Source organism: Cupriavidus sp. H19C3, from assembly GCF_049393815.1.
Lineage (GTDB): Bacteria > Pseudomonadota > Gammaproteobacteria > Burkholderiales > Burkholderiaceae > Cupriavidus.
The window spans coordinates 112,149-167,566 of sequence record NZ_CP184988.1; the positions used below are offsets into that span (position 1 = coordinate 112,149).

The 55,418-nt window shown below is 61.1% G+C and carries 59 protein-coding genes and 1 pseudogene (1 of these 60 only partly in view); 29 read left to right on the forward strand and 31 right to left on the reverse strand.

What is annotated here, in order from left to right; all coding sequences use genetic code 11:
* From DFLDMN_RS32700 to DFLDMN_RS32730, 7 genes are all read right to left on the reverse strand, one after another.
* On the reverse strand, positions 1–898 hold the start of the coding sequence (locus tag DFLDMN_RS32700) for an SNF2-related protein (RefSeq protein WP_423200828.1). Its footprint begins 2,204 nt before the window's first position; 898 of the gene's 3,102 nt are visible here — the first part of the coding sequence; its start codon is at positions 896–898; the stop codon falls past the left edge of the window.
* 60 nt (positions 899–958) lie between these two features.
* Positions 959–1,726, reverse strand: a complete 768-nt coding sequence (locus DFLDMN_RS32705; RefSeq protein ID WP_423200829.1) for a hypothetical protein — start codon at positions 1,724–1,726, stop codon at positions 959–961.
* Entirely contained in the window at positions 1,726–2,517 is a 792-nt protein-coding gene (locus DFLDMN_RS32710; RefSeq protein ID WP_423200830.1) for a hypothetical protein, read from the reverse strand. Before DFLDMN_RS32710 ends, DFLDMN_RS32705 begins: the two co-directional genes overlap by 1 nt.
* An 86-nt stretch (positions 2,518–2,603) precedes the next feature.
* Entirely contained in the window at positions 2,604–2,834 is a 231-nt protein-coding gene (locus tag DFLDMN_RS32715; protein ID WP_029306697.1) for a hypothetical protein, read from the reverse strand.
* 11 nt (positions 2,835–2,845) lie between these two features.
* A complete protein-coding gene (locus DFLDMN_RS32720; protein ID WP_423200831.1) occupies positions 2,846–3,328 on the reverse strand; it encodes a hypothetical protein in 483 nt (160 codons plus the stop codon).
* A 114-nt stretch (positions 3,329–3,442) separates the two neighbouring features.
* Positions 3,443–3,646 carry a hypothetical protein gene (locus DFLDMN_RS32725; RefSeq protein ID WP_234710821.1) on the reverse strand — a complete coding sequence of 68 codons (204 nt, stop codon included), beginning with the start codon at positions 3,644–3,646 and terminating at the stop codon, positions 3,443–3,445.
* A gap of 164 nt (positions 3,647–3,810) precedes the next feature.
* A complete protein-coding gene (locus tag DFLDMN_RS32730) occupies positions 3,811–4,335 on the reverse strand; it encodes a hypothetical protein (RefSeq protein WP_017510437.1) in 525 nt (174 codons plus the stop codon).
* 157 nt (positions 4,336–4,492) lie between these two features.
* On the opposite strand from DFLDMN_RS32730, the gene DFLDMN_RS32735 reads away from it, so the two are divergent.
* The 9 genes from DFLDMN_RS32735 (at position 4,493) to DFLDMN_RS32775 (ending at position 11,491) form a co-directional block, all read left to right on the forward strand.
* Complete coding sequence (locus DFLDMN_RS32735) at positions 4,493–4,942, forward strand: hypothetical protein (RefSeq protein ID WP_423200832.1); 450 nt, start codon at positions 4,493–4,495, stop codon at positions 4,940–4,942.
* Positions 4,939–6,396: a 3'-5' exonuclease gene (locus tag DFLDMN_RS32740; RefSeq protein ID WP_423200833.1), complete on the forward strand. Its 1,458-nt coding sequence runs from the start codon at positions 4,939–4,941 to the stop codon at positions 6,394–6,396. Before DFLDMN_RS32735 ends, DFLDMN_RS32740 begins: the two co-directional genes overlap by 4 nt.
* Before the next feature lie 11 nt (positions 6,397–6,407).
* Complete coding sequence (locus DFLDMN_RS32745) at positions 6,408–7,634, forward strand: DUF1173 family protein (protein ID WP_011239936.1); 1,227 nt, start codon at positions 6,408–6,410, stop codon at positions 7,632–7,634.
* Positions 7,621–7,989 carry a hypothetical protein gene (locus DFLDMN_RS32750; RefSeq protein ID WP_011239935.1) on the forward strand — a complete coding sequence of 123 codons (369 nt, stop codon included), beginning with the start codon at positions 7,621–7,623 and terminating at the stop codon, positions 7,987–7,989. Before DFLDMN_RS32745 ends, DFLDMN_RS32750 begins: the two co-directional genes overlap by 14 nt.
* A gap of 377 nt (positions 7,990–8,366) precedes the next feature.
* Positions 8,367–9,332, forward strand: a complete 966-nt coding sequence (locus tag DFLDMN_RS32755) for a phage Gp37/Gp68 family protein (protein WP_029306692.1) — start codon at positions 8,367–8,369, stop codon at positions 9,330–9,332.
* Between the two features lie 45 nt (positions 9,333–9,377).
* Positions 9,378–9,620, forward strand: coding sequence for a DNA methyltransferase (locus tag DFLDMN_RS32760; protein WP_029306691.1), 243 nt, complete (start codon positions 9,378–9,380; stop codon positions 9,618–9,620).
* Positions 9,617–9,862, forward strand: coding sequence for a hypothetical protein (locus tag DFLDMN_RS32765; protein ID WP_011514902.1), 246 nt, complete (start codon positions 9,617–9,619; stop codon positions 9,860–9,862). Before DFLDMN_RS32760 ends, DFLDMN_RS32765 begins: the two co-directional genes overlap by 4 nt.
* Positions 9,863–9,956: 94 nt before the next feature.
* On the forward strand, positions 9,957–10,547 hold the full coding sequence (locus DFLDMN_RS32770) for a hypothetical protein (RefSeq protein ID WP_008648655.1): 591 nt from the start codon (positions 9,957–9,959) through the stop codon (positions 10,545–10,547).
* A gap of 53 nt (positions 10,548–10,600) precedes the next feature.
* Entirely contained in the window at positions 10,601–11,491 is an 891-nt protein-coding gene (locus tag DFLDMN_RS32775; RefSeq protein ID WP_011239925.1) for a DNA/RNA non-specific endonuclease, read from the forward strand.
* 90 nt (positions 11,492–11,581) lie between these two features.
* On the opposite strand, the gene DFLDMN_RS32780 is transcribed toward DFLDMN_RS32775, so the two are convergent.
* Positions 11,582–12,499, reverse strand: a complete 918-nt coding sequence (locus DFLDMN_RS32780) for a hypothetical protein (RefSeq protein WP_029306690.1) — start codon at positions 12,497–12,499, stop codon at positions 11,582–11,584.
* 23 nt (positions 12,500–12,522) lie between these two features.
* A pseudogene (locus DFLDMN_RS32785) lies at positions 12,523–12,795 on the reverse strand (HU family DNA-binding protein); the annotation flags it as partial.
* A 473-nt stretch (positions 12,796–13,268) separates the two neighbouring features.
* On the opposite strand from DFLDMN_RS32785, the gene DFLDMN_RS32790 reads away from it, so the two are divergent.
* Entirely contained in the window at positions 13,269–14,015 is a 747-nt protein-coding gene (locus tag DFLDMN_RS32790) for a hypothetical protein (protein WP_011514905.1), read from the forward strand.
* A gap of 392 nt (positions 14,016–14,407) precedes the next feature.
* Here DFLDMN_RS32790 and DFLDMN_RS32795 read toward each other — a convergent pair whose 3' ends face one another.
* Together DFLDMN_RS32795 and DFLDMN_RS32800 are read right to left on the reverse strand one after the other, a co-directional pair.
* Positions 14,408–15,544: a hypothetical protein gene (locus tag DFLDMN_RS32795; RefSeq protein ID WP_011239922.1), complete on the reverse strand. Its 1,137-nt coding sequence runs from the start codon at positions 15,542–15,544 to the stop codon at positions 14,408–14,410.
* Between the two features lie 613 nt (positions 15,545–16,157).
* Positions 16,158–17,312: an integrase domain-containing protein gene (locus DFLDMN_RS32800; RefSeq protein WP_011239921.1), complete on the reverse strand. Its 1,155-nt coding sequence runs from the start codon at positions 17,310–17,312 to the stop codon at positions 16,158–16,160.
* A 1,128-nt stretch (positions 17,313–18,440) separates the two neighbouring features.
* On the opposite strand from DFLDMN_RS32800, the gene DFLDMN_RS32805 reads away from it, so the two are divergent.
* Together DFLDMN_RS32805 and DFLDMN_RS32810 are read left to right on the forward strand one after the other, a co-directional pair.
* Positions 18,441–19,466, forward strand: a complete 1,026-nt coding sequence (locus DFLDMN_RS32805; RefSeq protein WP_011239920.1) for a PRTRC system protein D — start codon at positions 18,441–18,443, stop codon at positions 19,464–19,466.
* 491 nt (positions 19,467–19,957) lie between these two features.
* The gene (locus DFLDMN_RS32810) at positions 19,958–20,089 is read left to right on the forward strand and encodes a hypothetical protein (protein ID WP_011514933.1); all 132 of its coding nucleotides are present in this window, start codon (positions 19,958–19,960) and stop codon (positions 20,087–20,089) included.
* A 75-nt stretch (positions 20,090–20,164) separates the two neighbouring features.
* Here DFLDMN_RS32810 and DFLDMN_RS32815 read toward each other — a convergent pair whose 3' ends face one another.
* The 6 genes from DFLDMN_RS32815 to DFLDMN_RS32840 all read right to left on the reverse strand — a co-directional run bounded on the left by DFLDMN_RS32815 (position 20,165) and on the right by DFLDMN_RS32840 (position 24,019).
* Entirely contained in the window at positions 20,165–20,377 is a 213-nt protein-coding gene (locus DFLDMN_RS32815; RefSeq protein ID WP_008649401.1) for a hypothetical protein, read from the reverse strand.
* 96 nt (positions 20,378–20,473) lie between these two features.
* Positions 20,474–21,541 (reverse strand): DUF7146 domain-containing protein, encoded by a 1,068-nt coding sequence (locus tag DFLDMN_RS32820; protein ID WP_011514906.1) that lies wholly within the window; start codon positions 21,539–21,541, stop codon positions 20,474–20,476.
* A gap of 265 nt (positions 21,542–21,806) precedes the next feature.
* On the reverse strand, positions 21,807–22,379 hold the full coding sequence (locus DFLDMN_RS32825; RefSeq protein ID WP_011239918.1) for a single-stranded DNA-binding protein: 573 nt from the start codon (positions 22,377–22,379) through the stop codon (positions 21,807–21,809).
* Positions 22,380–22,390: 11 nt separating this feature from the next.
* Positions 22,391–23,173, reverse strand: coding sequence for a hypothetical protein (locus tag DFLDMN_RS32830; protein WP_011514907.1), 783 nt, complete (start codon positions 23,171–23,173; stop codon positions 22,391–22,393).
* 7 nt (positions 23,174–23,180) lie between these two features.
* The gene (locus tag DFLDMN_RS32835; RefSeq protein WP_008649407.1) at positions 23,181–23,612 is read right to left on the reverse strand and encodes a hypothetical protein; all 432 of its coding nucleotides are present in this window, start codon (positions 23,610–23,612) and stop codon (positions 23,181–23,183) included.
* 98 nt (positions 23,613–23,710) lie between these two features.
* The gene (locus tag DFLDMN_RS32840) at positions 23,711–24,019 is read right to left on the reverse strand and encodes a hypothetical protein (RefSeq protein ID WP_011514908.1); all 309 of its coding nucleotides are present in this window, start codon (positions 24,017–24,019) and stop codon (positions 23,711–23,713) included.
* Between the two features lie 686 nt (positions 24,020–24,705).
* Between DFLDMN_RS32840 and DFLDMN_RS32845 the strand changes: the two genes are divergently transcribed.
* The 5 genes from DFLDMN_RS32845 to DFLDMN_RS32865 all read left to right on the forward strand — a co-directional run bounded on the left by DFLDMN_RS32845 (position 24,706) and on the right by DFLDMN_RS32865 (position 28,656).
* Positions 24,706–25,884 (forward strand): hypothetical protein, encoded by a 1,179-nt coding sequence (locus tag DFLDMN_RS32845; protein ID WP_011239916.1) that lies wholly within the window; start codon positions 24,706–24,708, stop codon positions 25,882–25,884.
* A 1-nt stretch (position 25,885) separates the two neighbouring features.
* On the forward strand, positions 25,886–27,064 hold the full coding sequence (locus DFLDMN_RS32850) for a FlhC family transcriptional regulator (protein ID WP_011239915.1): 1,179 nt from the start codon (positions 25,886–25,888) through the stop codon (positions 27,062–27,064).
* A 41-nt stretch (positions 27,065–27,105) separates the two neighbouring features.
* Positions 27,106–27,438, forward strand: coding sequence for a PLDc N-terminal domain-containing protein (locus DFLDMN_RS32855; RefSeq protein WP_011514909.1), 333 nt, complete (start codon positions 27,106–27,108; stop codon positions 27,436–27,438).
* 101 nt (positions 27,439–27,539) lie between these two features.
* Entirely contained in the window at positions 27,540–27,737 is a 198-nt protein-coding gene (locus DFLDMN_RS32860; RefSeq protein WP_011239914.1) for a YqaE/Pmp3 family membrane protein, read from the forward strand.
* A gap of 97 nt (positions 27,738–27,834) precedes the next feature.
* Positions 27,835–28,656, forward strand: coding sequence for a hypothetical protein (locus tag DFLDMN_RS32865; RefSeq protein ID WP_011239913.1), 822 nt, complete (start codon positions 27,835–27,837; stop codon positions 28,654–28,656).
* A 57-nt stretch (positions 28,657–28,713) separates the two neighbouring features.
* On the opposite strand, the gene DFLDMN_RS32870 is transcribed toward DFLDMN_RS32865, so the two are convergent.
* The 14 genes from DFLDMN_RS32870 to DFLDMN_RS32935 form a co-directional block, all read right to left on the reverse strand.
* Entirely contained in the window at positions 28,714–29,934 is a 1,221-nt protein-coding gene (locus tag DFLDMN_RS32870) for an adhesin (protein ID WP_011239912.1), read from the reverse strand.
* 65 nt (positions 29,935–29,999) lie between these two features.
* Complete coding sequence (locus DFLDMN_RS32875; RefSeq protein WP_011239911.1) at positions 30,000–30,632, reverse strand: type 4 pilus major pilin; 633 nt, start codon at positions 30,630–30,632, stop codon at positions 30,000–30,002.
* 16 nt (positions 30,633–30,648) lie between these two features.
* Positions 30,649–31,884, reverse strand: a complete 1,236-nt coding sequence (locus DFLDMN_RS32880; RefSeq protein WP_011239910.1) for a Toxin corregulated pilus biosynthesis protein E — start codon at positions 31,882–31,884, stop codon at positions 30,649–30,651.
* Entirely contained in the window at positions 31,881–33,698 is a 1,818-nt protein-coding gene (locus DFLDMN_RS32885) for an ATPase, T2SS/T4P/T4SS family (protein ID WP_011239909.1), read from the reverse strand. The genes DFLDMN_RS32880 and DFLDMN_RS32885 overlap by 4 nt, the downstream gene beginning before the upstream one ends.
* 10 nt (positions 33,699–33,708) lie before the next feature.
* Entirely contained in the window at positions 33,709–34,344 is a 636-nt protein-coding gene (locus tag DFLDMN_RS32890) for a hypothetical protein (RefSeq protein WP_011239908.1), read from the reverse strand.
* On the reverse strand, positions 34,341–35,705 hold the full coding sequence (locus tag DFLDMN_RS32895; RefSeq protein WP_011239907.1) for a hypothetical protein: 1,365 nt from the start codon (positions 35,703–35,705) through the stop codon (positions 34,341–34,343). Before DFLDMN_RS32895 ends, DFLDMN_RS32890 begins: the two co-directional genes overlap by 4 nt.
* Positions 35,706–35,772: 67 nt before the next feature.
* Complete coding sequence (locus DFLDMN_RS32900) at positions 35,773–37,575, reverse strand: hypothetical protein (protein WP_011239906.1); 1,803 nt, start codon at positions 37,573–37,575, stop codon at positions 35,773–35,775.
* 11 nt (positions 37,576–37,586) lie between these two features.
* Positions 37,587–38,174, reverse strand: a complete 588-nt coding sequence (locus tag DFLDMN_RS32905) for a toxin co-regulated pilus biosynthesis Q family protein (RefSeq protein ID WP_011514910.1) — start codon at positions 38,172–38,174, stop codon at positions 37,587–37,589.
* A gap of 28 nt (positions 38,175–38,202) precedes the next feature.
* Positions 38,203–38,625, reverse strand: coding sequence for a lytic transglycosylase domain-containing protein (locus tag DFLDMN_RS32910; protein WP_011239904.1), 423 nt, complete (start codon positions 38,623–38,625; stop codon positions 38,203–38,205).
* Positions 38,622–39,848 (reverse strand): TrbG/VirB9 family P-type conjugative transfer protein, encoded by a 1,227-nt coding sequence (locus DFLDMN_RS32915; RefSeq protein ID WP_011239903.1) that lies wholly within the window; start codon positions 39,846–39,848, stop codon positions 38,622–38,624. Before DFLDMN_RS32915 ends, DFLDMN_RS32910 begins: the two co-directional genes overlap by 4 nt.
* Positions 39,845–40,642 carry a transglycosylase SLT domain-containing protein gene (locus tag DFLDMN_RS32920; protein WP_008649449.1) on the reverse strand — a complete coding sequence of 266 codons (798 nt, stop codon included), beginning with the start codon at positions 40,640–40,642 and terminating at the stop codon, positions 39,845–39,847. Before DFLDMN_RS32920 ends, DFLDMN_RS32915 begins: the two co-directional genes overlap by 4 nt.
* On the reverse strand, positions 40,635–41,879 hold the full coding sequence (locus DFLDMN_RS32925) for a TrbI/VirB10 family protein (protein WP_008649450.1): 1,245 nt from the start codon (positions 41,877–41,879) through the stop codon (positions 40,635–40,637). The genes DFLDMN_RS32920 and DFLDMN_RS32925 overlap by 8 nt, the downstream gene beginning before the upstream one ends.
* Entirely contained in the window at positions 41,879–42,790 is a 912-nt protein-coding gene (locus tag DFLDMN_RS32930) for a TrbG/VirB9 family P-type conjugative transfer protein (protein WP_008649451.1), read from the reverse strand. Before DFLDMN_RS32930 ends, DFLDMN_RS32925 begins: the two co-directional genes overlap by 1 nt.
* A 17-nt stretch (positions 42,791–42,807) precedes the next feature.
* Complete coding sequence (locus tag DFLDMN_RS32935; protein ID WP_008649452.1) at positions 42,808–43,515, reverse strand: VirB8/TrbF family protein; 708 nt, start codon at positions 43,513–43,515, stop codon at positions 42,808–42,810.
* Between the two features lie 398 nt (positions 43,516–43,913).
* Between DFLDMN_RS32935 and DFLDMN_RS32940 the strand changes: the two genes are divergently transcribed.
* The 12 genes from DFLDMN_RS32940 to DFLDMN_RS32995 are packed head-to-tail and all read left to right on the forward strand — an operon-like array spanning position 43,914 to position 55,351.
* Entirely contained in the window at positions 43,914–44,963 is a 1,050-nt protein-coding gene (locus DFLDMN_RS32940) for a CpaF family protein (RefSeq protein ID WP_011239902.1), read from the forward strand.
* Between the two features lie 19 nt (positions 44,964–44,982).
* Positions 44,983–45,330 (forward strand): TrbC/VirB2 family protein, encoded by a 348-nt coding sequence (locus DFLDMN_RS32945; protein ID WP_008649454.1) that lies wholly within the window; start codon positions 44,983–44,985, stop codon positions 45,328–45,330.
* A 1-nt stretch (position 45,331) separates the two neighbouring features.
* A complete protein-coding gene (locus DFLDMN_RS32950) occupies positions 45,332–45,661 on the forward strand; it encodes a conjugal transfer protein (protein WP_008649455.1) in 330 nt (109 codons plus the stop codon).
* On the forward strand, positions 45,655–48,111 hold the full coding sequence (locus tag DFLDMN_RS32955) for a VirB4 family type IV secretion system protein (RefSeq protein WP_008649457.1): 2,457 nt from the start codon (positions 45,655–45,657) through the stop codon (positions 48,109–48,111). The genes DFLDMN_RS32950 and DFLDMN_RS32955 overlap by 7 nt, the downstream gene beginning before the upstream one ends.
* A 16-nt stretch (positions 48,112–48,127) precedes the next feature.
* Entirely contained in the window at positions 48,128–48,886 is a 759-nt protein-coding gene (locus tag DFLDMN_RS32960) for a conjugal transfer protein TrbJ (protein WP_008649459.1), read from the forward strand.
* A gap of 12 nt (positions 48,887–48,898) precedes the next feature.
* Positions 48,899–49,951 (forward strand): type IV secretion system protein, encoded by a 1,053-nt coding sequence (locus tag DFLDMN_RS32965; protein WP_008649461.1) that lies wholly within the window; start codon positions 48,899–48,901, stop codon positions 49,949–49,951.
* On the forward strand, positions 49,951–51,192 hold the full coding sequence (locus DFLDMN_RS32970; RefSeq protein ID WP_008649463.1) for a TraI domain-containing protein: 1,242 nt from the start codon (positions 49,951–49,953) through the stop codon (positions 51,190–51,192). The genes DFLDMN_RS32965 and DFLDMN_RS32970 overlap by 1 nt, the downstream gene beginning before the upstream one ends.
* Positions 51,192–53,057: a conjugative transfer system coupling protein TraD gene (traD, locus tag DFLDMN_RS32975; protein ID WP_008649464.1), complete on the forward strand. Its 1,866-nt coding sequence runs from the start codon at positions 51,192–51,194 to the stop codon at positions 53,055–53,057. The genes DFLDMN_RS32970 and traD overlap by 1 nt, the downstream gene beginning before the upstream one ends.
* A 6-nt stretch (positions 53,058–53,063) precedes the next feature.
* Complete coding sequence (locus DFLDMN_RS32980; protein WP_008649465.1) at positions 53,064–53,570, forward strand: hypothetical protein; 507 nt, start codon at positions 53,064–53,066, stop codon at positions 53,568–53,570.
* Positions 53,545–53,841 (forward strand): hypothetical protein, encoded by a 297-nt coding sequence (locus DFLDMN_RS32985; RefSeq protein ID WP_150982632.1) that lies wholly within the window; start codon positions 53,545–53,547, stop codon positions 53,839–53,841. The genes DFLDMN_RS32980 and DFLDMN_RS32985 overlap by 26 nt, the downstream gene beginning before the upstream one ends.
* Before the next feature lie 3 nt (positions 53,842–53,844).
* A complete protein-coding gene (locus DFLDMN_RS32990; RefSeq protein ID WP_008649469.1) occupies positions 53,845–54,462 on the forward strand; it encodes a DUF4400 domain-containing protein in 618 nt (205 codons plus the stop codon).
* A gap of 55 nt (positions 54,463–54,517) precedes the next feature.
* Positions 54,518–55,351, forward strand: coding sequence for a hypothetical protein (locus tag DFLDMN_RS32995; RefSeq protein ID WP_008649471.1), 834 nt, complete (start codon positions 54,518–54,520; stop codon positions 55,349–55,351).
* Positions 55,352–55,418 lie beyond the last annotated feature (67 nt).

Consider the following 55,418-nt stretch of genomic DNA (forward strand, 5'->3'; position numbering starts at 1 on the left):
CCAGGACAATCCGGCGGCCATCATGGGCAATGCGTACCCGTTTCTGCGAGGTCACGGGGCGCGTAATGGCAGGGCCCGCGTCATCCAGCGTTTGGTGCCCTAGTCGTGCCTCTCCGAAGATTCGATCATCGAGATTCAGGTCCAGCGCGGGCAAGGGAATGGTCAAATCGCTGTGCGACTGCCGCACAACTCGGCCCATCCGATAGCGGCCAAAGACCGCAATGGAGGTGTGCACCGTCGCGCCTTCCTCCCGGAAGGCCGAGGCCGGCAGGTCGAAGATGCCGACCACGCGGCGGGCCGCATTAACGTGTGCGTCCCGGTGATCCAGAACGTTGACGAAACGGTCGACAAAGCTCGTAGGCAAGAGCGCCACAACGAGTTGTGCCGCCTCCAGCGCCTGGGCCAACGCATATTCATGGCTCAGAGCGCTGCTGTTGGGCCCGAACCTTCCCCAGGTCGTGCAACCAAACGGCTGCAGATGCGGCGATTCCAGATGGATCGAGAACGGCGGATTAATGATGGCGACGTCAAATCGCCGGGGATGGATTTCCTCCATGCCCGCCATGCGGAAGCTGCCTTCGAAGCCGGCGGCCTCGATGCACTGCTGGACTGCCGCGATCACCGGCTCGTGCACGTCAACACCATACAGACTGTGCTGCGCCGGATCGGCGTACTGCATCAGCCGGGCCGAGCCGACCGAATTGTCCAGAACCGAGATCTTGCGGCCGGGGCGCCAGGTCTCGACGACGCCCCACATGAGCCGCGCAATCGCGTCCGGGGTAAAGAATTGCGACAAATGCTTCTGCCGCGCAGCGTGCAGCTCGCCCATGTGAGCGATCTTGTCGGCTTGCGAGCCGAGGCTGACGATGGCCCGCAAGGGCCCGTACCAATGAGTCATAGGGATTCCAGAAAAGAAAATGCCCCGTCGAAACGGGGCAAGGGAAAGGCGCCAGGCTGCTTACGCCGAGATCGGCTCGGATACTGGCTCGGATAGGTGCTGGGCGACGAACGCCAGGAGGCGCTCGCCAAGCGAAAGAGTGAACCGCAGCTCCCAGTACTCGTTGTATTGCACGACATCGAGACCCGGGAACGTCCGCCGCTGTTGGGGCGCAAACGGTTCGCCGTGATCGAACTGGCGCAGGCAGCCGGCCAACGCCGGCTCGCCGGCATCCTGCGCAAAGGCTGACAACGCCGACAAGGCCGCCCGCACTTCGGCATGCGCGTCTGCCGTTACTCGCCGCGACAGGCGCACGGCAGACGGCTCGGACGGCGCATTGAGGCGCAGGCGCACGACCGTGGCAAACCGGCGCACCGCGTTCGGTGCATCCAGCTCCAACGCTACGGCCAGCGTCTGGGCGACCTGAGGGTACGCCAGCGCGCGGCCGCGATGCTCGTACCGTTGCGTCAGCACGCGCCAGTACCGGTCCAAGTCCGGCGTCTCACCGGCACGGAGGGCCTCCCAGATGTTCGGGTAGCCGTTCACCGGGATACGCGTCTCGTCAATGCTGACCGGAGCGCCTGCAATGCCAAACTCGTTGCCCGCCCGATCGATCAGGCTTGCTACAAGGCGGCGTAGGAAGCGACGATATTCGCCAGCGTGGTCAACAGGCAACGGCACAATCGCAGAATCGGCGCCAACCTGCGTCGCCAGCACGCTGACCCGCGCAAACGCTTCAGCCGAGGCCGCCTGCGCCGCACGGAACGCCTCGACAAGCGAGTTGTACATCAGCGCAGCTCCCGCATGGCGTCCTGGCCGTACTCGCCAATGAAGAGCATCAGGGCCTCTGCCAGCTCGTTGCAGAATTTGAACTCCCACTTGTCGTTGAACAAAGTGATGTCGAGTCCTGGCATTGCGATCTTCTCGCGCGAGACGTACTCCAGCTCGTATAGGTTGATGCCCCCCAACTGCTTGGCCAGCAATGCATTGCCAGCTTTGCCCGCGAAAGTGGCGAGACCCATCAGACAATCCGCCGTCGGCTGGGTGCTGTGATAGCCCACCCTGCGCCGGCTCGACCTGTAGGACGCCTCGGTATAGACCGTCTTCTTCAACACCACGCCGGCGGCCGTACGCTTTACCTCAGCATTGCGATGCAGGCCAAAGTTGCGGACGATCCGCGATGCGGCCTGACGGTAAGCCGTCGCCGCCCCGCCATCGCCCTTGTAATGGGCGGTGAGGGAGGCCCAAAGCTTGTCGAGATCCGGGATGTCCCCCTTTCTCAGCGCTTTTTGGATATCCAGGCCAGCACGCTCGTACTCGGCGCTATTGTCGATATCGAGCCGGGCACCCGCGGGGGCAAACTCCCTGCGGGCCCGACTGACGACGTTGCCGGCTAACGATTGGCAGAACTTCTCCAGTTCGTTGTTCTGGCGGTGGTCCGACCGGACGCCTACGGCGAAGAATGGTTCTTCGGTGCCGGTGCCGGCGAGCATGGCACGCTCGAGATTGGCGGCATCTTGATAGGCCTGACGTGCCGCCTGCTGGGCGGCGATGAATTTCTCGATGATTTCGTTGTACATGGGGTCTCTCAAATGAATAGGGAGACCCCCTCGGGAGGTCTCCCGAGGGAAGGAAGGAAGTAGCGCGGGGGTCCGCGCTACGGGAATCACATGGCCAAATCCAACCAGTGTTGAGCGGACTGGCGGCTCACACCGGCTGTCTCCTCCTGGCGGACCGTGGCCCGGCTGCGATCCGGCAGGGTCTTGAGGTCTGTTTCCTCGACACCTTCGATGTCGTGGTCGACGATCACCACGTTCACGTGGCCGTCACTCTCGATGTACGGTACCGTGCCACCAGAAAGGTGGACGATGACGGTGCACTTCTGGCTTGTGTTCACGGCTTGCGCTCCTAGTGAATCGAAAGCGCGCGGCCGACCGGCATGGGCATGAAGCCCATTGCCCACCACAATGCGGCGGGGTGGTTGGGGAACTCCGGAATGTCCGAGCGCTGGAAGATGTCCGGCACGAGGGCAATCGCCGACGGGCGAGCCTGGACGGTTTCCCACCAGTGTTGCTGCAGGCGCAGCCAGGTCAGTTCGGCGCGCGCAACGTGATCCCACTCGAGCGGCAAGCTGGTCTCGTCGAACAAGTCCACGCCTTCTGCAGTCATGACTGCGACTACCTCGTGATAGCGCCCCAACTCATGGGGAAAGCCGCGTCGCACGAACTTCAGGACTGCCGGATTGGGATGATGGAAGATTCTTTGCAACTGGCGAATGTACACGGCGCATTCGCGCCGCGAGCGCTCTTCGTAGTCGTCGCGACCAACCTGAGCACAGGATTCCTCGGCCGGCACAGGGCCAACCTCAATGTCGATGGTTTTGGGAAACATAGCTTCGTCTGAAGCCGGGAGCGGTACCCTAACCGGGTCGTCTCCCGGAGGGTAGTGGATGGGCCGCACTCACCCAAAGGGTGAGCGCGACTATGCGGCCGTTTCGACCAATTCTCAGGCCGGGCGGCCCAAGAGATGTTCAAAATTGCTGAGCGTCCAAAGCACAACGACCAAAAGGGCCATTGGCGCCAAGGCGCTCAGTTGGACATACAGAAGAGCAAGCTGCGGTGTCGTAACGATGAAGAACAGCGCAACGAACAGAATGACCACCAGCGCAACAAGAGCGAAGGAGGTGGAACGAGCGTGGGCAATGGACATGGTGGCTCCGATACGGAAGATGGAGCCATGCCCCAATGGGACAAAAGCCCCAATGGGTGGAAGAAAAGCAGATGGCCGGTACGCCGGCAGGTGTCGATGCGCAGTAGCGCGGAGAATCGGACGAATCTTACCTCGCCTTCCGACAACCTTCAACACCACGACGCCTACCGCTTCCCGGCGGCGTGCCGGGCAAGACGATTTGCCTCACGGAGGCGATTCACCACGGCCCAGCGACGTTGCTCGACCTCTTCTGGGTTCTCCAGATTGGAATAGTCCTGCACAGGACCGTCCCCGACGAAAGGCACATAGTCTTCGGGAAGCCGACCGTCAGCTTTGGCTTTTTCCCGCTGCAGGCGCCCAAGCCCGTCGGTACTCTCTGTAATGGCGACGTAGTCCCACCGCGTCGGGACGGCATCCTCCGCGAACCAAACCTCGCCTTCGCCCTTCCCCACGATTGCAACGACGTCATAGATGCTCCCCACGGGAGAGGGGTTCGCCCGAACCTCGAACCGCAGAACGTCGGGCCGCGGATGCCAGAACACGCGGTCCAGGTAGCGCTTGAAGATGAACGCGTCCAACCGCGCAATCTCGCCATATTGCGGCTCGCCTGGGGCAATGAACTGCGGCTCGTTCTTCGGGCGGTTGCCGAGCGATACCTCGCGGGCCATCGATGTAGTGACTTGGGACATGGGTTTTCGGTAAAAGGCGCACGAAATTCTATCCCTTTCGCAGCCTACGCCCGCTTTTCTGCCTTGAAAATGTTTGGCGGCGAACTTCGCCCGCCGGCGGCCTTGACTTCGATGTGGCCCCGGTATCTTGGTCTTAGACCCATTTACCTTAGCCGCCATGCGATTCACCCGATTCGGACGCCACGCCCCCATCAACTTCAATACCCGCCGACAAGCCGCCTTCGCTCGCAAACAGCAGCGTGAGCGCGAGCGGTACCCGCTCTTCGCCGAGCACGTCGCCGCCGAGCAGCATTCCGCTGATGACGAGTTGGCGCGCCGGCAGCGACGTTCGGACCGGCTCGAAGCGACCACGCGTGACCACCAGGCCCGTGTCTGGCGGCAGAAGCGCGCGGTCTACTTCTCTCTCACCGCAGAACAGCAAGCCGAAGTCCGCGCCAAGTGGCTGGCATGGACCGGCCCCACCACCGCGTTCTATTTCGCTTACATCGTAGACAACATCAGTGGCGAGGCCGCACGGCGCGACGAGGTGCTTCGCGCCCGCACGCTGGAAGTGCGGCGCCGCGTCCTCGCGAACATGCCCGAGCAAGTCGCTTTGGAGATGGCATGACGCCGACCACTGAGCAGGAACAGGTTGTGGAAACCGTCCGCGGCGGTGGCCCCGTCAAGGTCAAAGCCTACGCCGGCGCTGGCAAGACATCGACGTTGCGCATGGCCGCAGAAGCCCGCGGCCGCGCGCGCGGCCTCTACCTCGCTTTCAACAAGGAGATCGCCAACGAGGCGACCCGCAAGTTTCCGCAGAACACGCGCTGCCGCACCGTGCACTCCCTTGCATATAGCGGCACACGCCCGGAGATCACCCGCAAGCTGCGCAATCCCGTCGAGCCGCCCCACCAACTGGCGCTGCGCTATGGCTTGGGCAAGCTGCACCTGCCGACGACGATCGGCAAGGATCTGGAGCTGAGCCCGAGCAAGGTCGCACGCATGGTGATGGACGGAGCAGCCCGCTTTTGCCGGTCGGCCCAGGCCGAGCCGCTGGCATGGCACATCCCGGTCGACGCGATCGTGAAGGACGATGAAGCCGAGCACCTGCGCGAAGCCCTCCTGCCTTCGGTGAAACGTCTCTGGTCGGAATACCTCGATCCGGCCGCGCCTTCGGCAATCGGTCACGATACGTACGTAAAACTCTGGCAACTCAGCCGGCCCCGCATCGGCGCCGACTTCATCCTGTTCGATGAAGCGCAGGATGCCGACGGCTTGATGCTCTCTGTGCTGCGCGCCCAGCAGTGCCAGGTCATTTACGTCGGTGATCCCTACCAGCAGATCTACGAATGGCGCGGCGCGGTCAACGCCATGGACCATATCCGCGCGCCGGAATGCGCCCTCACCGAGTCGTTCCGATTCGGGCCTGCGATCGCACAGTTGGCCAGTCGTGTCCTCGCGCTGATGGACGAAGACACGCCCGTGCGCGGCCAGGACGGAGTCGCTTCCCGCATCCTGCACGAGTCCGCTGGACAAGAACGATTCGACGCGGTCCTCTGCCGGAAGAACGCCACGGTCCTGACTCACCTGGCCCAAGGCATAGGCCGCGGCGATCGCGTCGCGGTGCGCGCCAACGTCGACGAACTGCGGGCCTTTGCGGACGGGGCGGAGCAGCTCATGCGCGGCCAGCGCATCGGGTATCCGGCCACTCTCGCCCTCTTCGAAACGTGGGAAGAGGTGCAGGAGTATGCAGAGTCTTTCGCTGGCCGGGATCTTAAGCCGCTGGTCACGCTGATCGACAACGAGGGAGTGGATTACCTGCGGCTGATCCTCACCCGCGTATCGCCCGAGGACGAAGCCGACTACATCGTCTCGACTATCCACCGTGCCAAGGGCCTTGAGTGGGATCGGGTGCAACTAGCCGGGGATTTCAAATTCAAGAATGGCGACGACGGGAAGCTGACCATGGCGCCCGAAGAAATGCGGCTGCTCTACGTCGCCATGACCCGCGCCAAGCACGTACTGGATGTAAGCGAGATCCGCCGCGACCTGTACACGATGTTTCGTGAAGCCGGCGTCTAGAGAGGAAACCTATGATCACCGTGCGGATTGGCGGGAACGAGTTCCCACTGGACGATGTACTGGACGACCCTGGCCGCTACGCGCGCCACCTCGAGCGCGCCAAGAAAATCCAAGGCTTTGCTGAATGCGGGTGCGGCACGCAACGGCCCAGGCCGAAGCTCGTGATCCGCCGCCACCGGGACATTTTTCTGCTTGCCCGATGGCCAGAACAGGCGCACCAACACGCGGCGGCCTGCCCGTTCAACCGGCCGACGCTGGCCAAGTCGGGGCCAACCGATAACCTCGATGCCTTCCGGCTCAAGGACGGCCATCATGACATCAGGCTCGGGGTAGCGCTGAGCGTCAGCACGCGTACGCCAGCGGCGACCGTCCAGCGGTCTGCGCAGGGCCAAAGCAGCAAGCCCCAGCGGCGCTCCGCCGGGCTGCTGGCGTTCCTAGAGTATGCCTGGGAGCAGGCCGGGCTGAACGTGTGGCCCGGAACCGGCTATCGCGGTTGGATTGCTTGCTGGTCACAACTGACCGCCGAACTTGCGGGATGCCGGATCAACGGCACGTCTGCCGACGGTTTGCTCCACATCGTTCAGCGATGGGATCCCAGTCGCAAAGCGGAAATCCTTGCCGAGTTCGACGCTTGGCAGGCCCGGCTCACCCCCATGGCCGCCGGCAACCCGCGTGGCATCGTCATCGGCCAGCTTGAATCCCACGAACCCTCACAGTACGGCGGCAAACTCGTATTGCGACAGAGCCGGCAACGCTATTTCCTCAATGCGGACCTTTATGCGTGCCTGCAGAGTTCGTTTGGCAGCGCCTTGTCCGCCGTGGGCAGAGACGACCAGCGCTGCGTTGCAATCCTACTGGTAGAGATGTCCAAGGGCGGCTATCTGCGGGTGGTCGACATCGCGGCGATGCTGACCAACAGCCATTTCGTGCCGTGTGACTCGTCGCATGAAATCGCCATGGCCGATCACCTGATCGCCGAGCGTCGGGCGTTTCGCAAGCCGCTGCGCCATATCGGCCGGGCTGCCGCTCACCCGGACTTCATCTTGACCGATGTAGCTCCGGAGGTGGTCATCGAGGTCCTCGGCATGTCCGGCAATGCAGACTATGACGCCCGAATTGCCGAGAAGCGAGCACACTACCTTGCCTCCGGCATCCCGTTGCTCGAGTGGGACGTCAAGGCCGGTCCGGCCGCCAGCGTCCGTCTGCCAACCGCGAACCGAAGCAATGACGGCGCCTGATATCGCATCGGCAGCGCTGGTTGACCGTGAATACGCACGTGCGTTGGATCTGGTCCAGCGCTTTCGCGCTGCGTCCGTAGCGCTGCTGCAGCGGCATTTGCAGATTGGCCCCGATGTTGCCGAATCGTTGCTGCTGCGCATGTCGCGGGAGACAACGCTCGTGCGCAGGATGCCAGATGGGCTCTACCTGTTCGTCGGCGAAATCATCGGCAACGAACTGCAGGCTTTCCACGGTTTCGCCCGCGAGGTCCTAACGGCAATCACCGTAGGTCGCATCGACGCCGAGCAACTCCGCGCTGCTGCCGACCGTTACGGCATTACGCCGCAAGTCTTGACTTCGTTGCCGCCTCGATAGGCTGATGAGGTAACCCGGCGCGTTGCACCCAACACCCCACGCCTCCATACGCAGCCCGACCATATGGAAAAACATACCGTACGAGAAAACATACCCTCTGGAGCCGAGTCGCCGTCGCTTGTCAGTATCGGCCGCCGGCCCATCGCCGCACGAGCCAAAGGCGGCTACCTAGTGCATTTGGTGGACCTCGCCACAGGCCTTGCGCTATGCGGACACAAGCCGCGCCATACGGCCAAGCGCATGAAGCGCCGGAGTGGCTGGCTACCGTATGGCGCCGTGCCCCCTACCTGCATCAAATGCGAGGCAGCGCAACCGCCTGCGACCGAGGCGCCCGAGCGCGACCCCCTGACGATCGACATGTTTGAGGACGCACAGTCATGAGCGAAAACACGAAGATCGAGTGGACCGACCACACCTGGAACCCGTGGGAAGGCTGCCAGAAGGTAGGCCCGGGCTGCGACCATTGCTATGCCGAAACCCGCAACCAACGGTCTGGCGGGGGCGTTGCCCCGAACTGGGGACCAGGGGCGCCGCGCCGCCGCACCTCCGCAGCCAACTGGCGAAAAATGTTTCGGTGGAACGCTGCCCACGCCGCGTTCGCTGCGGTCCACGGCCGCCGCCAGCGCGTCTTCTGCGCGAGCTTGGCCGACGTGTTCGATACCGCCGTCCCTATCGAATGGCTTATCGACGTGCTTGATGTTTGGCGCCAGACGCCGCACCTGGACAAACTCGTGCTGACCAAGCGCATCGGCAACGCTACGAAGCGGCTCGGTGAGGCGTTCAACACGCTGATGCTGCGCGACGATTGTGCAGAGAATCCGCTCGTACCTTGGCTGGCAACGTGGATCGCCGGCAATGCACCCGCTGATATCTGGCTCGGTGCCACGATCGTGAATCAGGCTGAAGCCGACCGCGATATCCCCAAGCTGCTGCGCACGCCTGCCAAGACGCGGTTCCTTTCGATGGAGCCGCTGCTCGGCCATGTCGACGTTTTCTCCTCTGCTACCGGCGAACTGTTGCACACGTCCGGCAACGACTACGAGCCGGGCGCCCTCGACTGGATCATCGTGGGAGGTGAGAGCGGCGCCGGCGCCCGCTCAATGCACCCGGCATGGGCCCGTTCCCTGCGCGACCAATGCGCCTCGGCTGGCGTGCCGTTCCTCTTCAAGCAATGGGGGCACTGGCAGGTCGTGGATGGGTCTACGGGGAAAGCGGCCTTTCACGCTGTCGGCAAGAAGGCCTCCGGCCGGCTGCTGGACGGGGTGGTCCATGACGCCTTCCCTGTGACGTCGCTCGACGTCGGCGCTGCATGCGGACGCGCACTGGCGCGTGGAGCGAAGTGATGGAGCCGTGCCGCCCAGGCACTCGGCTTGCCGACCCACGGCGCCATGCAGCCTACCGACATCCCCGACTTCTTCACGCGGTTCCTGTCCCAGCCAGGCGACCTTGTGGTCGACCCATTCGGCGGGACGATTCGCACCGGCCTGGCCGCCGAGAGGTTAGGTCGGCGCTGGATCGCAACGGAATGGATCCTGCAATACGCGCGCGGTGCCGCCGAACTGTTCCGCCAGTTCGACGGCTTTCAGATGCACCCGGCCATGCAATGGGCCACTCAACCCAAACGACAATGACGCAGCACGACGACAACGAACGCGAATACCCCGAACCCGAAACCGTCCTTGCCATCCGCGGTGCCATCGCCACCGGGCAGCTGGGCGGCCCCAAGGGTCCGCCTGGCCACTGGCTTAATGAATTCTGGCAGATTGGCGCCGCGCTGCGCGACCATGCCGAAATCCTGCAGGGCTTCGAGGACACCGCGCTGCAGGAACTCCTGAATACGACGGCAGACTATCTGGCGACCGACGTCCCTTAGCCCGGCCGCCTTTCGCACAGTCAGTCGCGCCCGACCGTTGGGCACAGGATGCGGGCAGGCATAATGCCGGCATTTCCCGATCCTGATTCTCCCCATGCCCAGCGGCCTCCTCCAATGCGCCCACTGCGACGGCGCCCCGACCTACATCTCTGGCCGGCTCCAGGCAGTTATCGTATGTGAAGAATGCGGCATTTCTACGCCTCCTGTTCGCCTGGACTCTGCGGACAAGGACACCGCGTTCACGACGCTCAGCGCGATCTGGAATAGCCGCGTCGAGCACCGCCCAGCCGACCAGAACGCGGTCTCAATGATGTCGCGGCGCGCGCTCACCGCATCGGACATCCCCTACTTCCTGAATCTGCTGGCGGCAACGACCTCCGACTGGGAGACGGTCGGACCCAAGTTTGCCGCCATGGCCGCGGCGCTTGCCCAGCCAGGGTACGAGTTCAAGCACGTAGATCCACCGGAGACCGTGATCTCCCAGGCGGCGAGATACCAGAAACTGTTGAAGCGCGCGAAGATCATCTATATCGATGGCGCACCGATGATCCGCTTCGATCATGTGCCGGCACTGTGCGCGGAGATCGCCGAAGAATCCCTCGCCGACAAGGACTGGCCGCTTCTGGATCTGCACGAGTTCATTGGTAAGGCTATCGATGGCCTCCCCGATCACTGGCAGCCTTGACTTTGGCCCAGAAAGGGCAAGCTGGGAGCGTGTTCAATGACGCCCTCCCAGCAATGATCCGTCAACTTACAGTCGCCCTTCTTCTCGCCGTCACCGCGGCAGCCGCCTCCGCCAAGGACGCCGCGCAATGCGGAAACATCCTCGAGGCCGGCAAGCCGGCGGCCAGCCGTCCTGCCGCCAACACCAAGCTGCTCTGCTACCGCGCGTACGCAGTCCTCTACTCGCCGCAGACCCGCACGGCCCTATGGTCCGCCGAACGCCTGACCGCCGCCGCGGCGGATGCGGCCCGTACATTGCCGCGCGACAGTGATTTCTATGAAGAAGATCGCTTGCCGGCTGGCGAGCGTGCGCAGCGGCGAGACTTCGTACGATCTGGATACGACCGTGGCCACCTTGCCCCGAGCGGTGATTTCGGAGACAAGGCGTCTCAGGCCGAAAGCTTCAGCCTCGCCAACGTCGTGCCTCAGAACAGCACGTCGAACCGGAGGACCTGGAGCCATATCGAGACATCGACGCGCAAGCTCGCGCGTCAGTATGGCGCCATCCATGTCGTGACCGGTCCGGCATTCACCAATGCCGCCCGAATGCTGAACGGCCGCGTGCGCATCCCGGACTATTTGTGGAAGGCAATCTATGTGCCGGGCGTCGGCGCTGCGGCCTACGTCGTCCGTAACGATGCGACGCAAGCCTACAGCGTCATCAGCATTAGCGAACTGTCGCGCTTCACCGGCATCGATCCGTTCCCCGCTCTGGCGCCGACAAAGCGAGGCGTCGCATTGGATCTACCGCCGCCGACACCGCATCCGGGGGAGAAGGCGGCTCGCCGTGTCGCATTTGCCAGGCTTGTTGGAAACGACAAAGCAGGGGATGCGGCTGAATCCCTCGGTGGGCTGGTTCAGCACGCCGGTGCGCTGGCCACGCTCATGCTGGCCTACGCGCGGTAGCATCCCGCCGGAAGGAACATGTTCCTTTCAAAAAAGACGAAAGGCGCGCCTTTTGACGCGCCTTTCGCTTTCATACTGGCCGATTTACAGTCAGCCTCGTGCCCAAAGCCACGTTCCGAGGCCGAAGTACAAGGATAGCGGGATGGATGCCCCCGCCAGCGAAGCCAGAACGAAGCGGAGCCGGGAAGGGCGCCGCGGCGCCCGCGCAAGCTCGATAGCGCGCCAGCGGACATTGTCCACCATGTCCCGTACCTTCGGGTCCACCGCGGACTCGTCGAAGCCCGCCAGCCACACCATGTCGGAGTTGTGAATCTCGCCCACGAAAATCGATATCTCGCTGCCCCCAAACACCCTCGCCCGTTCCACTGCGAACTCCAGCATGAAGACGCTTCGCAACGGGATGTTGAGCTCAGGCTCGATCATCGCAAGCCAGCGCCAATCAGGATCCGGAAACACAGGCCCGCAGCGATCACCCCCGCCCGCCCGCCGCCGGCAATTCTCCACGAGATAGGCGTACGGCTCCGGAAAGCCAGCAATCCTGCGCCGCTCGTCGGGCGAGAGCGCATGGAAGGCGGCAGAGCCACCGATGTCCTGGAGACGACGAAACCCGTTCGCTCCGAAGCGGTCCGCCATCGTCCGCCGCTCGCGCCGCATGCCAGCGGCCACCATAAACATGCGCATCGGCGTGAGAGCGGCTTTGAACTGCATCCGGAATGCATCGCGCAGTGGGATCTCAGTCCAGTCGTCCATCTCGACCTGGATGCCCCGGTACAGCTTCGCGAACTTCGTCTCGCCAAAGACAAGCTCTCCCGGGGCATTCTCGATTGCGTCTTCGACCAGAGCTTTGTACTGGCGATTGGTGCCACCCGTCAGACCATGGAGCACGCCATAGACATGGCAAGTGACGCCGCGATATCGGATCGTCGCCGCATCGAGGCGTTGCGGGATCTCCGCGGTGCCGGCGAGCAGCTCCGCGACCGGCACGTATTGTGGGGAGGGCGCATGCATCGCGTCACCGGCCACCGGCCACCATTGACCGCATCCTTGAATCGCTGGCCCGCCTTGAACTTCACGGTCTTGGCTGCCTCGACCCGGATTTCCTCGCCGGTGCGCGGATTGCGCGCCATGCGTTCGCCACGCTCGCCTTTGCTGAAGGTACCGAAGCCGATCAGGCTCAAGGTTTCGCCGCGGCCTACCGCCTCGACGATGGCATCGAGCGTTGCATTGAGGACTTGCTCGGCCTTGGTCTTCGTGAGACCGTCGACACCGCGAGCAACGGCGTCAATCAGTTCAGATTTCGTCATGCGGGTATTCTCCTTGCGCGTTGGATGTGCCGAGGTATTCAAGCACGCCTCGACCTCATCTCTCGCCTGGAAAGACCCGCCAAATTCACAACCTTTCGGAGTTGGAGCCTGGCCTGCCCGCTATCGGCCGAGCAGGCAGCTCCGCAAAGTCCTTCAAACCATCGAGGTAAGCGCGCCCCTGGCATGCGAGACTAAGATGCGCGACGTCGGCCTGCTTAAGCGCTACACCCAACGCCTTTCCCAACACATCGCCCTTCTCCGGCGGCATGGCGGACGAAATGCGAAAAATCGTTCCAGCCTCGGTATCGTGATCCTCGAGCTGCCACCCCGCCCCGTTCAGCCGCCGCCTGGCTAACGGTGCGAAGTGCGGACCGTAGGCAAATTCCGCCAGCAAAAGATCTCGTGCTAGGAGGCTCACGCTGGCGGTATGCTACTCTAATTGAGAATTAGAACTATATAGGGCAGAGTGCAGCGTGAAACCAGATTACTCGTTCGAGAATCAGTTGAAGTCTCTTGAACATGAGGCCAACGTCATTGCCAACTATACGTATGCGGAGATGACCATTCAGCATGCCGCGTCGCAATCTAAAAAACTGCTAGACCACTTAAACGAAACCCCCACCTTCTGGATATCCTGCACCGCCGCCTTACAATCAGCCGCATATATTGCACTCGGTAGAGTTTTCGATCAAAAATCTCCTTACAACCTCGAAGCGCTCATGATTTCGATGGAGCGCGATTTGACGATCTTCGGTCGAGATGCTCTTGCTCACCGCAAGCGCAATGGTGCGACGAGCGACCCAGCGTGGCTGGATGCCTACCTTTCCGCCGCGCACTATCCAACTAAGGCGGACGTTGCACGCCTGAGGCGAAATATTGAGAAATACCGGTGCGTCTATGAGCGCGCCATTATGCCGGTTCGCCATCAGTATCTCGCTCATCGGCAAGCGCACGGAAACACAAAAGTTCAAGCACTGTTTGCGCGCGGTAAAGTCGCTGACCTGTGGCGCCTGTCAACGTTCTTGGTCCGCTTGCACTCTGCGCTGTGGGGCTTGTTGCACAACGGTCGGAAGCCGTTACTTACGCCGGTTCGCTTCTCGGTAAATCGCATCTACGCCGATAGCTCCAGGAACTCAAGGCCGCATGAGCAAATTGTTCGGGAGACGCGAGCACTAATGAAGGCACTGGAACAGCTACCCAAGTCTAGCTTTCGGTCATAGGGGGTTTATCAAGAAATCGATGCACCCTCCTACATCGCGCCTGCCGAAGCCTCTATCCCGCGAACCTCGATTTCGCCCCGGAAGAATCGGCCTCGGACAACGTAGCCAGCCCCCCGCGCTGCTGTTCGCATAGGCGGCGCGGGCGCTCGGCTGGCCTTTATCTCTATCGCGGGGGTCGCCAGCATGTAAGGGACTGGCCCGCGTCTCGATCTTGACGGCGTCGAGCTGCCGAACTCTTGCCGATGGCGCCCCGGCGAGTTCTGCCTGCCAGTGCGGGCGCCGCTCGATAGTAGACCGACCGGTTGTCTTATGGTCAACGCCGTCCCGCGCATGCCGCTCCCCTTTCAAACGGCAACGCGCGGCAATGAACGGTGCGCGGGACACTTCTCCCCTCAAGCCTCGGTGTCGGCGCCGGGGCTTTTGCCCACCATCACTTCCCGCATGCTTTGCTCGATCATGGCACGCAAGGTGTGCTCGGTATCGAGCTCGCACCACGGGTGCTTGTTGTCTTCAGTTTCCATCGTGAAGTCGAATGCAAATGGGTCATGTAACACATAGGCGTCAATCTGCCGCATACGCTGCAAGTCTCCCTCTGATATTTCGAAACGGCCGGCATCGGCGAGTGTTTTCTTGAACGCCAAGGGAAACAACATGGAGGCGAAAGCGAGATGCGTGTGGACCGGCCAGACGAAGCGGCGCACCTCGCGCGAGAGGCCGTGCGCGGACTGCCCGCGTACTTGGCAAAACTCGCTGGCCCATGCTGTTAGCGGCCTCGTCACGTGCTGGTATTTCCCTTTCCAATCATCGGCAAGCGGCCCGTTACCTTGCATGTCAGCGTGATAGGGAAAGGTCCGGTCGAGCGCATCGATAAATTTCTTGCAGTTGTTGCTAAAGCCGAAGAGCCATTCGAACGCGCAATACAGCAAGACGGCCTCGGTATGGTCTGGCATGTCGCGCGAATCGGTATTCGCCGCGCAATAGTCTTCGATGGCACTGCGCCAGTGCGGCGGCATGTCCGGCATCAACGCGCATAGCAAGTGCTCGTCAATGGAAAACCACGACCGGCTGACGTGGTGCGGTCGATGAAAGGCAAACTCATCGGTGCCCCAACTGTGCAAACCTTTGCCGTCGCGCCGCCTTGTGTGAAATCCGAACCGGTTTGCCTCACCCGCTCGATACCGCTGGATGACGAGCTTATAGGTATCGGTATTCGTGTAGGCCACCGTGAATAGCCGGCGATTCGCAAGCGCGGCGAAGGCGACGAGCTTTTGCAAGGCCCACAGCCATTGCGCCCGATCCTCGATATCCATACCCGTCTGCCAATCGCCGAACTCGACCAGGGTAGCGGCGCGAATCGGGTGCCTCGGATGCTCGGCATACGCTCCGAGTACCGCCTCAATATCGGCTTGCGTTGCGTAGGGAAGATCGCCCGGCGCCTTGCCGAGCTCGTAAGGAATCAGGCGAAGCGCCCCGAAGCTGCGCGCTCCGTTGATGGCAACCCACGGGAAAAAGGCGATGGCCTTTGGCATGGCGACGGAGAGCCGGACGGCACCGGCCCAAGTGACGGTACGGCGATTCTACCGCGCGGGGTGTGAAGCCCTGCGGCTATGCCCGGGCAAGCCGGAAGGAATTTGCCACAAGCGCGATTCCGAGGATAGGAGTGGTGGTAGGTAGGGTACGGGGCGAGATCGCGTGTTTCGGCGGCTTCTCCGGCTTACGAACATCCGCCCCGCCTCAAGCCTGCGCCAAGCCCACGTGGACGCCCATCATGCCGAATGCCACCGGCTTGCTGCCAGCTTATGGAGAGAGGCGGCCGGCGTCGTGGTAGCCGGGGGATTGCTCGTATATTTGGCGTAGAATCCGCCCCGTTTCCAGCTTAGCTAAGTGATGCTTTGTAGCGTGTTTCTCAGCCAGCTAGAGGCTTAGATGACCCATGTATGTAGACAAACTCTACTCTGACGATGCGCTTCGCCGCATCCTAGCCAATGGCGTCGCGGCAAACGCGACGGCCGAATGGCCGTGGCTTCCCCCTTTAACCAGAGCCAGCGCTGGCGAGGCTTACAGGAAATCCGGGGGAAGCGTGCCTGCAACTTTGGCTATGTTTCATCGTGCCAAAAGCGCCACCACCCACAATATCGGCCATTACGTGTCCCGCTTCGACAACACGCGATATAGCTTGGCGCGCGAAATGCCCAATGCCTTCGCCGCAGCGGCTTTGTTACCGTCGGCTTGCGCAATTGCCGCCTCGATCTCTGCGACCGTGGGTTCGGGCCTGTCCTGGGCGCGCTGCGTTGCATACGTCGATAAGTACGCGTTGGCCTTTGTCGCGCGGCTATGGCCTGCGGCCTCCACCACCTTTCGCATGGCCTCGTGGTGCGCAGCCGCGTCCTCAACCTTGCCCCCGCCCTTGACGGCAGCGGGCTGCCCGCTGTGACGCTGGTACATCTGCTGCAGATATTGGTGGCGAAGCCCGTGTGCCGTCACGCCAGCGCCATTCTTGGTGACACCATGCTTCTCCAACACCGTATAGAAACGCCGGCGCCATTGCTTCTGCGTATAGGTCGCCGGGATGAGCGACTCCCTCCCAGGATTGGTCGCTTGCGCCAAGCGCGCGGCCTGCCCTAGCAGGTCGTACTGCCAGTCGAATTCGATAGGCACGCGTCTCGGCCGGCCGCCCTTGGTGCCATCGTGGACATGCAGCATGCCCGATGGAAGGATGTCCAGAGCAGGACGCAGCCGCCAGCTTTCCTTCGCACGCAATCCAAATCCGGCCTCAAGTTTCAGCTGCAGCGCGACGTGCCGATCCGTCACCTCAATCTCGGCAACCTTCGCCAGAGCATCGATCCCCTTGCCTTCCCAGGACCGATCTTCTTTCGCGACGTAGCCGCGAACGTAACCCTCCGGGCGCGCCGTGTAGTCGTCGATCCGTCCCACCATGTTGACCTTGCCCATCCACGACATGAAGGCGCGCAGATGCGTCAGCCGCAACTCTACAGTGCCGACATTCAGCTTGCGATCTTCTACCCAGTAGCGGACAAGCCAGCGAACGTGCTTCTGCCGGATTGCATACGGCGATGTCACCGCCATTCCACCGATGCGCCGTAACTCCACCATCATCGCAAGAAGCGCCTGCGCCCTCTGGCGTTGAGACATCTGCGACAGCGACCGGCCGCTGACTCGCGTGCCGCTGTGCGGTAGGTGAAGGTGCTCGCTCGCCAATACCGCGAATTCGGCCTTGAAACGTTCGGGCAGGTTGTACTGGTCCAGGATTGGTCGAAGGTTGATTGTCTTCAGCATGACGGATTCCTATTCGCGCTAAGCGCATCCCGCCGGCCGCGCAAATCTGCGCAACCCAATTCTCGGCGGCGCCAACCCCGAATTGGCCCTGCCCGCTTGGTGCACCGGGGTACCACCCCCAGCTTGCCGGCCCACCCTGCCGGTCCTACAACCACTCTTCCGGTCCTTTAGCGATGCCAAACCGATCGGCCCTGAGCATGGAAGCAATGCGTCGTGACCGTCCGCTTCGCGAACATGCAAGGCTCTCGCCTCACGCACCGCTTGCGCGGCCACCCTATCCGGTGCATCTCTGGATGCGAGCCTGCCTTCGCGTGGATTGCGTCCACACGCCTGCGGCCCTTGCCGTGATGGGTGATTACCTGTTGCGCCGTTCTGGTACCGGTGGCGCCCCCCGGATCGATATTTGCTCAGAAGCCTGCGTTCGCCGTCATTCGGCACGCAAAGCAGCTCCCCACCCCAAAGTCAGATCATCCCCGCCGCAGTGTTTTGGGCTTCGTGATCCGCACCCAGCCACGCGGCTGTAAGGGTGTCGGGCATACGCGGAATTTCCACAGAGCACCTGTCCGGTGTCCGGCTTCGGAATTGTCCGCACTACGGTCTATTTTCACAAACAGACCGCCAATCGGCTTGGTATCGCGGTGTCCGGTGTCCTCACTATCCGACACGGTCCACTTGATTTGATTGAAAAAAAAGCCGGTGCAATTTCCGGCATGAACAGTGAGCCCTGCAGTACCCCTCCGTACGGAAGGATCGAAGGCCGTTTTGTGCCGCGCAATGGCGGCGGAGTCGATGCGTCGGGGACGCGGTAGGTGCGCCAAGCATAAACCACGGAACGAATCACTGGCAACGTATCACACCGCAAATCGATCAGCTTTCGGCGCTTGACTTCGGCTTTTCAACGGTAGAGTGGGTGATAGCGATGTGCCACGAAGTCGGTCCACGTCGGAGCAGGTGGGACTTGGGCAAATCAAGTGCCACCATGTGCCATCAAAGTCCTCGGACATGGTGGCACTAGATAGGACATGGCGCCGCCAAGTGCCACTTGGTGGGACTTGCTCGGACCAGGACGCAGACTCTCTCCCGATGGAGCATCGACCGAAACAAACTCAATCCATCAAGGTAGCTGACATGAAACAACAGAACGAACTTATCAAGCACCCGACCATCGCCATCGACGTAGGCTACGGCAATACGAAAACCGCTTGGGCAATGGGCGCCGAGATCGCAACGAACATGTTCCCGTCGCTTGCTCCGCTCGCAGCAAACAGCTCCCTCAACGCCTTCGGCGGGGGCGTGTTCAAAGGCCGGAATGTCCTCAACGTCGAAGTTGACGGTGCGCGGTATGAGGTCGGCCCCGGCGTATCGATCAGTGGCGCGCATGTGCACACCGGCCGTTCGCTATCTGAGGACTTCGCGACCACCGCCGGCTACGCCGCTCTACTGGCAGGAGCGTTGCACTACGCCGGCGCGCGCGAAGTGGACCGTCTCGTGCTCGGCCTGCCGGTCCACAACACGCAAAAGTATGCAGCCCACCTCAAAGAGCGTTTCGCAGGCACGCACAATTTTGGGTGGGGAGACATACATGTCGGTAGCGTGCTGCCACTGCCCCAACCGCTTGGCACACTCATTCACTATATTCAGCAACGCGGCAAACAATACGACCCCGACAACTCGTATCTTGTCATCGATGTTGGCTATTTCACGACCGACTGGGTGGTCGCCCGCGGCTACACGGTCGACGACACGCGCAGCGGTGGCGTTCCAGGCGGCGCAGCGCGCATCTATCAGCAGGTCGCAAGCCTGATCACTGCCGACCGCAACCAACCGGATGTCGGCATCGAGCGCATCGACCAGGCCATTAGGGACGCCAAGCCGCTCGTGTATTTTGGGGAGGATCTGGATATGGGACCGTATCTGTCTGAAGCGATGGCGCTCACGAATCAGCCCGTAAAGGAAATCCAGACGCGCGTCGGCCGAACCGACGACTTGCGTGCCATCATCCTGACCGGCGGCGGCGCGCAGCTCTATGCACCGGCCATTCGCGCTGCGTTTCCCCTGAACCCCATCCACATGATGGACTCTCCCTGTTTCGCGAATGTGCGCGGCTTCTACACGATCGGTGCCGCCACTCGGCAGGCAAGCCGAGCCGCGTAAGGTAAGGCCATGGATAAGGTTCAAATGACCGTGACGCTGGTCGAGCCAGATTTGCTCGCTTACCTGCGTCAGTTCTCAGATCCACGAGAGCGGTCCTTCATGCTGCGCATGTTGGCATTGCGGGGACTCCAGTCAGGACGGGCCAGCGGGCAAGAGGCCGTGGTCTGGCCACCAGTGTCAGGTTCACCGGCGGGCGGCCTAGATTCCACGCCAGTGCGGACGCCTGCTCCCATAACTCAGGAGCCGATAATGCGAGGTGCCGTGCCTCGACCACACAACGAGGCACCGCTATCAGTGCCGACGGTAGCTGCGCCTCCTGCAGCGACAGGACCAATGCAAGGCGCGATGGAGGGGAATGATAGCGACCTCGTCGACCCCTTGGCCGGCATCGACATTGGAGCGCTTAATGACGCTATGGCCCGGTACTAGCCTAGGGCTTGACCGCCAACAGTTATGTGGCAAGCTACAGAAAACCTGACGGAGAGATCCACATGAAATTTTTCGACTTCCTCTCGACCAACCATGACATTAATCGATTCGTTTTCGGCACCGTGATCTGCTACTGCGTGGTGGAAGCTGTCGTGGCAGTCTACCGAGGTGCCAAGGCACGCAAGAAAGCGTAGGCCAAGTGCGCACGCCACAAAAAAAAAACCCAGCGATATGATCGCTGGGCTTTTTGTTTAAGGTTTGGGCTCACATCAGTGAAGCGTGCCAGGGGCAAGGCAGAAATCCACCGCCGATTCATACGAAAGATTGCTTTCGACCAGCGTGAAGCTGTTGCTTGCGTCCTTCCTGTAGACGTGGAAGAACTGTGCCTCTGACTTCCACGCTTGGACATCCTGAGTTGCAGTGCTCCGCATGGCTTGGATGTGCAGCTTGTTCACGATCATCGTAAATCCTTTCTGTGGCATTGCATTCTCCGTTGAGACTGCCACAAGGGAATCCGCCCCTGTGGGCGAACCCACAGGGCAGAAATTGAGGCTTGCCGCGTATGCGGCGGAAGAAAACTAGGCGGCGACCGCCTGCTGCGAGATCTCGCGCAACTGATAGACCGTGCGCCATTCGTCGCAAAAATCGCTGCCCCGAACCTTCGGTCGATGCAGCACAACGTTGAAGCCTTCACGCCGAAGGCGCTTTTGCAGCGTGAGCGCGTCGGCCATGCCTGGCGATTTCCCAGTCTTCGCATCGACCTTGTCAAAGTCAGCGAAGATGTGCACCGTGTGAATCCCAAGGTCGTTCGGTACCACGAACTTGCTCATCAGCACTCGGTTCAGGCAAGACCAGGTCGGCACGCGAAACAGCATGTATGCGGCGTAGGCATTCTCGATGCCTTCGGCCACACCGATTTCGCCATGACGCGGCGCCATCAATCGGACAGCGCCCCCATCCAGCGGCAGCGCGCCCGTGTAGTTGCGCTTGCTAGGCAGGATCTCCCCATCATCCGACACGACTATTGCTTTCTCCGGCTTATCCGGATGCAACGACGTACGATGCACAGTGGCTAGCCTGCCATCTGCCAGCCTGTACTCGGCAATCATGGTCGGAAACTTCCCAACCACCTTTCGCTCGTGCCAATAGTCCTGCTCGGCCATGCGTAGCGACTGCGGGATGGGGGCGCGTAGCCCCGGCACCCTTGCCGCGAGGTAGCGCATGGCTGCATCGCCAGGTTGAACCGGCTTCGATTTGCTGACTTGCTTCATGACGCGCCTCATCAGCTCACTTGGCGGCACAACTTCGCGCGCCGGCACCCGTGCCGCAACCGGAGGAAGTGGCTCGCTGCACTGTCCATTGAGCCGACGCTTCAGCTCCGAGTAGGACATGTTGGTGTATCGACGGATCAACTCTAGACCGTCGCCACCAGCGGGACTGCCGTTATTGCACTTGCGACACACCCAGTCGCCGCGACCGCGGTTTCTGGTGTAAGAAAACCGGTCCTTGCCGCCACATATCGGGCAGGGACCAGGGCGACCGCGCCAGAAGGCATCCGTGAGGATGCCGGCTGGCAGATACTGAGCGATGAGGGCGTCCCACTGCTCTGCCTTCCAGCTCTTCACAATCACACTGATATCTTGCATGGGATGACTCCTGAGGGAGTTGGTGGGTCGATGCCTGTAAAACAGGCGAAGGAACGCTTGCTCAAAAGACATCCCGGTTTAACCAGAAGGTCTTTTCAGCATAGCGTCATGCGTAGGTGGAAGTGGGTGGATTGCGGCAAGGACCGCGCAGACAGGAGAGATGCCGCTACTTCTGCCGGATTCCGGCAGAAGTAGGGAAAATATGCACGACACAGTGTGACCTGGCGGTCGATGGGACTATCGCCCGCCCTTCGTTCGATGCGCCTTAGCGTCGGAAGGGAATTCCGTCGAGCGCCCTCACCGCATGGAATGGAATTTCCTCATCGAACCCGTCGAATCCATCACGCTGCGCGCCGCCACCGCCATAGCCGACTTGTTGCGCATTGCGTGCGCTGGCACCGCCGCTGGTCGATCGCTGCTGATGACGTTGACCATGCAACTGGTCTTCGCTTGCGCGACGTCCAGCGCCCTCGCTCGCGTCATCATCAGCCGATTGACCGCCTTGGCGCCCTCCCAGCATCTGCATCTGATCGGCAACGATCTCGGTGCTGTACTTATCCTGACCGGACTGATCCTGCCACTTGCGAGTACGGATGCGGCCCTCGATGTACACCGACGAGCCCTTCCTCAGATACTGGCCGGCGATTTCCGCCAGCTTCCCGAAGAATGCAATCCGGTGCCATTCGGTCGCTTCCTTGAACTCGTTGGACTGCTTGTCCTTGTACCGATCGGTAGTAGCGATGCGGATATTGGTGACGGCGTCACCGCTGGGCAGATAACGGGTTTCGGGATCGGCACCGAGGTTGCCCACGAGGATTACTTTGTTAACGGATGCCATATGCTTCCTTGTCAATGAATGCGATTGATCGACCAGACCCAGCGGTCCCAGAGCTTTTGCTCGCCTGTTGTTCGATCACGAAGGGGCTGCCCCGTCGTTTGGTCGAATGCAGGAACTTTCTCTTTATAGAGGCGTTTGACGCCGACGCGCTCGCCCACCTTGCAACGGGCATCAGCCAGGACATCCTTCAGGCCCTCGCCTTGCAGCGTCTTCACGCCAGCGCCCGTATCGAGTTTCACTGCAAACGATGTGTAGGTGCGTTTTCCGCCAGGCTTTCGGTTGGGGAACTCCATTTCTCCCCATTCGAGCAGCGTGCCGACGGTGTACGTCGACGACGAAGCGTCAGATGCAGAAGTCTGGGGACGATGCACCGCACGATCATCTAGCTGACCAGCCTTTTGAAGGCCAGTGGAATGCTGCCTAACAACCTCCGCTTTGGAATCCTCCTGCCGCGACACTGAAGCGCTCAGCTTTGCGTCACGCACGACTCTCTCCGCAACGGACTGCAGGGTGTCGCCATCTGCGTCGTGCACGCCGACCTTGCTCCATCGCGGCATCACTTCGGGCAACAACTTGTCACCGAACGCCGTGTGTTGGATCGTCCGGTCGAATACGGCCCTGAAATGCACCACGCGATCGCCCTCATCCCGAAAGAGATGGGGCACGCCGCCAATGTGGATCTGAAATTCATTGTCTGCGCCGGTTCCCACATGAACTTTCGCGCTGGGTGGTGTAGGGTTCTTGTGGCCAAGCAAAGAAATGGCCGCTTGCTTGAAAAGATTGAAGAGTGACATGGGGAAATCAGAGAAGAGACCCGCAGCACTGTCTGCGCACCTCATCGAGGTCGGCTTTCAGGCGAGCATGGTTAAGGATGACGTCCTGTAGCACCTCGGGACTCACGCCGCACACTGCACAGACGTAGGTATAGGGCAGTGCACCGTCCCAGTAACCGAAGATCCAGCCGAGGGTCATGGAGTAGTCCTCCAGGTCCAGTGAAGACTTGTTGCGGATCCGGTCACGTAAGAGATCAGCACAATCGACTAGTGACTCTGGCATGTTGTCGCCGCGACGGCTGTCACAAGCCAAGCTGATAAGCGCGTCGATCATCTGCTCCCGAACCGATTCGCTCCAAAGCGAGGGGTCGGGCAGTGGATCGACTTTCGGAGGAGGCACAACGATAGCGGCCGCTTCACCGAAGAAGTCCAGCTGCCACCCTACTGCCGTTGTTTCCAAGATGGTCTCCGGACGAGTATCCGAAGACCCACCTGTCGGCGGGTATCGAATACCCGCGACAGGTGGAATGAGGCCGCCCAGAATTGGGCGGCTAGAAGTTAGGAACGGTCATGCGTTCCGGTGCGACGGATAGGCGTAACCACTGCCGAGCGTTCGTACTGCGTCTCGGGCGGTTGCGCCGGTTGAACCGGGGTAGCCTTACGTTCTGCCGGATTGTCCGGCGTCGATACCTTCGGCGCTGCCGGTACGACCTTGCTCCACTGGACCGCCTTCTCCTTCAGGTAAAAGAACAGAACAGCAGAGACAAACATTGCAACGATGAACGACTGCGAAGCTGAAAACAGGGCCAAGGACCATGCGAGAAGCTTGAGCGGGCGCTTGATGAGGTTGTTGGCAAAGGATTCCATGGTTTCTCTCGAGAAACGTTAAAAGGGATTTCCTGGCGGATGCCAGGCGATTCTTCGATGCTCGGACGAGCAAGGAATCCATGGAAGCGCGCATCACAACGCGCTTAAGGCATGCAATGCATGTCTTAAAGGCGCTATCTATGTGCGGCGGAAAATCAGGGGAAATTGGCGGTACGTGGCGCGATGTTACCGGCGCGACATGGAGGCTGGGTAGCCACCGCGATATCGATGCGTCTGTGACGCTGGAGGTGAGGTAACTCTACACCCGAATAAGTGGCCTGGCAAGGCTCGCTCGTATAGCGGCTTTGACCGCGAATTAGACGTCCGGGAACTGAGCTTTCGCCCATTTTGAAAGGAACATGTTCCTTTTCTTCGCCCTTTTAGCGGGTCGTTATCACGCAACCTGTATAGACAGGCAGTCCCCCCTGAAGTGGCACTAACCTTAAAATGCCTAAGCCCAAGTCGTTAAAAGAAGTACTGAAGTACCGCTGATTCGAGCTTGGACGTTGAAAGCGATATGGTTTTGCCTCGCTTTCGGTCCTCACGAGTACTCGATAACGTCATAAGCTTCAGCCTGATCGCTGCATCTGTTTCTCGTCTCACTTGACATTGATTTTCGAGTGGTAGGTTGAAGGAGTTGCGGCGCATACGGGTCCGCATCACTCTCCTTTAATGACGGGGCAACAATGGATAACAAGGGAAACGAAGACAAAGACGAGAAGCCGCGATTCGATATCGTTAATCCGAGCGCATCGAACTCGTTACGCGAATTGGCCGTTCACCAGTTGGGCCAGTACGTCGACAATGCGGCAATAGGCCGGATCGTTCAGGCGGCGCAAGAGATCGAACTCTCTCGCCGACGCATCCTGAGCGAGCACACCGCCATCGGCTCGCGCATGTTCCAGATCTATCACGCGATCCTGACCTCAGTCCAGAAGCGCTTCGGGGCTGGAGAGCGCGCGCAGAGCGAGGCAGATGCCTTGCTGTATTCCTTCGCCGCCAAGGCGCTGCGAATCTCTCGAGGTTCGGCTATCAAGTATCTCCAGGCGTTTCACCACTTCTCCGACAACGCAGACGCCATCACCTTTCTGAACCTCGGCGAACTGACCATCCTGAAGCGCGCGGACATTACGGAAGAGGAGATCCAGCGGTTCATTGATGCACGTAAGGCCGATGAAACGTACTCGCGCAAGGACATCATCCCGTACATCGAATGGTCGCGCAAAACACACCAGGAGCTGAACAGCGTCATGGCTACGCTCCAGGCGGCCGAAGACCAGCTGAACGAGAGCCTCGAGCGCCAGCGTGACCTCGAAGCCCAGATGCGTGCCATGCGAGAACAGGCAAACGTTTCCGACGCCCAGAAGCTCGCGCAGAAGGAGCAACTGGACCGCTCCACGGCAGCGTTGAATTCACAGGCGAATACCGTCGAGTCGCTGCAGGTTCTCGTGCAGCGACTGACCACCGAGAAAACCGCACTGCAGAAGACCCTCGCTGAATCGAAGATCCGAGAGGTTGTCAGGGAGGTCCGGGTCGAAGTGGTGCCGCCGGAGTACAAGGACGTTGCAGAGGCGGTAATCGAGGCCAACCGGCAACTTGATGAGGCCAAGGCGCAATTGCGCGAGGCCCAGCAACACCTTGGTGACATCAACGTCCAGATTCAAGCGCATGAGTCTCAGGCGGCAGATTCCCGCAGCACAGCACTTCGCATCGATGGACTGTGCGCCGACTTAGACGACGCACTGAGTAAGCTCCGCGCGACGATCAAATCGATCAAGAAAAAGGAACACGGCGCGGCATTGCTGTCGCTGCGCCGTCGGGTTGAGTCCTTCCATAACGAACTGATTGGCCTCACTGGAGCCTGACATGCAAACGAACCCCTCGCGCTCGATCTTCGAGCAGTTCATTTTGCCAAGCTGGGTCCAGGATCGCGCCCTCTCGGCTAATCTTCGCATCAGCAACTACGTTGTAAACGCCGTGGCCGTGCGCCCGGAGTTGGAACGCGTCTTCCGCGTTACCCATAGCGATCTGTTCTCGTTGCGTAGCGATCAGACACACTCAAATAAGGTCTTCTGCACCCCGTTCCTTGCCTTCGCACCCGCGCTCTCCTCCGTCGCAGACTGGCGGTCGTTCATCGAGGGAGGGATCCCGACGATTACCATGGAGCGGTTGCAGGCGTCCTTGCCGGCGGATCTCTCAATCGTCGAGCGGCTCGCCCTCGAGCACACCAATCGGTCCTACATCACAGCGCTCTATGACATGTTGAACATGTCGGTGCTGGCCGCCCCACTGATCGGCATCTCCAATGAACTCGCCGCCTATCTCCGCTCGGTTCCACAGCACGAAATGGATGTCGCCATATCTGAGCGACTGGTTCCGCTGTTCCACTGGCGTTTCGCTGACGAGATGTTCTGGTTGGAGACCCACGCGGGAAGGCTGACGCGCGAACTCATTGCGCACTTCCTGATGGAGTCGTCGCCAATGCGTACGGACAAGCTGCCGCATTCGGAGCCGTGGGGCAAGTTCCGCCTCGAAAATTTTGTGCGCGATGCCCTCTTCGAAGCATTCCTCTACTTCGGGTGCCGTGCCAAGAGCGTGTCTTCGCTCTTCAATACCAGTCTCGAGGTCGCCCGCGACGCGTACCGCAGGATCCATGGCCGATCGTCGCCGTCTGGCCAGCCACCTTCGTCCTTGACTTGGTTCATCGAGACCCCGCCCCGCCGCGTGCAATCGACCTTCCAGATGTGGCTGTTTCGCTCTGCAATCGCGCGTGAAGTGTCGACGCCCGAGAGCTTCGTCGCCGCCATCGACATCAACAGAACGTTTTTTGCCGACGATTGCAAGGTGCCGCCTGAGCGTTCCATGCACCTGGCACGATCAATGGCCATGAGCGAGGAGCTCGCGGTCTGGCCTTGCCGGAAATGCGGCACGCCTTATCTGGCATCCAACTCATCGGACAAGATCGAACTGTTGCATTCCTTTACGTGTCCCTGCTGCAACGGAACACTGACTGCAACGCGCGGTGGGAATCGTCGCCGTAAATAGTAGACTTCGCTTCCCAATCACCCTGCCATGGAGCAGCATTTGTGAAAGACTGGATTACGATCGGCTTCAACTTCTTCCTGCCCGCCTATTTGGCTTTCCGTTGGTCTGGAAAGGAGAAACGTTCGAAATGGGCGTGGACGGTCGCCTGCTTCGTTTTTTCTTGGTTCGGGCTAATTGCATTCGCGCTGACCCGGCGAGGCTTACCCACGGTCGAAGAGTACGCTCGGACAAATCCCGGCAATGCTGCGGGCGGTATGTCTTGCAACCGCTGCGGGTCGCGCAGCATCCGGGTGTGGCGGGAGCAAGCTTTCATTAAGGTCCGGCAATACCACATCTGCAACCACTGCGGGACAACGCTGTACCGCTCACGGTAACCCCCCTTATTGGGGGTTAAGACCTAGAACTGCTCCGTCGATACAAGGACGGTCCGCAATCTTGTATTCTTGCGGTCCTTGCCACTTTTGACATTGATGAAATGCGCTTGCTGCTCGCGATCCTGCTGCCCTGGTTCCAGTTCTTCACGATCGGCCGTCCCTTTGCGGGGATTATTTGCCTGATCCTTCAGCTCACGATCATCGGGTGGATTCCGGCTGCGATCTGGTCGACCTACGCGCTAAGCCAGTACAAGACCGACAAGAAGATTCAGGCTGCCCTCAATAGCCGCGGTCGATAATTTTTTGCGGGCTTGACTTGCGGATTAAGCCCGTAGGATGGAATCAAGCGGTTCGAAACCGAATCGCGGTCCATCTTGAACAACAGAGGAAGAAAAAATGCAAAAGACCAAAATCGCTCTCTCCATCGTTTCTGCTGCTGCACTGCTGACCCTCGCCGCCTGTGGCGGCGGCGGTGGCGACAGCGCTGCTGTCACGCAGCAACCGGCAACACCGACGCCGCCGACGCCGTCTATCACTGTTCAGGGCAGCGCGGCAGCGGTTCAGGCGGACCCGTTGGCCGTCGTGTATGTGCCGCATACTGAAACGTCGACTCGGCCGGCCTTCCAGTCAATCTCGCATGCGGCATTTCCCGCGCAATATCAGAAAGCCACGCAAAGCGGTGCATACACACAGGTCGGGATCGACGCCAACAGCCTTATCACGCTGACCAGCGGTAAGGTGGTCGATGTGACCGGAAATGGGGACTACGCGATCGGCCGCTGGACCGATGGTTCGTCGACGATTGGCGCAGTCAACGTGAATCAGGGCGATCACTATGCCGTCGGCACGCCACTCAAGTTGTTGCAAGTTCTGGGCATTGGCAAGACCTTGGCGTGCACCCAAATCGCGTCGACCAGCCCAACAGCGGTGTCCGGAAACTTCCCTGTCGGCAAGCTGAATTCCGCCACTGCGGTAATTGACCTCAATGGCCCTACGCTGCAAACGCTCAACCTTGATGTGGCTATCGGCTCTGACGCGCACGCAACGGCAAACATTGTCGGCACCGTCTTGAACGGTGTGACGCAATCTAATGGTGTTCTGCATCACGTCCAAACGCTCGGGACGTCCCAGTCCCAACCGTTGCTCGCCATCGGTTACGCAATGCCCACACCGTCGAGCGGAGATGTCACGGGCGTAGTGATTCTGAAGTGCCAGTGATTCTCCGTAGCTCGTAGTAGATATCGGCCAGCCATGCTGGCCGATATTTTTTGTCCGCTAGTTGCAGGTGAATCCGAACCTACTGACCAACCCCTCCGTTCCGTCAGTGTACCGAACCATCAAATCGCTACAGTTGGCCATATAGACTTGCGCGACCGCTTTGCCGACACCCCCGCCGACACTGCGCCACACGCCAGATTGGCAAGACAGGATCTTGCCCGCGGAATCGCTCCGGATGGACCCTTGAGGATCACCGCAACCTTGGCCATCGTAGACCTGCTGTCCGCCTGCCGCCGAGGGGACAATTGCGCCGGCAGCAAATAGATACCCATTGGCTGTAACGTTTCCCGCGCTGCTAACATTACCATTCGAGGTCAGTTGACTCGCGACGACCTGACCAGTTGCTACCATATTGCCGTTGGACTGGACGTAGTTGCCGTACACGCCGTTTCCCGACATGTTTCCAGCTGCAGATACATTTCCGTAGGATTGGACCCCATTGCCGGCCAAGACGTTTCCCGTCACGTTACCGCTAGCGGCGACATTTCCGGCCGCCGACACGGACCCATTCGACTGGAAATTCCCAACTCGATTCATCGCCTGGTTGTTCGCGTCCATCGGGCCGGTCAAGTTCAGCGAGCCGTCTCGCTTGTAGAACTGGTTCATCGACTGGGCCAGCAACGAACTCGATCCGGTCCGCATCGCCAGCACACCCGAGGGCTGTGCAGCAACCGGATTCACCGTGGACCAGCTGGCGGACATGCCGGTGATTGTGGCCGGCGTCTCCGCATACGAAACGCCGGCGTCCTGCCCAGCCTTCGCCACAGCAAGACCCAGCAGGTCGGTCCGAACGCGGCCAACAGCGTCCCGGTATCCGGTCGTCGAGTACACCAGACCGGGGATCGAGCACGCGGTGATGTCAGCCCCGCAATTTGTTGGCGTCAGGTCCACACGGAACGAGAGACCCAGCGGGCTGATGTCCGTGTAGCCGATCGGCAGAAGTCCAAAGTTGATGAGATCCTGGACCGTCGGATGCAGCGGACTTGCCACCCCAATCGTCTTGCCGCCCACCGTGAGGTTGGTCGGGACGGTCGGGCTCTTCGCCAGGTCCGTAAATGCCTCGAATGTGTAGGTATTCACGGCCGAAGCGATGTTTGCCATGTAGTTGCCCGTGCCGACCGACTGAACCTCTTCAATCTCCGCGTACGTCCACGGCACCGATGCCATTAGTGCGACGCTGCTCAGCGCCAGCCCCATAGCGTAGTTCGACATCAACATATTCCACTCTCCTATGCCAAAGCCCGGCCAACGGCCGGGCAGTCTATCCGCGCGTCAGGCCGCGATCAGGACATGAATAGGTCGATCGTGTTGCTGTCGCTAGAGCACTTGACCTGCGTCATGTTCACATTGCCCCCGACGTCTTTGATGGTGGTGCCATTGACCACGATCTTGCCGGCGCTGCTCTGAAAGGCCGAAGCGATCTGCGTGCAGGCAGCATCGGGCTGATTCGGGATGGTGTACTGCACAGAATCGTTTGCGGTCAGCAGCTTGCCCGGCACGATCGTTAGCGTGCCGCCGCCAGGCTGCACGGTGACCGTTCCGCTATCGACCGTCATCGTCGTCAGGTCTTTGAACGTGCCGTTGTCGACCACCGACGCAACCGTGACCGTGGCGTACCGGCCGCGATAGTTGGTCTTGACCTTGCCCATCACTTTGTTCAGCTCGGTCGTGAACTGCTGGACCTGCGAGTCTGTCGAGTTGCCTGAGAAGAGCACCAGGATGGCAACGAGAGAGAAGGCGACGAGCAGCAGGTAGAAGCCGTATTCGTCCAGAATGCCACCGTGCTGGCCACGAAGCCGCGGATTGCTCCGAATTCGCTTCCATTGCTCGGCACGGCTCAGGCGGTTGAGCGGTACCGGATTCTCGCCCGCCGTCGTTTCGCGAGCCGCCGCGTTGGTTTGGAGGTTGTTGTCCATAGTTCAGCCTTGTTCGTCAATTGGATGGGAGGGTGGAGGGGTTGATGCTCTTCTGATGCGTCTTGATGCCGTGCACCTGCATGCTCTTCTTCAGCTCACGCGCCATAAACGCCGGCATGAATGCGAGGGCTGTAATCAGGACGATCAGCAGAACGGAGGAACGCCGGTTGAACTTCGACGCTCGCTGTTCGAGTTCGCGCGGCGCGGTCTTCAACACCGTCACCGATACCGTGTTCAGCATCTTGGAAAGGTCGTCCTCATATTCCGCGATGTCCTGGATCCGATAGGTGGTGTCACGGTCAAAGAGCCCCGTGTCGAACATCTTTCCGCCGGCATTGGGCGACTCTTCAAGCGTCGCCTCGATACGCCGGATGTGCTGGGCGAGATAGGGGTACGCGTTGGCGCGCATCATCTCCAGCGCGTTGGTCAGGTTGTTCATATCGCCGCCGAAGCGCTGCGTCACCGCAGACATGGCCGCGAGGAACTGTGCGCCCTGAAAGCGCCGGAAGAAGTCGAAGATGATGACGTTCTTGTCCAGCCATGCGCGGTACGGTCCCGTGTAGTTGCGAAGCGCACGAAGCACCCACCATACGAGCCCCACCTCACCCAGGAGGACGAGCCAGCCCCACTCGCGCAGGAAGGTGGTACCCAGATGGAATGCGCGGGCAATCGGCCCGTAGCCGTCGACGGGGAGGAGGTTTGCGAAGCTGCGGTCCAGCATCGGCGCCACAATAAAGGCCATGACGCCAAGGTAGACGTGCAGAATGATGAGCGTGATGCCCATGCTCGCCAGCAGCAGCAAGATGTTGGACTTGGCCTCGCTCATCGCGCGGAGGTTTTCCGCCAATCGGAACAACCCGTCTTTGACATCGCCGCCCTGCTCGGCCACCGCCAGGATAGCGAGGTCTTCGTCAGGAACTGTGCCCCGAAAAATTTCGGCCAGCCGCGATTCCTGCGTCTGCCCGTCGAGACCTTCGTAGCGCGCCAGCCATAGCGCTGCCAGCAGACCCAGCGGCTCGCCGGCGCGACGGGCTGCATCCTTTGCAAAATGGTTCGAGATCGGCTCACCCGGCATCTTCTCGATGCGCATGGCGAGGTCGTAGTAATAGTCCGCGCGCTTGGGCGAGAACTCCAGCTTTGCGAACCACAGCTTGTCCGGAAAGCGCCCCGTCGCACCACCGATGCTCTCGGCGGCCGCGGCGTACTTCTTGCGCTTGATCGCGGCAAGTGCGTCTTTCAATCGTTGCATCATTGTCGAGCTCCCGTCAGTCGCTTCAACTTCGCTTCATACGCATCCAGAGACAGAATCCGCTCGGCCTGGCGCGGATCCACCGTGCCGGCGAACACGTGATACATGGCCACTTCGAATACCGACTTGCCGGTACTGTCCGGTACGTCGAAACCGGTCACGCGCTTTTCGCGTTGATGGGCCTGCAATTCGATCGCGCGCGCATCGCGGATGTACATGAGGTCCAGCTCGTCCGGCTCGAACATCTCGGCGGCCATGACGCGGCCACGAATGCCATTCAGATCAGGCAGGTTCGCTCGCCGGCATTTGTCGCATCCGGCTTCGCGCCGTACGCGGATACCCTCGATGTCGAACTGGAACAGGCGCTCGATCTGCTGGAGCTTCGCCGCACCCAGAATGTTCTTGGCTTCCTCGCCGTGATGGCCGCAGTCGCACGTCTTGGCGAGCAGCGCCTGGTACACGTAGAGGTTCACAAAGCCGGGAGTGGCCAACACGCTGCGCGGAATCTGCAGTTCACTGTCAGCCAGGCGGTCGGTGGCCGCCGTGGCCGAGGGCGCGTGCAGCGTGGTCATCGCACGCAGGCCCGCGCCGGCAACGTCGCGGAACAGCCCTGCAGACTCAAAATCCCGCACCTCGCCAACCATCACGAAATGGGGATTCATCCGCTTGAGCTGACGCTTGGCAACGATGAACGGATCTTCTTCCCGGTTTGAGCCATCCAGTTGGCGTGCCACCGAGAAATGGTGCGTGCCATGAGCCATCAATTCGACCGGGTCTTCGATCGACATCTTGTTCATCCAGGACGGCAGGCGCTGCATGACGGCGTGCGCGGTGGTCGTCTTCCCGGAGCCCACCGTGCCGACCAGCACCACCCCGCCGCCCATCTGCATCGTGCAGCGGTCGATGACATCCGCCTGCTGCTGGAAGAAGTGCAAGTCTTTGACAAAATCGACCTGAGTCGTCGTCGCGTTCTCGGGATTCATACGCATGACGGTCACGTGACCGTCCGCGCTCTGCATCGAGGCCCACCGGAACACCATCGGCACGCCGTCAACCACCGTCCGGATGCTCGTCTGCTGCGGCTGCACGCGGCTGAACACCCCGTGGGAGCCGCCCTTACCTTTCTGGAAGACGTGAGACAGCATGTCCAGCAGGTCGGTCGTGCGCAGGCGAAACTCGGGCGGCAGAACCAGATGGCCATCGATGGCGAAACGGATCTGCGACAGCTCGCTGTTGTCCTTCACCTCGAAGTGGATGTCGGATGCCTGCTCGCGCTTGGCGAACTGCGCTGCAGCGAGGAAGGTCTGCCACAGGCCGCTCGCATTGCGCAGCCCCGTGGTCTGGATGCCTTCCTGACGTGTACTGCCTTCGACGCCGCGCGACAGCGCAGTCATGACCTGCGGAGTGGCCGTGTAAAACAGCGGGTCGGCGGCGTCCCAGCGCAACTTCGCCTGACGCAGGATCTCGTCCGTATAGTCCGAGTACCGCATATCGGCCAACAGGATGAACGCGAACTTGCCGCGCTGGCCATCGGCCGCCGCCTCGATCAGCACCGGGCAAATCTGGTGCCGCAGTGATTGCGCCAACGAGAGATCGTCGTACAGCACCCGCGAGAACGGTGGCAGATCATCGGTCGTTCGCACCTCCGTACAACCGACGTCGCTCATCTCGGGCAGTGAAAGGGAGGGTTCGGCGTGCACGGGCGCCGCGGCGACCTGCGCCGTGCCCGCGCGAGCCGCACCCGCGCCGGATATGACCATGATTCCGCCGGCGGCCTCGGGCACCAGCCCCTTTTTGGAGCGTTCAAAGAGTCGCACGATGGACTCCTTAGCCCTGCGCCACTGCCGCAGGCGCGGCCGGCAGTGCAGGCACCGGCGGCACCGGTGGCATGATCGGGGACACACCATTGCCAGGCGCGGCGGGGAACGGTGCAGGCATCACCGGGGGCTGAGACGGCATCGCGGTGGGCGTCCCGGTGGCGTGAGCGGGCAGCGGACCACCGCCATTCGCTACCGACGCGCGCTGCACGGGAGGCTCCTCGAACGGCATGGCATCGTCGTCGGCACGCTCCGCGGTGAGCGTCTGCTTTCCCTTGGCGAGCTTTGTGCCTGATTCGGAGATCGACACCACCTTGTAGCCGCGCACGGTCCCGCCAACTTTCGCCGGATAGACCTGACTGCCCCACTTCACATAGCTGCGCAGCGTGACCGGGAGGCCAGCCTTGCTTCCATCCACGCCGAAGATCGCCACGGTCTTGGGCACGCCGCGGGCCTCACGCTGCTCGGCAGTGGGTGCCGTCGTGGTGACGACCGGCGCCGGGTTCGTCTTGGCCAGCTCCTGATCGGCCTTTTGCACGGCGATCTGCGCGTCTTTCTCCAGAAGCACCCGCGTCACAGTCTTGTCGCCTTCCGCATGGGCCAGCGAGGCGGCAACTGCGAGAAGAATCATGGCAATGCGTTTCATTGTTTTCCTCCATCGCGGGCGTACGCATCGCCCTTCACATTGAGTTCAAACTTCGATTTCTGAATATCGGAGTCCGCATCCAGGTTGATCGTCAGGACGATCTCGTTGACCGAGACGTACGGCGGGAAAGTGCCAATCTCCGCCGCGTTGCGCAGCGGCCCCTCCATTTCCCACCTGGCGCTCTTGTAGACATACGGGATTGAAGCGAGGCCCTCTCCCGGGATCGAGCCGAACAATCCGATGTCCTGCAGCACCGCTTTGGATGCAGCCGGACGCAGCAATTGGAGGGTCGACCCGAAGTCCGTGCGCAACGCCATCGACGTCGGCAGCGTCTGGAGCAGCTTGCCCAGCGGTGCGTCCGGGCCGAACGGCACCATCGCCTGCACGGTGACTTCCTTGTCCTCCTTGGAGAAGGCGGGCGCGCTGAAGGCGTCCGGCAGCGCGGCGAGGAAGGTAGCGTTCGTCACACCTCGTGGCGCGTCCTTCGCGCCGCCGAGTCCATAGGTAAGCGAGCACGACGCTTGCGGCGCCGCGACCGCACCACAGTTGATCTTCGTGAGCTTCCATCCGCCGACAAACAGCGGATCGACGTCGACGAACCACTTTGCGAAGCGCGGCACCGCCACCGCAGCGACCGCCGACGGCGCGCGGCTGCGGGCCAGGATGTCTTCGGCATAGCGTTCCGCCGGGCTCTTCTGCGGCGGCGGCGGATGCTTGCGCGCCTCATAGGCTCGGTACTGCGCCATGCCGTACTTGTAGCCCACGGCCCCGACAACGATCAGGGCGACCAGCGCAAGCAAACGCTTCTTCGCGGCGGCCGAGCTCGGCTTTCGCAAGGCTGCGTGCTGGTCGGCGGCGTCGGCGAGCTGCTCAAGCGTCAGCTCCGAAAACGTCAGCGCCGGCACGTTGCCGAGCAACTGCGCCAGTTCGGGAAGATTGCCGGCCAGCCGGAAGGTGCCCCCTGCGACCCGTGCGAACTCGACGGCAAGCTCGGAGAGGGTCTGCTCGTCCTGAACGACGCGGTCGAATCCGACACGTGGTCGGCCCTTGAGGATGCCGCAGACCAGATAGCCGACATGCTGGCCCGCATGTTCCAGCCTGTACGCGAAGAACACATTAGGCATCAGCCCGGGAATGCGGGCCACCGCGACAGCCGCCGAATAGAGCTTGTCCTTGACCTTGGTCTGCGCGTCTTCCTGGGCGAGATAGCCCATGTGCAGCGCCGCGCCGTCGTGCCAGATCCGCGCAGCCTTCACTTCCTTGGCGACTTTCGCGGCGAGGTCAGGCGCGGGCGCGTTCCCGGTCAGGGTACGCCATTGCATGCCGAAGGCAATCGCCTTGCCGTGGATCTCGAGGATCATCGGGCAACTCCCGGCGCCACGCGCTCGGCCCACGCATCAGAAGATGGCGTTCGGATAGCACGCATGATTACTTGCCCTCCCCGTGGTCTTGCACCATGACTGTGGCAAGCAGCAGCGTGAACGTGCGCGTCTTCGAGACGGTCTGCGAACCACCGAGAAGCATTGGCAACGACTCGCCCAGCGTTCGACGAGTGTTCGCAGTGTCGTCCTGGTCCAGTGCGGCCATGAGCACCGTCTGTCCATTGCGGACGATGATGTCCTGCTTCGGAATGCCCTTGCCGACGATGTTGATGGTCTGAACTGACTGTTGGTTGTTGCCGCTACCCGAAGTGAATTTCTCGAGCGGCCCGTCCTGTTTGGATTGGTCCAGCGCGATCGTCAGGTTCACGTCGTCGCGCGAGGTCGCGTCGGCATAGGCCGCCAGCTTGAAACCGACCGTCGCCGTCGATGTGATGATCCCCGGGATCCCACCCGTACCGCCCGCCGTCGTCGTCGCCGGCGTCGAGCCGGATGCATACGAAAACGTCCGGCGATTGTTGTACTGGAAGCCGTGACGGTTGCGCATGGAAACGGGAATCGTGACGCCCGAGGTCACCGTTCCGTACTGCTTCAGGGCATTCACGATGGCTTGCGTGCCGTTGAATCCGCCCGAGGTGATACCCAGGCCCACCCCACCGGCAGTCGACGAAACCAGGGTGGCCGGTGACAGCGCGTTGACCGTGAAGCCCGGCAGGTTCTGCAGCGCCTTCGTGAGCACGACGTTCCAGTCCACGCCGGCTTCACCCGCGTCCGAGACCGTCAGGTCGATCATCTGGAACTTCAGGGTCACCATGCGCGAGTAGATCGCGATCTGCTTGCGGATGATCTCGTCGGCCGCATCGACTGCTTCCTTGGTATCGCGCAGCGTGAGCACGCCGGTGGCGGGGTTCAGCTCGGCGCTGCCGACCATCGTCATGGCGGGCAAGATGCTCTTCTTGACGCCTTCGAGGTCGTTCTGTTCCTTGATCTCCGCCTTGGCCGCAGCATCGATCTGAGCGGACTGCCCCGAGCCTCCCGAACCGCCGCCCGACGAACCACCCTCGGCCGACTGCTTGAACTCGGTCGTGAACGAGTTGGTGCCGCCGGCCATCGGCAATTGCCAGGTCTTGGTCACCAGGCGATAGAACCGGACCAGTCCTTTTTCGGCGTTGTATTCCCAGTTGATGCCCAGCCGTGTCGCAATCAGGTCGAGCATGTTCGCCAGCGGCATCTTTTCGCTGTTCTTGAACTCGACGTTCAGTGGCGTCTCAAGTAGCGCCGTGGCCTGCGTCGCGCCAACGCCGCCGCCGGCTGTCAACGCGGAAGGCAGCGGCGAGTTGAGCGCCGGTGCGGGGCCCAGGCCCTGCGACAGTGGATTCACCGCGCTGCCCTGTACTTGCTGCGCCGTGCGCAGTTGCTGCTGAGCCTGCGCGGCAAAAGTAAGCGGCAACAGCAGATTCGGCGGTAGGTACACATCCGATTCGATCTTGACCGGGATACCGGTCGCCATCTGCACGCGCTGCGCGGCAACGGCCAGCGACATCGAGCGCTCTGGGAACACGACCAGAGTGTCCACATCCTTGCGCAGTGCGACGGGCAGCGTCACGTTACGCGCCACTGGCACACGCTTGCCGGCGAGGAAGGGGCGGTTCACCTCCTGCTCTGCCTCCACCGCGGCGCGATCGCGTCGAATGCGTGCATACAGGTCCTCCGTCGTCTGCGTGATCTGCATCGTGGTCGCGTCGGTCGTTTGCCGAACGTCCTTGAGCAGCGTCGGGGAGACACAACCCGATAGCGTGGTACAGACCAGGGCGGCGCCAGTTGCCGGTCGGATAATGTGTTTCAGCTTCATCTGCAGCTCTCTCACTTGGTCGGGTCGCACTTCGTGGTGAGCTTCACCACGCGGACGAGGTTGTTGGAGTAGAAGCACGGCTTCAGGCTGTAGTCGGTCATTTCCGTCGCCGATAGCACGCGGCGGACCGCCGTCTTAAAGTCGCCGGTGAAAGCGTCCGCGCCTTCGATCTGCACGTCCTGGTCCGGCTCCCAAGGCGCCATGGTCCAACCGGCATCGCGGGCCCACTTCTCGATGAGGAGGCGGTAATTGCCGTCGCCGGGCGACACCGACCAATCGCGCTGGCCGTTGGCCATGACCGGTGCCGCCACGGGCACTGGGGCTGCTGGCGGTGCCGCGACCGGAGACGCCACCGGCGCGGCGCCCGCAGGGGTCGGCGCCAGCGCGGCGACCGTCGTCGCATCGACCTTCGGCGCCTTGCGATCGGACAGCAGCTGCCAGCCGCCACCGGCCAAGGGCTTGCTCGGTTCGAAGTTGCCCGAGGGGTCGGCGCCGAACGGGGTGGACGCAGGGACTGCGGCATGCGCATACGCCGCAAGGACCGCGGCGCCAGCAAGGAGAACCCGGCACATCCGGGACAACGATCGAGACTGGTGCATGGCTGTATTCCGTTTCAATTCGAATGGGTTACTTGGTCGATTGCAGCTTCTGGTAGACGCGATTGGCGTACCGCAGCCGCTTATCCGGCGAGCCGGCGTTGTAGCAACCGACCGCAGTCCACGTCTCGCCGTATCGGCTGAGGCAATCGGCGAGGATCCATGTGCCGACGTAAGCGTTGGTGCATGGATCGAAGAGGCTCTGCCGAGTGATTCCGAACTTCGCCAGGCGAGGCAGATGGGCAGAATTGATCTGCATGAGGCCGATGTCCTCGCTGCCGTTGCTGTTGCGGTTGGTCACCCACGACCGCATGCCGGACTCGACCTGCGCGATGCCGCGGGCAAGGATGGGACTCACGCGATGGAACGCGGCCGCATCGTCCAGACAGTCGGCGCGGACCAAGCTCGCAAACGCGGTCCCGGCGATCAGGAGCCCGATTCGCAACGCGATCATTGCGCCGCCGCTCGCTCGTAAAAGCGAACCTCCGGTAGGCGGTCCACACGCACGATGTTCCCGTCGGCGATGACGGTCAGGTGGTCGGATACGCCGTTGAACTTGTAATACCGGTCCTTTTGCTCCCCGCCTCCCTGATGGTTGTCTCCGAAGACGGAGATGCTGGCCATCGATTTGGCAAAGCTCAGGTAGGTGGCGCCATCTTTCTCGAAAACGCGCTCAAGGCCAGCGCTGTTGTCCCGCGGAAACAGGAAGTTGATGCCTGGCACGCGCGCGACCTCCACGCGCTTGCCGCCACCGCTGGCGGTAAAGTTGTCGACCGTCGGGAAGGACAGAACCTTTTCGGTGTCATCCCATCGTGTGCGGAGCTTGTCGCCCGAGCCATCGCGCAGTTCCAGGTCCTTCGGTTCGGATTCGAAGCGCACCTCGATGCGGCCATTTTTGGCATCGCGAATGGCCAGCGCATTGAAGGCCGAAGCCAGAGTCGGCCCCTCCGGCAGGGGTGTGGCGGTAGGCGCCGCGTCGGCCACTGGCGCGGCAACACGCAGCATGCCGGCCGTCTGCGCAGCGTGGCCCGGCTCTACAGAGAACGCTTTGGGCGGCGTGGCACGCAGCGAGATATTCCGGCGAACGAAGTCCACCTCCGCATAGAGATTGCGCTGTTCGAGCACGCGCGCCAGCGCCTGCACCCAGTTCTCGCCCGCCTTTGCGTCCAACGAAACGTCGTCGGTAAGCGGGATATCTTTCTGGGCCGTGCCACTCCATCCGGCGGGCGCGATGGACTTCACCATCTGTGCAAGCGGCAGTGACGAGCGGCCGACCCGTACTAATGGAAGGTCCGCATAGTTACCGATCAAGGCCAAACGACCGGAGACGGAAGCAAGACTCCGCGGCATATCCCCGCTAGGGTTGGCCGGCTCCGAGGTAAAGCCGTTTGCCCTCTTCCATCGAGCCACCACCGGCTGCCCGTTCACGGTGTAGCGCAGCACATCGGGCACGCCATCGATGACCCAATAAGGTCCGTTCTGAATGGCGCCGTCCGCCTGGACAAGCTGCCCATGCCGGGGTTGAATGTAGGTGGAAAGGCCGTCGTTGAAGACCATGGCGGGGCGATCCGCAGCGCGAGCGACGACCTGGTAGTCGAAGTCGAGCGGATCAGTGTCGGCCGCGTGAGCGCACGCCGCGACCAGCGCAACAGCGGAGAAGAGGAGCGGCCTGATCATTGGAATTGGGCGACGTGTTTCATGAAGCGGGAAAAGTACGGCCCACCGCGCTCGGGATTGGCGCTGTGGTACCAGGCGACAGCCTTCATGGCCGAACCGCTGCGCTGAAGGTTCTCTGCCAGAATGTCTTCGGCAACGCGGATGTTGGTCGCTGGGGCAAGCGCCTCCCACGGCGACGCAAAACGCTTGCCGTGGTAGCACCAATTCACCTGCATCAAGCCCACATCGAAGTCGCAACGGTCATTCGCGAGCAGACGATTGACGGCCGCGTACGCTTCCTCGCGCGTGGCGAAGAACATGCCGCGACCCGACACGTTAAGCGTCCAGGGCCACGGACGGCCGCGATACGACGACTCGTTCATGGCGATGCCGGCTGTGATCTTGGGATCGACGCGAACGCCCATCTGGGCAAACGGCTCGGTCTTCGGCGCGCACGCCCAGCCGCCGCGTCGCTCGGCCAGGGCTTCTTGCGCCGCATCGTTTAGCACGGCCGGTCGCAGCCAGCCTTCTCGCGTGAACAGTCGGGCAATGGGCGTCGCCTTGCCAGCCAACGTCACGACAGGTCCGTCGTCGGCACCCGGCTCGATCTGCGCGCCGAGAAGCCGCGCGGACCAGCCAAGGAACGCGTCAAGGCCGCAGTACAGGACCGGCTTGCCATCCAGCATATGGACGCGTGCCTGCCCGTCTGCCTTGACGACGATAGCGTTGGGGCTGATGACGGCCTCGATCGTTGCAGCCTGTGCGCCAAGCGATGCGGCAACGGCAATCAGGAGCGTCGCAAGCCGCTTAGTCACGATACGGCTCCAGGACGATATCGTGCTTGACCTGCACCATCATCTTCTGCCCCGGCTCGGTGGTGATGGTCGGGCGGATGTTCTGGTTGCGGTTCAGAATCGTCTGCGCCGTCTGGGTCGCTACCTGTCCGGCCGCATTGCCGTACGCCACCAGACCCGAGGGTCCTACCGTGGTAGTTGTCGGGTTGTCGTTGAAACGCAGCGACAGGGCGCCGATCACGAGCGCACCGCCGAAGATCTTGAGGAAGTGGTTGTTGACGTCGCCTGTATTGCCAGCCGTGCCGTCCGGGTCCGCACCCTGCATGCCCATCAGGGGAACGGTTTTCCCATTTGGCAGTTGCATGCGCACGAAAGCGGTCAGGATGCGTTCCTGGCCCACAGCAATGTCTGCGCTATACATCCCAACCAACGTGGTGCCGGCCGGAATAATTTTGCACGTACCCTTGACGGTGTCGTAGACGTCCTGCGATACCGTTGCACGAAACTCACCCGGCTTGTCCGAGTTGAGGCCGCCGGCGAAGTTGGCGGGAATCACGAAGCCGCGGCTCAGCGTGCAGCGCGGCAGCTTGCCGTCGAACCCGGTTCGCAGCGTGTTCAGACTTCCCGCGTCGCGCAGGAACTGGCGATCCGACGAGGATGCCTGCGGCGCAACGCCCTCCGGGGTCGCCCCCGCAGCATTCGCGGCGGCCGCCTTTGCCGCGACAGCCTGCTGGATTGCACGCATCTGCGCGGGATCCGTCACGTCCGGCATGCCTGACGGCTGCTTTACCTGTGCGACCTGGGACTTGCGTGTCCCGCTCTTGAATACTGAGGACGTGAAGAGGTCATCTTCCGCATTCTTCTTCGCATCCGGCGCAGCGCCTGTGGCTTTCGCCGCGCTAGTGAGATCGCCGGCGGTCATGACGGGCGCCTTGGTATCCGTCGCAATGGCCAGTTTGCGCTGTTTCTCGGATTCCTCACGCGCCTTGTCCGCCTGCGCACGAATGACCGCATCCAGGCTCTGCCCGGTATCCGCGCTGCCGGCACGTTGCTTGATTTCATCGGCTCGCGCTTGCTGAGCCTTGGCGTCGATCTGCTCGTCCGAGACGGTCTGGAAGTAATAGCCCAGGGCGCCAACCATCAGTGCCGCCGCACCACCCAGTGCGAGGACGACATTGCGCGGGAGCTTCCCCTTGACGGTCCGTTCCTGCGCGTCCGTCACGTCGGTGACGTTGTCCGCATTTTGTTTGCCACGCATCAGAACAGCCCCAGGATGCGGCGGCGGCCGCGCTCGATCTTCACTTCATCGTCGCCCGAGCGCAGCACGACGGTATCAGCCAGTCGCTGCACCACGAGGTACCCGCCACGGCGGATGGCATTGACCACCACGAAATCGCTGCCGTCCTTGATGAAAGCGACCGGCCAGTTCTGCAGCGCTGCGTTGGGCAGGCGCAACCAGAGCGCCTTGCCATCGTCAAAGGCAGTTTCCGGCTTGAAACTGGCGCTCCCCGAAATCGCATACTCGAAATTCAGTTGATCGGGAGAAACGCCAACCGCATCCGGATTGCGCGATCCTTCGGCTTCTGCACCCTTGGCTTCGTCCGGCGCTTCACCACGCGCGTCGTTGCGCGCCTTCACCTTGGCGGAGATCGACGTCGGAACCTTGAACCGGACCTTTTGGTAAAAAATGCCGCCGAGCGGAGACGATACGAGCGTGAACTCATAGCTCCGCTTGTTCGTATTGACCGACAGCGTGTTGACCAGCCCCGCCGCCTGCGGCTTCACGTAAAGATGATTGGCACCGTCCGTGTCGTAGTCCCATCGCACGTTTTCGCCCCAGGCGGGATCGCCAACGATCTGTTCGTCGTCTGGAAATTCGATGGTTGTGATCTTCAGCGGTGCGCTGAGCACGCGGAAGATCTGATCTCGGCTGTAGGTGAAGACCACAAGCCGAGAGTCACCCGGCAATGCGATCGGATCAACGCCGCCATTGAACGGATTGGCCGGATTCATAGCGTCGCTGAGGTCGCCGATTCCCAGTCCGGCCATGCCGGCGCCGGTGCGACGCGCATTTTTGTCGGCCGCATGACTGTCCGGAGCGGAAAGCAGCATGGCCATGCACAGCGCAATGGCCAGAGGGATGAACCGGGAGGGGGTGCGAGCTTCCATGGGCGTATGCGCGACGATTAAGCCGCCGATTTCTGAATGCTAAAAAAGATGGGGTACACCCCAAACGGGTTGGTACCGAGGACAGCCTCCTTGTCTGCAGGCTTGGTCTGATACCGGAAGGTGATGGTGTAGCGCTGCTTGCGAGGCTTGTAGCCGTCTTCGGTAGTTGTCGTGACAAACTCGACGACGACCGTGCTATCGGGCAGGCTCGCGATGTTGATGAACTTCGGCTCTCGCGTCAGCGTGGGCGACGACATGACCTGTCGGAACGGCTCGTCCTCTTGCACCCAAGCGTTGAACTGGTCCTTGGCGGCACCCAGCATCTGCTCACGAACCGAACGCAGGTTTGATGCCATACGCGACGATTCAATCTGCGGCGTCAGGATCGGCTCGACCGTGAACCAGCGTTGCACCAGATCCTTGAGAGCCGCCTGCACCTGGCGCTCATCGGGACGAAATGCGTCGAGTTCGCGCGTGATGGGCTTGCCAGTCACGTCCGACGATACGCCCACCACCTTCACAACAGACGGCGGAGGCTCGCGGGTCAGGATCGCAGCCACCGCAATCACGCCGAGCCCGAACGTTGCCAACTTCCAATGGTTGCGATCCACGCTGATGCGTGTGGTGATATCGAATATCGCTTGCTCCGGACGCTCATTGCCATACATACCTGGCGCCACGGTCAGGGGCTTGGCTTTGTCGGCGGATTTTCGAAAGAATGGCATGCTGCGGCGGTCCAATGGGATGCCGCTAATTGAATCAGTGATTCGCCTTCCGCTTATCCCGAAAGCTATGCCATTTCGCGGAGCTTTCCATTTATTTGCATTAGAGCGACTGTCATATCCCCATGCCGCCCCCCGCAATCAAGGAAATCTCCTCAGAGTCTGGATGTACGGACGACATGCCTGGCATGCCTCGGTTCGACCCCGCATACGGACTTAGAAACGCGAATACTCAGGTTTTGACCGTGCGATTCGTCGTTTTTGAAAGGAACATGTTCCTCCGGTCGGGCTGAAGCGAAATCGGTCCCGATGTGGGAACAAAGCGAATTTGTCGAAAGCTACTGAAAATCGGCCATCTTTCGCCGCCTCATTTGCCCATTTGCCCGCCAACAATAGCGGGCATGGAATCCCCAGCGAACAACCACCCTCTTTTGCAGCTCACGCAGCTCGCCGACAGCGCAGTCTCGATGTTCTTCGAGTCGCTGGCGCCACTGCACGATGTCATCCATGCGTCGGACGTCGCGGAAGTCATGATCAACCGCCACGACAGTATCTGGGTGGAGCGACGTGGGGTACTGACCAAGCTCGATATCGTCTTGGACCCAATTAAGGTGGAAGGCGCCGTTCGCTCCCTCGCCTCTTCCGTTGAAAAGTCCGCTGTGCGCGGAACCTCCCAGGGCATCATCAATGCCGGCCACAAAGGTCTGCGGATCGCGGCGGTCATGCAGCCGACCGCGATCGACGGCCACGCACTGAGCATTCGTCGCCACCGCGAAACGAACCTGACGCTGGAGGACTACGCCAAGGCGGGCGCGTTTTCATTGCGCAACGCGACCACGAAGGCTGAGGAGCCGATCTTCCTGGGCAACGAGGAAGACGAGGCGTTGATGCGTGCGCTCGAGCAGTTGATCGTAAGGCGCAAGAACGTCATCGTTGCGGGCGGCACGTCGTCGGGCAAGACCACTTTCCTTAACGCGCTCGCCGGCCGCGTCCCGGCCACCGACCGAGTCCTCACCATCGAGGACACGATGGAACTCAAGCTGACGGTACCGAATCTGGTGCGTCTGCTCTCGAACAAGGACAAGGGCGTCACTACGCAACACCTCGTCGCGCTCGCCTTGCGTTTCCGACCCGATCGCATCTTCGTTGGCGAAGTTCGCTTTGGCGAGGCGTTCGACATGTTGCAGGCGTTCAACACCGGCCACGACGGCGGCATGGCGTCCCTTCACGCCAGCAGCGCTCGCTCGGCCCTATCTCGCCTGGAGAGCATGGCGCTTCTTGGGATTCCCCCCGGCTCGGGATGGAAGCTCGACGACATGAGAAAGCTCATTGCCGATTGCATTCACTACGTGGTGCACATGAAGCGCACCGGTGAAATGCGTCACGTCTCGGAAATCATTGAGATCAAGGGTTTCAGCAACGGCGATTACGACATCAACCGCGTTTTTTAACCAACGGAGTCTTTCCGAAATGACCCTAACCTTCAACCACCGCGTGCGCGCCACCGCACGCAAGTACGCGCCCTCGGCCCTGCTGATGGTCGGCATGATGGCTGTCGCCACGTCGGCGGTTGCCGCTGACGACGCATTCCTGAATAACCTCGGCAACTTCATCTGTGGCATCGCGACGTTCATCAACACGAAGTATCTCTTCGTGGTGGGCCTGATCGTGATCGTCCTGGGCGCCTACGCGTACGCGAACGCGGAGTCGTCCCTCTCCAAATTTATCTCCGGCGCCTGCGTCGGCGTGGGTCTAGCGGCCGCTGCCCCTTCCATCCTGAAGTCGCTAGGCCTGATCGCCTCCTGTGTCGGTTTCTGACATGCGCAAGCACCACGTAAGCATCGGCCTGTCCATGCCGCGCCTGATCGCTGGCGCAGTACGAAGTCTGGCTATCGCCAATGGGACGATTGTCGCGCTCCTGATCTACGTCACATATCGGAGCGGCTGGCAAATCCCGCTGGCAGTTTTCGTCTATGGCCTGTGCAGCCACGCACTGCTGGCGTGGCTGACGAGTCGTGATCCGTGGTGGAACCAGATCCTGAACGTCTACAACCAGTACGGAGACCTGTACGAGTCGCTGCCATGGCACGGCAAGTCTCACGCGGTGTTCCGCCGCCCCTATGGCTTTGACAGCGACCTGCCATGCTGAAGCTGAAACGACGGCCGCTGGCGGAAATCGCGCCGTGGCTCACCTCGATTACTCCCGAGCTCATCCTGAACAAGGACGGATCACTGCTCGCTAACTACGAATTCCGTGGTGTGGATGCCGATAGCGCGGACGCGAGCGACATCACCTCCGCGCGAGACCAGCTCGACCAAGCGTGCCGCTCCTTTGACAACCGCATCACAGCTTGGTGGCGCCTGACGCACCGACGTACCAAGGGATACGTCGACGGCGAGTTCAGCAACGGAACGGATGCACGTCTCGACGCGCTCAACCGCGCCCACATGACCACGGGCAGGTATTACCGCAATGCGCATTCGCTGAGCATCGCCTATACCCCCGAGACGGGCGTGGCCAAGTTCTTCGAGAAGATTGGGCATCACATGACCGTGGGCGGTAAGCCGATTTTCGCCGCCCTGCTCGAAGCGACCAAGGATACGGTCCTTGCCCGCAGCGCGTTCGCCTTCGACATGGAGAAAATCCGCTCCGACACGCGGCGCTTCGAAGCCATGCTGGACGCATTTACCGGTGGGATTCCGCGCATCAAGCCAACGCGCCTTGCGATGCAGGACAGCTACGCCGCGCTCCACCAGGTCGCCAACCCCAGTGTGCCGAAGCGTCGCATCCGTTTCCCGGTAACGATGCTCGACACCCATCTGAGTGAGTCGGAAATTACGGTTGGCTCCGAGCGCCTTCTGTTCGAATCCGCACATGGCAAACGCTATGCCGCTATCGTTGCCGTCAAGGAATGGATGAGCTTCCAGGAAGCGGCGCTCGACACTCTGCTGCAAGTCGACGCCGAGCTGGATATCTGCATCATGTACCGCTTTCTGGACACCGCCCGGGCAACGGCCTATATCGAGAAGGTGCGCCGCTTCTACAAGATGGCGGCGGTCAACCTCCGTTCGATGGTCCAGCAATATATGTCGAAGGAGGAGAACGAGAATGACGAGGGGCGGGAGGAACTCGCCAAGGAAGCGGGCAAGGCACTAAAGCGACTGACCGCTGAAGGCGTACAGCACGGATTCGCCAACATCTCCATAGTCGTCTACGCCGACACCGAGGCGGAATGCGAGGATGCCGTCAGCGAGGTGGTAGGAACACTGACGAACGCTGGCTTTGGCGCGATTCGGGAGAAGACCAATCTGATGGCGGCGTGGAACAGCACGCTGCCCGGCCGCTGGGACCGCCAGCGACGCTTGCAGTTTGTCGAGACACCCGCGGTTTCCGACATTGCTCCTGTACGGTCGGTGCTCGAGGGTCCGACGCGCAACGACTGGCTGTCGGAGAAGACAGGCACGGAAGTGCCGCCACTCACCTGCCTGCCCACCCGTCATCGGACTGGCCAGCGCGTCGATATGCATCAACCAGGCGGCAATGGACACCTGTTTGTAATCGGGCCCATCGGCGCGGGGAAGTCAGTTTTCCTCAACTTCCTAGTGTCGCAGGCGGATCGGCACAAGGCGCGTCGCATCCGTTTCGACAAAGACCGCTCCACGCGTATCCCCACGCTGCTGAGCGGGGGGGCATTCATCGACGTAACCGGCAAGTTCCAGGCGAGCACACCGGTCAATCCGCTGTCTCTGCTCGCCGACCCGGGCAGCTTTACCTACGTCACCGAATGGCTAACGCTGGCCCTCGAAGACGACGATTTCTCCCTTTCTCCGCAACAGAGTCAGGACATGTTCGAGGCAGTGAAGCTGCTCGCGAGCTATCCCCGCGAGCGGTGGACCCTCAGTGCCCTCTCCACGATGCTCCATGCCGATCTGCGCGAGCGGCTTCAGATCTGGCTGGTGGGCGGGCAGTACGGCCACTTCTTTGATCACGTCGAGGATGCGTTCGCAGTGAGCGACAACCTCTGCATCGAGTGCGGCGAACTGTTCCAGAAGTTTCCTCGGGCGGCAGCTCTCTTCACCGACTATGCGTTCTACCGGATTAGCCAGTCGATGGACGGCATCCGCTACACCGTCATCGAAGTGGAGGAATGCGGCTTCTTCTTTCAGAACGAGCGCTTCTATAAGCGTTTCGAAGACTGGATCACCACCATCCGGAAGCTCAACGGAGCCATCTGGGCGGCGACGCAGTCCCTGCGGCAAATCGCGCGTGTGGCGAATTTTGAAATCCTCAAGGAAAACATCGCCAACTGGATCTATCTGCCGAACAGCCAGGCAAAGACGAGCACGGACCTTTACGGAGACATGTTTGGCCTGACCAAAGACCAGATCCAGATGATCTCCGATGCGGTACCGAACCGTGACTACCTCTGGATCACCAACGTCCAGACCCGCATGCTCCAGACCGCTTTCAACGACGAGATGGTGGCGATGCTGCGCTCGGACGGTGTGGCGCAATCCATCTGCGACACCCATTACGCGTCGGGCGAGCCCGACTGGCAAGACCGCTACGTGCGCGAAATGCTCGCGCGCGCAGCCTAAACAGGGAGATATAAGAGTGAAGAAGTGGATCGCCAACCTTGCCGTCGCCGCGTCCGTGCTCGGCGCCGCCCCCGCTCACGCCGCCCTACCCGTCACCGACTGGGTGGGTCTGGTGCAAACCACGATCTCGGCGTTGCAGTCCATCAAGTCCGAGGTGTACGAGAACACCAACATCGTCTACCAGTACCAGATGATGGCGAATCAGTTGCTGCAAGCTACAGGTCTGGATGCAGAGGCCATCACCGAGCAGTTCAACAGCATCAAAGACGAGATCGGAAAGTACGAGGTGTACGGCACCACGCTCAAGGACCTCTATGGCACCGTCTCCGACAACGCCGACTATCTGAAGAAGATTCAGAGCATGGTCGTCTCGTCCGGCAAGACGAAGGAACAGTGGTTCGAAGATCAGCGCTCCCTCCTGACCAACGGCGACAAAACTGCCAAGGCGCTCTTCAGCCTGGGCGAGCAGATCTTCAAGAACACACAATCGGTCGCCAAGCGCCGCCAGAAGATCCAGTCGCAAATCAAGCTTTCGGCAACCGCGCAAGCTGCCGCGCAAACCACGAACCAGATGCTCGACGTATTGGCGAGCCAGAACTCCGATTTGCTACAGCTCATGAGTGTGCGTGCCCAGGCCGACGCCGATCGGGACCAACAGACCGTTGCCAAGGAGACCCAGAGCGCAGAAGCGATGCGATCACTGGCAGCCGCTCAAGATGAAGAGCTCAAGAACCTCCGGGCCCGCGTCTTCTCCCGCAAGCTGCAGTCCAACTGACCGTCACACACTATGCAGATCGCCCGCTTCATCGTCTTGCTTCTGACGGCCCTTCTATTGCATTCGCCGCCGGCTTTCGCACAAGCGTCCGCCCCTGAAGCGGGCACCGACACCGCACAGCAAACTGCCCCGAACAAGGGTGGCAAGCCCGGGCTATTCGCGCAGCCGGGATCGATTGGTGAATCGCTCAAGAGCTGGCTCAGCCAGTTCGAATCGTTCCGTACCGGTCTGATCGGGGGCGCCACCACATTGAGCAAGACCCTCACTCCGGACGCGGACAAGATCGCCTTCGGGCTTGCCGTCATTTCGCTGACGTTGGCTGGAATTCGTTTCGCCGCGGCGTCGCAACCTGTCGCGGCCTGGACCGAGGTCTTCGAGACGCTCCTTATGCTTGGCATCTTCGCGTCCCTCTACACCGGATATGACAAGTTCGGGCCTGGCATTTACGAATACTTCCAGCATCTCGCCGACAAAATCGCAGGCACACAAGCGATGTCACCTGCGATGACGCTCGCTTCCGTCGGCGCCGGATTCATTGATTCCTATATTGAGTCTATGAAGGCGGCAAGCGGTATCTCAGACGTCTTGATGATAGCGTTTGCTGGAATGCTGTTGCTGGCTGCGTTCGTTTTTTGCGCCCTCGCAGCTCTTCTCTACACGTTTTTCATATCCCTGGGCGAGATTGCGGCAGCCATCGGAATTGTAATTGGACCTATCGCAGTCGCCCTCGGATTCTCCGACTATAGCCGTCGCTACTTCTCTTCGTGGCTGGACTATATGATCGGCGCATCGATGTATTCGGTCGTTGCCGCTGTGATGGCTCGCCTCGTCTCGAGTGCACTGGTGTCCACGCTTATCGATCAGAAGAGCGCCGGCACAGCGACGCTGGCTGGTGCCGTGTATGCCATGAGCATTGCGCTGTTCATGATTCTTGTCGCCTTCGAGCTTCCTAAAATCGCCGGTGCGATCTTCGGCTCCGGTGGTGGCATCAGCGGCGGTGGGGCCATGCGGGTTGGCCTCAAGGCCGCCGGCGGCATCGGCAAGTTCCTTGCGAAGTTGAAATAATGAGTACGCACACCCATTCCTCGATGCCGGCAGCAGCGCTTTTGTCAGCTCACGAGAGCCGGATCGCGTTGATTCGGCAGTATGCAAACGAGGTGTCCGGCGACTTGTTCGCCGTAAAGTGGCTGAGCATTCTGACGCGGTGCGCGGACTGGTTTTCCAGTATGCCCCTGCGCTTCGCTGAACATGCGGAACCGGGCGGTGCATTCCGCGCTACGGTCGAAGCGGCGTACTTTGCGATGCGCCTGTCCGGCGCGCAGAAGTTCGGTGCAGACCAGCCGTCTGAGCGCCGGCGCATGCTCGAGCCTCAGTATCTCTACGCCCTTTTCCTTGCAGCGTGCTGCTCGCGGCTCGACGAGCCGTGCCGTCACTTTCAGTTCTATCGCGACAGCGATGGTGCAGAGTGGATCCCCGCTGCCCACGGCGCCTTCGGTCCCTGGGTCGGCACAAGCAATTACCGTGTCACGAGACGCGAGGCTATCCAGCCCATTGAGCGTATGCGCACCGCACTTCTCGCGCGCGAGATTCTTGGTAGCGAACGATTAAGTGCCTTCGACAGCCAGGTGCTCACCGAGCTTTTCGGTGCGATCAATCCGGATCCTCGACCGACCGGACTCGAAACGCTGCTGCATAAGGTTGTACGGCAATCCATCGACACACTGACCCAGTTCGAGATCAAGGCCAGAAAAGCAGAATTCCCCCCGGACTCGACGCCCGTTCCGACAGCCGAGAGGCTGGAGAAGGCTGTCAATCCGTCCTTGGCTCAGGCTGACGCACCGGTGCCGGCGCCGCCGCCGGCCACTTCCACGCAGCACGCCGACGGAAAGGGTAACGTCTCGCCAGCGGAATCCGCGGGCCTTGGTTCGCAGGCTCAGGTCGAATCGCCGGATGCCACGGCCTCGGATGCCTCGGCGGCGCGAAATGTGGTTCAGCTCGACGGAGCGCGTTCGTTGCGCAAGGAGTTATCCGCCGACGATCCCTTCAAGGCTTTGGCCGGCAGCTCTAACTTGATGCGGGAGTTCTTCAAGGCGCTGGCCCAGGACGTTGCCAGCGGCAAAGCCAAGGTCGCGCGGATCGACGGCAAAGTCTCGATTAGCAAGCGCTCGCTCGGCAACTTTGGCCTGGCGTCCGACACCCTTGTCGAGCATCTGCGAAAGGGCAAGCACCTATACAAGGTCGATGGCCAGAATATTCTGTTGGTCGACGAAGTAGGACGTCTCATCGCGCCGGAGACTGCATCATGATGAATCACTACATCAACCATTTCCGGCCCATTTACGAATTTCGCGCGGCCGTTGGCTGGACCGTCGCAGCTTTGTTGATTCTGTTGAGCGGCATGCCGCACGCTGGCTATTTCGCGCTCTTGTGCCTATGTGCCCTACTGCTACGGTCCGCGCAGGTTTGGCGCGCCCTCAGATTCCGACTCGCCATTTCCACCAAGTGGCTTACCGTGGTCAAGATCGATGATCTTCTCGATGCCAGCCGCGGTCTCCGCTCGAAGGACAAAGACGTGGACGCCATGTACCTCGGCACCGGCTACGAATGGACCCAGAAGCACTGTCAACTTGCGCACGATATTCTGCGCATGCCGTCCACCGATATTCCCGGCTTGCCAAAATGGTTGCCGAACGAAACGGTACGTGCCATCGAAAAGGCCTTTGCTCCCGCCAACAGCATTGCGGACCATTCGCCTCAAGGCAAACCTTGGATTGCGGGTCTGGAGACCAAGAAGCAGCCAGTGCCGTTTCACTACAAGGCGATGGGCGGCCACACGTCCATCAGCGGCACCACCGGTGCGGGCAAGACGCGCACATTCGAACTGATTTCCACGCAGGTTATTCATAACCCTAATGACGTTTTGATCGTGATCGATCCGAAGAACGACGTCGAGTGGGTCGCAAGATGCCGGCGAGAATGCGAGCGTACGGGTCGGAAGTTTCTGTATTGGAAGCAGGCGGCGCCGTCCCAATCCATCCGTTTGAATCCACTGGAAAACTGGTCGCAACCGTCGGAGATACCCACGCGCGTCGCCCAGCTCATGGAGGAAGGCCCGTTCCGGCAGTTTGCGTTCCTGTTCATCGATCGTTCTGTCAAAGGCGAGCTCTACGTCGGCGACAAGCCCAACCTGCGCTCCATCCTCCAATACGCACAGAACGGTATCAACAACCTGCTCGAGCGTGCGCTTCAGCGCTTTTTCCCCGAAGCCGGCATGACGGACTGGGAAGACGAGGTCGCCGGATACATGCAGCAAGTCGGTCAGAAAGGTGGCGGTACCCGTCTGGACGCTATGGTTCGACTGTATATCGACCGCTTCTCGAATCTGGGCAAGGGCCACGAGTCGATCGACGGTCTCATCTCGACGTTTCAACACGATCGAGACCACTACGGCCGTATCATCGCCTCTGCCCTGCCCCTCCTGCAGATGCTGGCCACCGGCGAGACCGGCCTCATGCTAGCGCCCAAAGCGGATGACTTCGAGGACGATAGAGAAATCTGGGATATCGACAAGGTCATCAAACAGAAGGCCGTGCTCTACGTCGGTGCGGACTCCCTGTCGAACTCCATGGTCGCGCAAGCGGTGATGTCCATGCTGCTCGCGGACATCGCTTCGGTCGCTGGCGCGATCTACAACTTCTACGCGAAGCCTCCCGAGATCGTCCTTCAAGTTGACGAAACGGCTGAGGCCATCAACGAGCAGTTGCTCCAGCTTCTCAACAAGGGGCGTGGTGCAGGCTTCAAGGCGTTCGTTGCTTACCAGACGCGTTCCGATTTCACGGCAAAACTTGGAAACGTGGCCAAAATGCAGCAGGTTTTGGGCAATCTGAACAACCAGATCGTTCTACGCTTGGAAGACATCGACACCGCGCAGTGGTTCGCCGAGAAGGCCGGGACGACGGCTATCCGCAACCTGGTGATCTCCAGCAGCACGAGTACCGGCACGGAAGCGCACGTAGGTGAATTTAGTGGCTCCGTTTCGCGATCCGCACAGCTTGAAAAGGTACCCCTGATTCCGCATGACCTGGTCATGCAACTGCCGAACCTCCAGTACTTCCTACGGATATCCGGCGGCGCCGTCTACCAAGGTCGTATTCCAATTATTCAGGACTAACCATCCATGCGCAGCAGCCTGTTCCGCGAAGTTATCAAGCAACACAATTTGTCGGCGAAGCTCTCCCCGGTGTTCACCCTCTCTCCGGACCTCGATGAGATCTGTGCCCGCGTGGTCGACTACATCGGCACGAACTACCGTGTGCGGGAAGAGCCTTTGATCAAAGAAATGCTGACGGACGGCATCGCAGCATGGCGCGCCGCGCGCAAGCATGGTGATCCGTCTGTCGCGTTCATGAAGGGCCTCTTCTCGCGCGCGCATGACCTGTACAACAAGCGCTATGCCGCATTCAAGGGCGAAAAGTACAACGTCTGGTACCCGTTCCACGAATCGATCCCGGCATTCGAGCAACGGCAGCTGGCGGGCTACGTCTGCCAAGTCGTTGACGAGCCGGTCCCCGGCGAGGTTTCCCAGCGCTGTGCTGCGTTTCAACTCGCGGCCCGGGTGCTGACCGGATACGCCTTCTCCCGTTACTTCGAGAGCTACGATGTCGCTGGCAACTTTGCACACTGACGCCCGCTGGGTCGGGCAGCGGCTTCGCCGTATTCCGGCTATGGTGGCCGCACGCATCTGTAACGTCGACCCGGCCCTGGCGCTGGCCATGCAAGATTGGTTGGTCTCGCATGCTTACCCGGACGAGACGCCGCCTGAGGCGTTCACAGCCACCAAGGCCGCACCTTGCTTCGCGCTTGTGAACATCTCTCTCGCCAAGCCGGGTGTGTTCTGGGCCGCGCTTGTTGCGATCCCCAGCTTCCCCGTCCTGCTGCTACTGCGGTGGATCTGAACCATGGCAAGTAGCCGATTCGCATCCCACGTCCGTCTTTGGCTGATTATTTCGCCACTCATGATCTGCACGCTGGCGCCATTCATTCAGGACCAGACAGCGTTCGAAATCAGTCGTTCCGAAAGGGCGTCTGTGGAAGGGGTCCTTGGGACGGAGAAGGCCGATATCGCGGTGGCATCGGCAAACGCTCGCTTTCGCGAGTGGTTCATCGACTCTGGGGCGGTGAAAGCATCCTTCGCCGGTTCCGATGCCCCAACTGCTTTCTCGGACGGGGGCGCGTCAACGTTCGGCCGCGGCTGGATGCAGCACTTCTGGCTGACCATCTATCGGGCGCTATACCGTTCCGCGGTTGCCCACCACTGGCTCTTGGGCGCGACAGTGTTGATTCTGGCGATTTTCAATGACGGATCGGTATCGCGAAAGATCCACGCTGCAAGCGCGGGATTCGCCAATCCCGTGTCATTCCATGTCGCAGCCCACGGCCTGATGCTTTGCTTCGGGATTGGAGCCTCCGCTTTGCTTCTCCCGATTTCCCTGCTCGCCAATTGGTGGACCTATGTGGTGTGCCTGGTGGGCCTGCTTTGCTGGCGCCTCGCGGCGTCGTTCCATGTCGGCAAATAGTCCGGCCACTCAATTACGACGAGGCCATGTGGATGGCCTTCCAAACGGAGAAATCATGACCACGACCGACCTGATCCCCGCCGATGAGAGCAGCCTTGACGCTTCGGTAGCGGCTTCCCCTACCCCGAGCACGCTCGGAACCATCGACAGCACCGGGGACGTCGAGCACGAGCTCAACGAGATGGACGCGTCCGCCGATGCGCTGCGCAATGAGGGGCTGCTCTCGCCGGCCGATCATGAGCAACGCAAGGCTGAGGTCGAGCGAACCCGGAAGCTCTTTCGCGAACTTCAGCCGGAACAGCGCCAGGCAATCATCCGCCGGCGTCGCGAGCTGGGCCTGCAGATCCTGGACCGCGAACTCGCGGGCGCTGCCGTCGTGTCTGTCGCCCTGAAGCTGAATCACACGCGCCTGCGACCCCTGTTCGAACAATGGTGGCCCTACATGAACAGGATGTCGCTGAATCTCCAGCGCTTCGGCCAGAGCACCTTCACGCGAACGGAGTTGTCCACACTGGAGACGTTCCTGGAACGCGAACTGTCGAAGCTCGAGGACTATGTGGACGAGCAGGTGCGAGTGGCCAGCGCATACCGAGAGCAACGCGAAACCGAGATGCGGGGGGCCGGGGATATCGTATTTGTACCTACGATCCAGCGCCCGTCGGTCTCCCTTGAGGTCCAGGCGTACTCCCGGTTCGCGGTGCGGGCGTTGCAGGTGCTGATCAAATTCGACCAGACGATGGACCAGTTCGACTTCATGGTGTGGAACGGCATCCGCGACCAGAGCGACGTCAATGAAGAGGTGTCGCGGTTCTTGCGTAAGTTCCAGCCTTTGGGCCTGCGCAGCTACACGACGCACCTGAAGCTCATGACAACCGTGCGCGGCATCTAGTGCTTCCGGCGCGACTATGGTCGCACCAAGTCCGTCGCCATCCGACATGGTTGGACGTGGTGCCATT

What these genes read in the sequence shown, in the direction of transcription:
- DFLDMN_RS32910 (WP_011239904.1), bottom strand. Translation starts at nt 38,625, where the DNA reads ATGATCGCGTTGCGAATCGGGCTCCTGATCGCCGGGACCGCGTTTGCG.
- DFLDMN_RS32740 (WP_423200833.1), top strand. Translation starts at nt 4,939, where the DNA reads ATGACGCCGACCACTGAGCAGGAACAGGTTGTGGAAACCGTCCGCGGC.
- DFLDMN_RS32725 (WP_234710821.1), bottom strand. Translation starts at nt 3,646, where the DNA reads ATGTCCATTGCCCACGCTCGTTCCACCTCCTTCGCTCTTGTTGCGCTG.
- DFLDMN_RS32780 (WP_029306690.1), bottom strand. Translation starts at nt 12,499, where the DNA reads ATGCATGCGCCCTCCCCACAATACGTGCCGGTCGCGGAGCTGCTCGCC.
- DFLDMN_RS32965 (WP_008649461.1), top strand. Translation starts at nt 48,899, where the DNA reads ATGCAGATCGCCCGCTTCATCGTCTTGCTTCTGACGGCCCTTCTATTG.
- DFLDMN_RS32760 (WP_029306691.1), top strand. Translation starts at nt 9,378, where the DNA reads ATGCAGCCTACCGACATCCCCGACTTCTTCACGCGGTTCCTGTCCCAG.
- DFLDMN_RS32890 (WP_011239908.1), bottom strand. Translation starts at nt 34,344, where the DNA reads ATGAAACGCATTGCCATGATTCTTCTCGCAGTTGCCGCCTCGCTGGCC.
- DFLDMN_RS32955 (WP_008649457.1), top strand. Translation starts at nt 45,655, where the DNA reads ATGCTGAAGCTGAAACGACGGCCGCTGGCGGAAATCGCGCCGTGGCTC.
- DFLDMN_RS32950 (WP_008649455.1), top strand. Translation starts at nt 45,332, where the DNA reads ATGCGCAAGCACCACGTAAGCATCGGCCTGTCCATGCCGCGCCTGATC.
- DFLDMN_RS32750 (WP_011239935.1), top strand. Translation starts at nt 7,621, where the DNA reads ATGACGGCGCCTGATATCGCATCGGCAGCGCTGGTTGACCGTGAATAC.
- DFLDMN_RS32930 (WP_008649451.1), bottom strand. Translation starts at nt 42,790, where the DNA reads ATGGAAGCTCGCACCCCCTCCCGGTTCATCCCTCTGGCCATTGCGCTG.
- DFLDMN_RS32705 (WP_423200829.1), bottom strand. Translation starts at nt 1,726, where the DNA reads ATGTACAACTCGCTTGTCGAGGCGTTCCGTGCGGCGCAGGCGGCCTCG.
- DFLDMN_RS32905 (WP_011514910.1), bottom strand. Translation starts at nt 38,174, where the DNA reads ATGCACCAGTCTCGATCGTTGTCCCGGATGTGCCGGGTTCTCCTTGCT.
- DFLDMN_RS32915 (WP_011239903.1), bottom strand. Translation starts at nt 39,848, where the DNA reads ATGATCAGGCCGCTCCTCTTCTCCGCTGTTGCGCTGGTCGCGGCGTGC.
- DFLDMN_RS32720 (WP_423200831.1), bottom strand. Translation starts at nt 3,328, where the DNA reads ATGTTTCCCAAAACCATCGACATTGAGGTTGGCCCTGTGCCGGCCGAG.
- DFLDMN_RS32900 (WP_011239906.1), bottom strand. Translation starts at nt 37,575, where the DNA reads ATGAAGCTGAAACACATTATCCGACCGGCAACTGGCGCCGCCCTGGTC.
- DFLDMN_RS32850 (WP_011239915.1), top strand. Translation starts at nt 25,886, where the DNA reads ATGCAAACGAACCCCTCGCGCTCGATCTTCGAGCAGTTCATTTTGCCA.
- DFLDMN_RS32735 (WP_423200832.1), top strand. Translation starts at nt 4,493, where the DNA reads ATGCGATTCACCCGATTCGGACGCCACGCCCCCATCAACTTCAATACC.
- DFLDMN_RS32800 (WP_011239921.1), bottom strand. Translation starts at nt 17,312, where the DNA reads ATGCTGAAGACAATCAACCTTCGACCAATCCTGGACCAGTACAACCTG.
- DFLDMN_RS32985 (WP_150982632.1), top strand. Translation starts at nt 53,545, where the DNA reads ATGTCGCTGGCAACTTTGCACACTGACGCCCGCTGGGTCGGGCAGCGG.
- DFLDMN_RS32810 (WP_011514933.1), top strand. Translation starts at nt 19,958, where the DNA reads ATGAAATTTTTCGACTTCCTCTCGACCAACCATGACATTAATCGATTC.
- DFLDMN_RS32995 (WP_008649471.1), top strand. Translation starts at nt 54,518, where the DNA reads ATGACCACGACCGACCTGATCCCCGCCGATGAGAGCAGCCTTGACGCT.
- traD (WP_008649464.1), top strand. Translation starts at nt 51,192, where the DNA reads ATGAATCACTACATCAACCATTTCCGGCCCATTTACGAATTTCGCGCG.
- DFLDMN_RS32815 (WP_008649401.1), bottom strand. Translation starts at nt 20,377, where the DNA reads ATGCCACAGAAAGGATTTACGATGATCGTGAACAAGCTGCACATCCAA.
- DFLDMN_RS32830 (WP_011514907.1), bottom strand. Translation starts at nt 23,173, where the DNA reads ATGTCACTCTTCAATCTTTTCAAGCAAGCGGCCATTTCTTTGCTTGGC.
- DFLDMN_RS32755 (WP_029306692.1), top strand. Translation starts at nt 8,367, where the DNA reads ATGAGCGAAAACACGAAGATCGAGTGGACCGACCACACCTGGAACCCG.
- DFLDMN_RS32945 (WP_008649454.1), top strand. Translation starts at nt 44,983, where the DNA reads ATGACCCTAACCTTCAACCACCGCGTGCGCGCCACCGCACGCAAGTAC.
- DFLDMN_RS32940 (WP_011239902.1), top strand. Translation starts at nt 43,914, where the DNA reads ATGGAATCCCCAGCGAACAACCACCCTCTTTTGCAGCTCACGCAGCTC.
- DFLDMN_RS32980 (WP_008649465.1), top strand. Translation starts at nt 53,064, where the DNA reads ATGCGCAGCAGCCTGTTCCGCGAAGTTATCAAGCAACACAATTTGTCG.
- DFLDMN_RS32990 (WP_008649469.1), top strand. Translation starts at nt 53,845, where the DNA reads ATGGCAAGTAGCCGATTCGCATCCCACGTCCGTCTTTGGCTGATTATT.
- DFLDMN_RS32865 (WP_011239913.1), top strand. Translation starts at nt 27,835, where the DNA reads ATGCAAAAGACCAAAATCGCTCTCTCCATCGTTTCTGCTGCTGCACTG.
- DFLDMN_RS32710 (WP_423200830.1), bottom strand. Translation starts at nt 2,517, where the DNA reads ATGTACAACGAAATCATCGAGAAATTCATCGCCGCCCAGCAGGCGGCA.
- DFLDMN_RS32770 (WP_008648655.1), top strand. Translation starts at nt 9,957, where the DNA reads ATGCCCAGCGGCCTCCTCCAATGCGCCCACTGCGACGGCGCCCCGACC.
- DFLDMN_RS32935 (WP_008649452.1), bottom strand. Translation starts at nt 43,515, where the DNA reads ATGCCATTCTTTCGAAAATCCGCCGACAAAGCCAAGCCCCTGACCGTG.
- DFLDMN_RS32970 (WP_008649463.1), top strand. Translation starts at nt 49,951, where the DNA reads ATGAGTACGCACACCCATTCCTCGATGCCGGCAGCAGCGCTTTTGTCA.
- DFLDMN_RS32805 (WP_011239920.1), top strand. Translation starts at nt 18,441, where the DNA reads ATGAAACAACAGAACGAACTTATCAAGCACCCGACCATCGCCATCGAC.
- DFLDMN_RS32880 (WP_011239910.1), bottom strand. Translation starts at nt 31,884, where the DNA reads ATGATGCAACGATTGAAAGACGCACTTGCCGCGATCAAGCGCAAGAAG.
- DFLDMN_RS32730 (WP_017510437.1), bottom strand. Translation starts at nt 4,335, where the DNA reads ATGTCCCAAGTCACTACATCGATGGCCCGCGAGGTATCGCTCGGCAAC.
- DFLDMN_RS32775 (WP_011239925.1), top strand. Translation starts at nt 10,601, where the DNA reads ATGATCCGTCAACTTACAGTCGCCCTTCTTCTCGCCGTCACCGCGGCA.
- DFLDMN_RS32820 (WP_011514906.1), bottom strand. Translation starts at nt 21,541, where the DNA reads ATGCAAGATATCAGTGTGATTGTGAAGAGCTGGAAGGCAGAGCAGTGG.
- DFLDMN_RS32875 (WP_011239911.1), bottom strand. Translation starts at nt 30,632, where the DNA reads ATGGACAACAACCTCCAAACCAACGCGGCGGCTCGCGAAACGACGGCG.
- DFLDMN_RS32860 (WP_011239914.1), top strand. Translation starts at nt 27,540, where the DNA reads ATGCGCTTGCTGCTCGCGATCCTGCTGCCCTGGTTCCAGTTCTTCACG.
- DFLDMN_RS32840 (WP_011514908.1), bottom strand. Translation starts at nt 24,019, where the DNA reads ATGGAATCCTTTGCCAACAACCTCATCAAGCGCCCGCTCAAGCTTCTC.
- DFLDMN_RS32795 (WP_011239922.1), bottom strand. Translation starts at nt 15,544, where the DNA reads ATGCCAAAGGCCATCGCCTTTTTCCCGTGGGTTGCCATCAACGGAGCG.
- DFLDMN_RS32845 (WP_011239916.1), top strand. Translation starts at nt 24,706, where the DNA reads ATGGATAACAAGGGAAACGAAGACAAAGACGAGAAGCCGCGATTCGAT.
- DFLDMN_RS32745 (WP_011239936.1), top strand. Translation starts at nt 6,408, where the DNA reads ATGATCACCGTGCGGATTGGCGGGAACGAGTTCCCACTGGACGATGTA.
- DFLDMN_RS32825 (WP_011239918.1), bottom strand. Translation starts at nt 22,379, where the DNA reads ATGGCATCCGTTAACAAAGTAATCCTCGTGGGCAACCTCGGTGCCGAT.
- DFLDMN_RS32895 (WP_011239907.1), bottom strand. Translation starts at nt 35,705, where the DNA reads ATGATCCTCGAGATCCACGGCAAGGCGATTGCCTTCGGCATGCAATGG.
- DFLDMN_RS32925 (WP_008649450.1), bottom strand. Translation starts at nt 41,879, where the DNA reads ATGCGTGGCAAACAAAATGCGGACAACGTCACCGACGTGACGGACGCG.
- DFLDMN_RS32765 (WP_011514902.1), top strand. Translation starts at nt 9,617, where the DNA reads ATGACGCAGCACGACGACAACGAACGCGAATACCCCGAACCCGAAACC.
- DFLDMN_RS32870 (WP_011239912.1), bottom strand. Translation starts at nt 29,934, where the DNA reads ATGTTGATGTCGAACTACGCTATGGGGCTGGCGCTGAGCAGCGTCGCA.